Genomic DNA, 56,111 nt, shown 5'->3' with positions numbered 1-56,111 from the left:
TCTGGCCGGCCCCGGCAAAGGCGAGGGCAGCGCCGGCGATGATCAGCATGATCAGCCCGAAGGCGAGCCGCAGCCGGGTGGCGCGGGCGACGGGCTGGATTGGAACCTGGGTGGCGCTCATCGGATGATCATCCTGCTACGGCTCAAGCACAAAAGGAAAGGCCGCCCGGTAAGGGGCGGCCTCGCTATGGGTCAAGAAAAAGCGTCGAAGCGACGCCTTAACGCGCACCCTCGCGCTCGGCGCGCTTACGCTCGAGCTTGCGAGCGCGGCGGATGGCGGCGGCGCGCTCACGCGCACGCTTTTCCGACGGCTTCTCGTAGTGACGGCGGAGCTTCATCTCGCGATAGACGCCCTCACGCTGCAGCTTCTTCTTGAGCGCGCGCAGCGCCTGGTCGACGTTATTGTCGCGAACGATGATTTGCATAAAAAGTCCGTCACTCCAGTCTATAGGTTGCGCCCACGTCGCCCCTGTCGAGGGGCGGCTAGGCATCGCACTGCACCGACCCTCAGGGCCAAGTCCGCAGGCGACAAGCGGTATCCGCGCGATCACGTGGATCGTCCGGAAGTTGCGGCCCCTATCAGTGGTTCCCTGATTCGACAACCCACGGCGGCCTCCTGCGACGAAGCGAGGGCTTTCTGCGTCGGGTCCGTGACTTGGTTAGCGCCCGTTAACCTGTTGCCGTGTATAGCCTTTTCTCGTTCCCGGCATCAGCAGGAGGGGTTTGGGTGACCATCAATCGCCGTGATATTCTTCGTCATCTTGGTATCGGTGGCGGCGCTGCGCTGCTTTCCGGCGCCGCGTTGGCCGCTGATATCCCGGGCCTTTTGACGGGCACCAAGCCGTTCGCGACCGAACCGCTGGTCCCGGTGACCCCCGTCCTTCCGGTGGTGCAGCCCGTGGTTCCGGCCGCCCCGATCGGGGTAAACGCCGAACTCTTCGCACGGGCCAAGGCGGCGCTGGAGCGTCACCGCCCGTCGCTGCGCCATACCGACCGCATCGGCATCGCCGACTTCTCGGCACCGAGCCGCGAATCGCGCTTCCACGTGGTGGAACTCGCGACCGGGCAGGTGACCAGCCACTATGTCGCGCACGGCCGCGGCTCGGACGTCGCGCACACCGGTTACCTCGAGCATTTCTCGAACGACTTCGGGAGCAATGCCACCTCGAGCGGCGCCTATGTCACCGACGGCTATTACGAGGGCAAGTACGGCCTCTCGATGCGGGTCAATGGCCTCGATTGGAGCAACAACAATGCGCTCGGCCGGGCCATCGTCGTCCACCAGGCCTGGTATGCCGAGCCCGAGATGATCGGCGTCCACGGCAAGCTTGGCCGTTCGGAAGGCTGCTTTGCCTTCGGCCGCGACAGCCACTTCCAGGTGATGCGCGCGCTTGGCGAGGGCCGCATGATCTACGCCGACAAGCTTGCCTGACCTCAACGAGGGTCGTTGAAAGAAAAGGGCCGCGGCGATTGGCGCCGCGGCCCTTTCTTTGTCAGCGCGTCGCGGCCTTCACCGCCGGCTTGGCAGTACCATCGCGATCGTTGAGCGCGGCCATCACCGGCGCGTCGCGGCCGTAGAGGTCCGTATATTTGACGATCGACCCGTCGTTCAGCGCGGCGATCGAGAAATAGACGATGTAGACCGGCACCGGCTTCACGAAATTGGCCGACACCGTCTTGTTGGCGGCAAGCGCCTCATCGATCTTGGTGCGATCCCATTCGCCCCCGTCGTCGCTCAAGAGCTCGGCCGCGAGATCGAGGATATGCTCGGTGCGGATGCAGCCGTGGCTGAGGAAGCGCGAGCGCGCATCGAACAGGCCGCGATTGTTGGTGTCGTGCAGATAGATGTTCTGCGGATTGTACATCACGAACTTGATCTTGCCGAGCGCGTTGGACGGCCCCGGCGGCTGGCGCCAGCGCTGGACCTTCCCGTCCTTGCCCTTGACCGCGACATAGCCGCCCTTGCGCGCGACTTCGGCCGACAGGCTCGGCGGGACTTCCCACCACGGGTTGAGGATGACGCCGGTCGCCTGCACCGCCAGCTGCGGGGTCGGGGTCTTGGTCGCCCCGGCGATCGCGCGGCGCTTCCAGCGGGTGGCGCTGTTCTCGACCAGGGTCGCATGCTCACCCGGCACGTTGACGATGATGTAGCGGTTGCCAAGATCGCGCGGCAGCCAGCGCCAGCGGTCCATGTTCAGCCGGACCTTGGCGATGGTCGCCGGGTCCTTGGCATTGACCAGCAGCGCGTTGCGCAGCGACCCATATTGCGGGTGGTTGGGCAGCAGCCCGTCGAGCGTCGCGGCGACGCCCCGGCCGGCCAGCGCCGCATCGAGGAGTTCGCGGGTGCGGCCCTCGGGCAGGTCGGGATCGCGAACGAACCACTGGACCCGCGCTGCGCCGCGCACATGGCCGAGCGCGAGGTCGCGAACGATCAGCGGCCAGACGGTGTTCGCCGCGGCCGAGATCGCCGCCGGATCGCCCGACTTGAGCGCGGTCTCCAGCAGCGCCGGGCTGTAATCGCGCGGGTCAAGCCCTTCTTTGCCGACCGCTTTCACATAAGCGAGCAGTTCGGCCGCGGGCGCTGCCTGCCACACCGCCGGCGGAAGCTCGACCACCACCGGCGCCGGCACCGCGCCTGGCGCGAGCTGGTCGGTCCCGGCCGGCGGGACGCTGCCCGGCTGCGTCGTCGTCATCGGAGCCGCCGTCGTCGGCGCGGCCTTGGGTGCCAGCGGATCGACCATGCCGGCCTGTCCCTGCACCGCAGTGCCGGGCGCGCGCACCGGCGCCGTCGCGACCGGACGGGTCTGTGCCCAGGCCGTCCCGGCGCTCACCGCCAGCATCACCGAAATCGCCGCTCGCCCGCGCATGGTCGCTTTACCCTTGTTCAATAGTCGGAGGGCTCTTTGCCCACCTCCCTTGATACCGAAGATGAACGCCTACCTCCAGTGTCCAAGGCGCAACATTTGCCCCGGTGGAAACAATCTTTGTCCAATAACCCCCACGGCTTAGCCCGGTCTGGCGTTTCGCGTGCGGATGCGCCATAGCCGCCCGCTCGTTGGCCGCGCTGTGCCCGCGCCGACGCTTCCAGGAGTTGAGTGACTTGCCGATCGACGCTCGTATTGCGAAGGACCCTGCCGGCCATGAGCGCCGCGGGACCCCGCGCGCCGACGTCGACCTCGAGGCGCATGTCCGCGAGATGGGGACCACCGGCACCGAAGCGCGTGTCCTCAACATCTCGTCCGAGGGCTTCATGGCCGAAACCACCACCGAGCATGAGGTCGGCGCGCGCGTCTGGCTGATCCTTCCGGGTCGCGAACGCGCCAGCGCCATCGTCCGCTGGACCGCCGCCGGAAAGCTCGGCGCGCAATTCGCCGAACCGTTGAGCGAGGTAGCCCTCGCCCAGATCGGCGCCTGAACTACTTCTTCCGGGCCAGCGCCCGCTGCACGGTCGGCAGGATTCCGGTCACCATCCGCTTGATCCCCTCGAAATTGGGATGGACTCCGTCGCCGAGGAGAAGCGCGCGGTTGCCGACCACGCCCTGCAGCATGAAGGGATAGAGGTCGGCCCCATATTTACGCGCTAGCGCCGGGAAGATCGCCTCATAGCGCTTGCGATAGTCGGGCCCGAGGTTGGGCGCCGCCAGCATCCCCGCCACCAGCACCGGGATCCCCTGCTTGTCGAGTTCGGCGAGGATCGCGTCGAGATTGGCTTCGGTGACCATGGGATCCACCCCGCGCAGCATGTCGTTCGCGCCAAGTTCGACGATCGCCAGGTCGGGCTTCGCGCCCAGCCGCTGCAGGGTCCAGCTCAACCGCGCGCGTCCGCCAGCGGTCGTATCTCCCGACACTCCGGCATCATGGACCCGCGCCGCAACCCCGTGCCGGCGCAGCGCATCCTGCAGCTGCGGCGCGAAGCCGAGGCCCCGGCCAAGCCCGTAGCCAGCGGTCAGACTGTCTCCGAAGGCGAGGATCAGCGGCCCTTCGCTTTTCGACAAAGGGGCTTGGGCGCTCGCCGGAACGGCGGCGAACAGGGCGGGAAAGAGCAGCCAGCGCAACATGGGTGACCATCTAGGCCATTGCCGCCCCCCTTCAAGCTTCCTAGCTCCGCCGCGATGACCCAGCCCTTGATCCAGCTCAGCGACGTCCAGCTCACCCTCGGCACCGGCGCTGCCCGTACCGAGATCCTCCGCGGCATCAGCCTCGAGGTGCAGCCCGGCGAAACCGTGGCGGTGCTCGGCGCCTCGGGTTCGGGCAAGAGCTCGCTGATGGCCGTCATCGCCGGCCTCGAACGCGCGACCTCCGGCACCGCCCGCGTGCTGGGTGAGGACATGGGCGCGCTTGGTGAGGATGAGCTTGCCCGCCTGCGCGGCCGCGCGATCGGCGTGGTGCTGCAGGCCTTTCACCTCTTGCCGACGATGACGGCGCTCCAGAACGTGATGGTGCCGATGGAGCTATCGGGCGCCGCCAATCCCCGCGAACGTGCCTCGGCCGAGCTTGCCGCGGTCGGCCTTGCCGCGCGCGGGAACCATTATCCGACCCAGCTGTCAGGCGGCGAGCAGCAGCGCGTCGCCATCGCCCGGGCGACCGCCCCGGCGCCGAAGCTCCTGCTGGCGGACGAACCCACCGGCAACCTCGATGCGACAACCGGCGCGAAGATCATCGACCTCCTGTTCGACCGAGTCGAAGCCGCCGGCGCCGGCCTGCTCGTCATCACCCACGACCCGGCTGTTGCGGAACGCGCCGGCCGGGTCCTGCGCATCGCCGACGGACGGCTCGCCCGATGAGCGCAGGGCTGAAGCTTGGCCGCCGCGACCTTGCGCAGGGCATTGGCGGCTTGTGGCTGCTGCTCGCCTGCCTCGCCATCGCGGTGGCCGGGCTTGCCGCCGTCACCAGCCTGTCGAGTGCGATCGCGTCCACCATCGACGGCCAGGCCCGCGAACTTCTTGGCGGCGACCTTGCGCTCAGCGTCGCCCAGCGCTCCGCGACGCCCGAGGAGCGCGCCGCCATCGCCCGCCTCGGCACCGTCCGCGAAAGCGTCACCCTGCGCAGCACCGCGCAGATCGGCGCGCAGACCGCGCTGGTCGACCTGTCGGGCATCGACCAGGGCTGGCCCGCCGCGGGCAAGATCACGCTCGTGTCCGGCCGGCTTCCCGCCTCGCCCACCGACGCCGCCATCGGGCGCGAGCTTGCCGAAAGATATTCGCTCGGCATCGGAGCGCCGATCCGGATCGGATATGCCGACTTCCGGGTCAGCGGCATCATCGACAAGCTGCCTGCGCCGTCGGGCTTCGCGCTCGCCCCGCCGGTGCTGGTCAGTCGCCCCGGGCTCGATGCCACGCGCCTCGTCCAGCCCGGCAGCCTTTACACCAGCAGCTACCGGCTCGCCCTTCCCGCAGGGGCCTCGCCCCAGGCGCTCGGCAAGGCCTTCCAGCAACGCTTTCCGGAAGGTGGCTGGCGGGTCACCGACAAGGGCGAGGCCGCCGCCGGCATCCGCCGCTTCACCGAACGCACCGGGCAGATGCTGCTGCTGATCGCGCTTGGCGCGCTCGGCATCGGAAGCATCGGGATCGCGTCGGCCGCCGGGGCCTTTGCCGCCTCGCGCCGCGCCACCATCGCCATCCTCAAGGTCCACGGCGCCCGTACCCGTGACCTGGCGCTGATGCTCGGCACCAGCGTCACCATCCTTGCCCTCGTCGCCATCCTGCTTGGCACCCTCGCCGGCGCCACCGTCCCGGCGATCGTCGGACAGGCCGCGGCCGACGTCCTCCCCGTCGCGCCCGACCCCATGCCGCAATGGGCCGCGCTTGCCCGGTCCGCCCTGTTCGGGCTGCTCGTGACACTGGCCGCCGCCTGGGTTCCGCTTGCCAAGGCCGTTCGCGCCCGCCCCGCCGCGGTGCTGCGAGGCGATGTCGATGATGCCCGCACCGACCGCCGGGACCTGATCGTCCCGCTGCTTGCGGCGGCAGCGGTCGCGGCGCTCGCCATCCTGACCTCGGGCAGCGCGCTGGTGACCGCCGTGACCATTGCCGGCGGCATCGCCCTTGCCTTCCTGTTCGCCGGCGCCGGCAAGCTTCTCGCCCTCGCCGCGCGCCGTTTCGGCGCCCGCGGCGGACCCATCACCCGCCTCGGGCTTGCCGCGCTCCACCGCCCCGGCGCCGCCACCGTCCGCCTCAGCGTCGCGCTCGGGCTCGGGCTTGCCCTGCTGGTTGCGCTTGCCGGGATCGGCGGCAGCGTTCGGGCGGAGCTTAGTGGCAACATCCCGGCCAAGGCACCGGCACTGTTCATGCTCGACATCCCGGCCGCCGAGGAAGCCCGCTTCCGAAGCCTTGCCGCGACCCAGCTTCCCGGTGCCGACCTTCGCCTCGTTCCCTCGTTGCGCGGACCGGTCACCGCGCTGAACGGCCAGCCCGTCTCCGCGCTCAAGGCGATCCCCGAAGGCGCCTGGATCCTTCGCGGTGACCGCGGCCTGACCTTTGCCCGCGACCTGCCCGAGGGCAATCAGGTGGTCGAAGGGCGCTGGTGGCCCGCCAACTATTCGGGCCCGCCGCTGGTCAGCCTCGATATCGAGGCCGCCCGTGCCCTGAAGCTCAAGGTCGGCGATACCATCACGGTCGCCGTGCTCGGTTCCCCGATCAAGGCGCGCATCGCCAGCTTCCGCTCGATCGACTGGCGCAGCCTGGGCTTCAATTTCGCAATCATCTTCGCGCCCGGAACGCTTGAACAGGCGCCCTACACGCTGATGGCGACCGTCTCGCCGACCAAGGGCGCTTCGACCCTCGGCTTCGAACGCGCGCTGGCGGCCGACCTGCCGATGGTCAGCACCATCCGCGTCAGCGATGTCGTCACGCAGGTCAACACCATCCTCGAAGGCCTCGACAACGCGATCCGCCTAGCGACCTTGGTTGCGATCGTGATCGGCATTACCGTGCTGGCCGGCGCGGTCGCCGCCACCCGCCGCACCCGCACCCGCGAGAGCGTCCTGCTGAAGCTCGTCGGTGCCACCCGTGGGCAGGTGCTGACCGCGCAGGGGATCGAATTTGCGGCCATGTCGGGGGGCATCGTCACCCTTGCCTTCCTGACCGGCACGGCAGCCGCCTGGGGCGTCGTCACCCGCCTGTTCGAACTGCCCTTCAAGCCCGATTGGCCAAGCCTCATCGCGCTTCCGCTGGCGGGCATGGTCGTCGCGATTCTGACAGCCTTGGCAGCAGCTTGGCCTGCCCTGAGGGCCCGTCCGGCAGCCGCTCTACGCGCCGTCTGAACGCGGCACAGGTGATCGCATCCGGGGAACCGAAACCGCGGCAGCGCCGTTGTGCCGGGCTGAAAGGACTGCTTGATCATGACCAATTTCCCGACCCTCGGAGAGCTGGGCCTGAAGCACGATCCCAAGGGTCGTGGCTATCACGCGGTCTATCGTGAACATGAAGTCAATCACTGCCCGGGCTGCGGCCGGACGCACTGGCTGATCGGTCGCATGTCGGCCGAATGCGCTTTCTGCGCCACCGCCCTCCCGCTCGCCGAAGCGAGCACCCGGCATCACAACGGACCGGCGGTCATCCAGCACCGCAACCGCAATCAAGGACACGCCTGGGCGGCGTAACGAGACGTCCCCTCGGCGTCACGAAGGGCTGCGGTAGTAATCGCTCGCCTGTCGAACGGGGACGACTAACGCGAGGAAGAGGAAAGCGCCGGTGTCCGCCTGACGGGCACCGGCGCATTGCATAGATCGACCCCGCCCGACGGCACGTTGAAGAAAGCGTCCCGCCGATTGGCCCGCGCCTTCACGTAGGCCGCGAAAGTCGCGCTGCCCGTCTCCATCACCTGGAACCGCGGGCGCTCCGCCGCCGGCATCGCCGAGGCAAGCCGCACCGAAGCAATCATCCGCGCCACCGTTCCTGTCTTGTAGATACCGAGCGCCTCGGTCCCCCGCGGCAGGGCCGACATCTGCTCCATCCCCTCGACCACCCGGCCGACCAGTGCGATGTTGCGGTCGAGGTGGCGCGGCGCATGGCCGATCACGGTGTATAGCTCGCCGCCCATGCCCGTGTCCGGCGCCATGTCCCGTCCGACGCCCACCATCCCATAGCAGTGCGTCAGGTTCGCCCGCGACGTCGCCGGGTTCCACGCCACCGGCCAGCCCATCGCATGTCCTACCCCGCGCGCATAAGCGTCGGGATAGCCGAGCGGCCGCGGGGCCAGACCCTTCAACGGCCGGTCATATTCGGCCGGCGGCTTCTTCACGACGGCGGCGGGCACCGGCGGCCCACCCTCGTTGACGCCCCATTGCGTGACGTAATTATCCTGCACCCGGTAGATGCTCGCCCCGTTCCAGTAGCCCGACCCGGCCAGCGCGCGGATGTTGGCGACATGGACCGGCGCAAAGGCCGGCGCGAGCTCGACGATGGTTCGCCCGCCACCCTGATAGTCGATCACCATCAGGTCGTCCGGCGCGACTTCCCGCCATGCCGCGGCCGGCGCCTTGGCGACGATCTCCGACGGGGTGAGCGGCTTGGCGGCGGCAGCGGCGGCCTGGGCGGCAGCGAGGGCGAGGAGGATGCTCATGTGGCCAGCCTATCGCGTCCCGCGCGCTTGGGGTAGGCACCTTTCCCATGTTCCTTGCCAAGCTCATGCTGCTGGGGTCGGGCGAACTCGGGCGCGAATTCGCGATCGCCGCCAAGCGCCTCGGCTGTGAGGTCGTCGCCTGCGACCGCTACGCACGCGCCCCCGCCATGCAGGTCGCCGACGATGCCGAAGTCTTCTCCATGCTCGACGGTGCCGCCCTGCGCGCCGCGGTCGAGAAGCATCGTCCCGATTTCATCGTGCCCGAGATCGAGGCGATCGACACCGCGACCCTTTCCGCGCTGGAGGGGGAGGGCTGGCACGTGGTCCCCTCGGCCAGGGCCGCGCAGCTGACCATGAACCGCGACGGCATCCGCCGCTTCGCCGCCGAGGAGCTTGGCCTCACCACGAGCCGCTACCGTTTCGCCGAAACCGAGCAGGAAGCCCTCGACGCGGCCGAGGCGGTCGGCCTGCCCTGCGTGATTAAGCCGGTCATGTCCTCCTCCGGCAAGGGCCAGAGCACCGCGGGCACCCCGGACGACGTGCGCGCCGCCTTTGCCTATGCGATCGAGAAGATGCGCGGCGACCGCCCCCGCGTGATCGTCGAGGAATTCATCCGCTTCGACAGCGAGATCACCCTCCTCACCATTGCCGCCGCCGACGGCATCCACTTCTGCGCCCCCATCGGTCACCGCCAGGAAGCAGGCGATTATCGCGAAAGCTGGCAGCCCGCCGCTCTTCCCCCGGCCGTGCTCGAGGACGCGCAGCGCCAGGCCGCCACCATCGTCCGTGCGCTCGGCGGGCGAGGACTGTTCGGGGTCGAATTCTTCATTGCCGCAGACCGCGCCATCTTCTCCGAGCTCAGCCCGCGACCGCACGATACCGGCATGGTGACGCTCACCAGCCAGGACCCCAACGAGTTCGAGCTTCACCTGCGCGCCATCCTCGGCCTCCCGCTCGGCCCCATCCTCCCGCGCGGGCCGAGCGCCTCGGCGGTGATCCTCGCCGACCGTCCCAGCCGCCGCTTCCGCTTCGACGGTGCCGCCGAAGCCCTCGCGTTAGGAACGGCGGAAACCCCGGTCGACCTTCGTCTGTTCGGCAAGCCGGAGACCCTCGCGGGCCGGCGCATGGGCGTCGCCTTGGCGCGGGCGGCGAATGTCGACGATGCGGTTGCGGCAGCCAAGGCTGCGGCAGCGGTCGTCACCATCGCCCATGACGAGGAGAATTGAACCCATGCGCCTGCCAGCCATCGCCCTCCTGCCAGCCCTGATCCTCGCCGGCTGCGGCGATACGGGAAGCCAGCAGGCGGCGACCAACCAGCCCGACATCGCCGTCCGCAGCGACGAGCAGAACGCGCTCCACCAGCTGAGCGACATGAACCGCGACATCGCCCTGAAGCGCGCGATCCTCGCCAGCGGTCTCAAGTGCAAGCGGGTGGTCCGCTCGGGCTACGTGACCGAATATAAGAAGCTGTCGATGTGGGCGGCCGATTGCGACGACAAGCGCAGCTGGGGCATTTTCGTCGGCGCCGATGGCAGCGCGCAGGTCCGCCCCTGCAGCGACAATGCCAAGTTCAAGCTACCGGAATGCAAGATTGCCGAGGATCCGAGCGGCCGCGCCGCACGGGGGATCGCCAAGACGTCCTAGCCGTTCTGGCTCAGTCGCAGCGGCGGCTTTCCTTGAACTCGCCCGTGGCGGTCTTTTCGCGCACGACGATGCAATTGCCCTGCTTGCTTTCCTCGCGCCAGCCACCGTCGGTGGTGGCGACGCGGTTGCCGGGCTTGGGCACACGCTGGCCGTTGCAGATCATGTAGTTCATACCCGGCGGCGAGACGCAGCCCTGGCCGCCCGGTTGCGCCGACGCAGGCAAGGCCGCGAGACCAAGCCCGCCCGCGACGAGCGCAGTGGCAATGGTGGTGCGGAAAAACATGCTCATCGAATCGGCTCCCTAACTGGAAGCGGATATAGTGCGCGTGAGATGAACCGCCACTGACGACGGGCCGCACTGTTTCAGCGGTAAAGCGATCCAGCCCGTTTCGGGCCGGTTCAGCTTAGCCCTGGCGCGCCTTGAAGCGGCGGTTCGTCTTGTTGATGACGTAGGTCCGGCCACGACGGCGGATCACGCGGCAATCCCGGTGGCGATCCTTGAGGCTCTTGAGCGAATTGCGAATCTTCATGGCGGGTCGACCCGTCTTTCTAATGTTCTGGTTGTCAGCTGACGCCCCGCAAGGCTTCGGCCAGCGCCCCTATGGGAGGGGCGGCTTTGAGTCAAGTTTCTCGGGCCGCCTGTTTGGCTTGAACCCGAGTGCATCGGCGATCCACGACCCGATCAAGGCGGCACCCGCGACCGCGATCACCGCCGCCATGCTGGTCCGCTTGTAGCGTTGGTTCAGCCAGTCGCGGCCCCACTGCCGCGCCGCCCACTCGAGCGCCATGTAGAGGATCGCCCAGATGATGCACCACAGCAGTCCGATCAGGAGCAAGTCCCGCCAGCCGGTCCCCGACGGTTCCTGCCCGTTCCTCACCTGACCGGCGCGAAATAGTCGTTCGGCTTCCACGCTGCCCGCTGCGGCGCATCGCCGAGCTCGCGCGCGATCCGGTAGTTGAGCTCGCCGTAGCGGGCCAGCGCACCCCAATTGATCGCCTGGTTCAGGTCGTCGCTGAGCTGGTGGTAGTTCTTGTCGAAAAACATGTCCCACTTGGGCTTGCCGCCATTGGCGTGGCCGGTGAACATCAAGGTCGCCGGGATCCCGCGCAGCACCAGCGGATAATGGTCGGAGCGGGTGAAGATCCCCTGCTCGGGCATCGGGTCGGGCCCGACGCTGATCCCCATCGTGCGGCCGACCTTGGCGACAGTGTCACCGATGGTGGTATGCTCGGCCCCGAAGGCGGTCACGTCGGTGAAGTCGTACAGGGGCAGCGGCATGTCGAGGTCGATGCCGGCGGTGATGCTCTGCACCGGGACGGTCGGATGCTCGGCCCAGTAGGACGCGCCGAGCAGGCCCATCTCCTCGGCGGTATTGGCGATGAACAGAAGCGAGCGCTTTGGCTTCGCGCCCGAGGCGACGAACCGGTCGGCCACTTCCAGCACGGTGGCGACGCCGGCCGCATTGTCGAGCGCGCCATTGTAGACATTGTCCTCGCCCGGCTTGGCATCGGCCTTCAGCCCGAGATGGTCGAGGTGGCCCATCAGCACGACATGCTCGGACCGCAGCTTGGGGTCGCTGCCCTCCAGCTTGCCGATCACCTCGGGGCTGGTGAAATCGGACCAGGCCGAGTTCGCCTTGACGTTAAGGGTGCCGTTGAGGGCAAAGCCGCGGACCGGCTGCCTGCTCATGTTGGCCGCCATGATCGCCGTCAGATTTTGCGGCGCACCGGCGAACAGCTTTTCGGCCCCGGTGCGCGAGATCGATCCGCGCACGCGGATGGCCGCAGGCGTGCTGCCCGCATTGCCCCTGGCGTCGATCCAGTCGGTCACCGGGCGCGGCATCGGCCTTCCGCCGGCGATCTCAAGCACGCCGATCGCGCCCGCTGCGGCCGCCATCGTCACCTTGCGCGACGAGAGGTGCGAGGCGATGTCGCTCGGAAGCCCGGCCGGCACCCCGCCGGTCACGACGACGATCTTTCCTCGAACGTCGAGGCCCGCATAATCATCGATCTTCAGCTTGGGATCGCGAATGCCCTGGCCGACGAACACCAGCCCGGCGCTGAGGTCGCGCTCCTTTTCGGTCAGGCTCGGGCGGACAGCGATGTCCTCGCCCGCCACCAGCGTCTCGGCCTTGCCGCCGCGGGTCAGGCTGAAGCTCTGGGTCCCGTCGCTGGTCGCGCGGCGGAAGGGCACGCGCTGGAACCAGGTGCCATTGTCACCGGCAGGCTGCAGCCCGAGCGCGCGGAAGCGGCTGGCGACATAGACCGCAGCAACCTCATGCCCACGCTTGCCGGTCGCGCGCCCTTCGAGCAGGTCGTCGGCCAGAAACTCGACCGTGGCGCGGACCCGGTCGGCCTGCGCCTGCGGGGCCTGGTAGAGCTTGGCGGTCGGGGCCGCGGCGGGCGCGGCGGCGATCAGGACGGCGGCAACCGGCGCGAGGCCGAGCAGGTGAAAACGCAAGCGGGAGGTTCCTTGACAATCAGCTGGGGAGGCGTCGCTCCCATTCGAGCGCGCTCCGGATGATCGTCGCGGTATCGGCGAACCGCGGCTGCCAGCCAAGCCGTTCGACCAACCGGCGGTTGGACGCGACCAGTTGCGGCGGATCGCCCGCGCGCCGTTCGCCTAGCACCCGCTTGACCGGAGTTCCGTTCACCGCGTCGAGCGCGTCGAGCATCTCCAGCACCGACGTGCCCTGACCATAGCCGCAATTGAGCGTGAAGCTCTCGGAGGGGTTGGCGATCAATGCCTCCAGCGCCAGCACATGGGCGCTGGCAAGGTCGGACACGTGGATATAGTCGCGGATGCAGGTGCCGTCGGGGGTCGGATAATCGGTCCCGAACACGTCAACATGGGTCCGCTTGCCGACCGCCGCCTCGCACGCGACCTTGAGCAGGTGGGTCGCGCCCTTGCTGGCCTGGCCCGAACGACCTTCGGGATCAGCGCCGGCGACGTTGAAGTAGCGCAGCACGCCATAGTTGAACGCGCCGGTCGCGGCGACATCGCGCAGCATCTGCTCGGTCATCAGCTTGGACCAGCCATAAGGGTTGATCGGGCGGGTCGCGCTGTCCTCGTCGAGCGGCACCTTCTCGGGCGCGCCGTAAGCGGCGGCGGTGGAGGAGAAGAGGATGTGCCTGACCCCCGCCTTCATCGCCGCGCCCATCAGCGCGTGGCTGGCGACGGTGTTGTTGCGGTAATAATAATGCGGGTCGGTGACGCTTTCGGGCACCACGATCGAGCCGGCGAAATGCATGATCGCGGTGATCGGGTGATCAGCGAGCAGGCGCTCCATCGCCGGGGCGTCGCCGACATCCACCTCGATCAGCGGGACGCCTTCGGGCACCGCTTCGCGGCGGCCGTTGGAGAGGTTGTCGGCGACCACCACGGGCCAGCCGGCGTCGTGCAGGGCAAGGACCGCGTGGCTGCCGATGTAACCGGCACCGCCGGTGACGAGGATGGTGGGCTTGGTCATGCCCTGCCGCTAGCGGCGTGGTGGCGCCAAGGAAAGTCCAGGTGAAGCCCTGGCTTAGCCGACCCGCGTCCACAGCTGGGTCTTGCAGATCACCATGGCAAAGCAGCCCGACACCTTGATCTGGTTGCGGGTCGGCATGGTGACGGTGCTGGCGACCTTGCGGCCGAGCTTGGGCACGAACACCTGCCCCTTCCAGCGCCCGGCGCCGGCGGTGCGCAGGCCGGTCAGCATCGTCTCGCCCTCGAGGTCGTCGACGCCGTAGCGGGCGGCCTTGGCCTCCTCGCGCGCGTTCGCCTTCACCACCTCGCCGCACCAGGCCGGGCCGCAGGGCGCGATCCGGACGACCACCGACCGCTTGGGATTGGTCCACAGCCCCTCGAGCGGGCTGGCCGAGGCGGCTGCCGGGAGGGCCAGCGCCAGGCTGGCGGAAAGGGAGAGAATCAATGCGCGCATAAGCTGTTGTTTAACCGCTGGAGTCTTGCCTCAAGCTTGCTCAACAGTGGCAAGAATGGGGCAAAAGCGACGCGAAGTTGTCGAAGTTGACACGGTCAGCCCCCTGTAACCCGCCTGTCTTCCCCTCCGTGCGGCCCACCTGGCCGCCCATTCATCCAATCAGGGCAAATCCTACTTTGCAAGGCCTTAGACGACCGCCCGCAATGACGAGCGCGCTGGCGTTCAGTGGGTCGGGCAGTTGATGATCCGCGCCTTGGGGATGACCTCGGCGTCGCGCGGGTGGCGGGCCATGGGCGGGCGGCTTGGCCCCGCCCCGTCACCGCGGCCGACCCGGGGGTCGAGCGCCTGCCCGTCGTTGAGGGTGCGAAGACGCGCGCTGTCGTCCTCCAGGCGGCTGGCGATGAGGTGGCAGACCGCCTCGTCATGCTGGACGAGGCCGTGCACCACCATCAGCCGCGCGCCCATCACCACCTTGCGCTGCGCGGCGAAGGCATCGGGCCACACCACCAGGTTGGCGGTCCCGGTCTCATCCTCCAGCGTGATGAAGCACACCCCCTTGGCGCTTCCCGGCCGCTGGCGGATCAGCACAAGGCCCGCGAGGCTGACCCGCTTGCCGTAGCGGATGGAGCGCAGGTCAGCGGCGCGGACGAACCCGCGGCCGGCATAATGGTCGCGCAGGAACTGCATCGGATGCGCCTTCAGGCTGAGCCGCACGGTCTGGTAGTCGCTGACCACATGTTCGGCGAGCGGCATGGCCGGCAGCACCGCCTTTTCCCGTTCCTCCCCTTCCTCCCGGGTGCGCGCCGCGGCGAACAATGGCAGTTCGGGCACCGCCCGCAGCGCGCGGGCGTCCCACAACGCCTGGCGGCGATCGAGACCGATCGAACGGAAGCAGTCGGCTTCGGCCAGGCGGACGATGGCGTGGGGCGGGACGCCGCCGCGGCGGTGGAGGTCCTCGACGCTGCGGTAGGGTGCGGAGGCGACGACCCGGGCGGCGTCCATGGCGCGGAGGCCTTCGACCTGGCGGAGGCCGAGGCGGAGGGCGACCCCGTCAGCCCCGAGCGACGTCAGGGGGTGGGTGCCTCGACTTCGCTCGGCACGAACGGGGGACTGGTCCTGCGTCCTTCGACTTCGCTCAGGACGAACGGGATTGGGGTGATCGGCACGAACGGGATTGGGGTGCTCGGGACGGGCGAGGTTGGGGTGCTTGGGACTGACGGGGGACTGGTCCTGCGTCCTTCGACTTCGCTCAGGACCAACGAGGGTGGGTTCCGAGGCTCCCTCTCGTTCGTCCTGAGCGGAGCGCAGCGCCGTCGAAGGACGCTGGCGCTCCAGCGAACAATCCCATCCGCTCTCGTTGACGTCGACCGCGCGCACCTCGACCCCGTGGAGCTGGGCGTCCTTCACGATCTGCGCGGGGGCGTAGAAGCCCATCGGCTGGCTGTTGAGCAGCGCCGCCGCGAATGCCGCAGGGTAGCGCCAGCGCAGCCAGCTCGAGACATAGACCAGGTGCGCGAAGCTCGCGGCGTGGCTTTCGGGGAAGCCATATTCGCCAAAGCCGCGGATCTGGTGGAAGCAGCGTTCGGCGAACTCGCGCTCGTAGCCGCGGCCCACCATCCGCTCGACCATCTTGTCCTGGAGGAGGTCGATGGTCCCGCGGCTGCGGAAAGTGGCCATCGCCTTGCGCAGCTGGTTGGCTTCGGCGCTGCTGAACTTCGCCGCGTCCAGCGCGATCTTCATCGCCTGTTCCTGGAACACCGGCACGCCAAGCGTGCGCTTGAGGATCCGCTCCAGTTCGTCGGGCGGGCCGTGATCGGCCGAGGGCCGGGGATATTCGACCGGCTCCTTCCCCTGCCGCCGCTTGAGGAAAGGGTGGACCATGTCGCCCTGGATCGGGCCGGGGCGGACGATCGCCACCTCGATCACCAGGTCGTAGAAGCAGCGCGGCTTCAAGCGCGGGAGCATGTTCATCTGCGCCCGGCTTTCGATCTGGAACACGCCCAGCGAATCGCCCTTGCACAGCATGTCGTAGACGCGGGGTTCCTCGCGCGGGACGGTGGCGAGGTCGAGCTTCACCCCATGCACCTCGTCGATCAGCCCGAAGCATTTGCGGATGCAAGTCAGCATGCCGAGCGCGAGGACGTCGATCTTGAGGATTCCAAGCTCCTCGATGTCGTCCTTGTCCCATTCGATGAAGGTGCGGTCGGGCATCGCGCCATTGCCGACCGGCACGGTCTCGATCAGCGGCCGTTCGGTCAGGATGAAGCCGCCGACGTGCTGCGACAGGTGGCGCGGCATGCCAATCAACTGCTCGGCGAGCTTGATCGTGCGGGCAAGGTGGGGGTCGGTGAGGTCGAGCCCGGCTTCAGCCACGTGGGTTTCGGTGACGTCCTCGCCCCAGCCCCAGATGGTGCCCGCGATCGCCGCGCAAATATCCTCGCTGAGGCCCATCACCTTGCCGACCTCGCGGATCGCGGATCGCGGGCGATAGTGGATGACGGTGGCGCACAGGCCGGCGCGGTCGCGGCCATATTTCTCGTAGATGTGCTGGATCACCTCCTCGCGCCGTTCATGCTCGAAATCGACGTCGATGTCGGGCGGCTCCTTGCGCTCTTCGGAGATGAAGCGTTCGAACAGGAGGTCGGTGTCGGCGGGATCGACCGCGGTGATCTGCAGGCAATAGCAGACCGCGCTGTTGGCAGCCGAGCCGCGGCCCTGGCACAGGATCGGCGGTTCGCAGCCCCGCGCGAAGGCGACGATCGAATGGACCGTCAGGAAGTAGCGGGCGAAATCCAGCTTCTCGATCAGCTGCAGTTCGTGGCGGAGCTGGCTCGCGACCTTGTCGGGTATGCCGCCGGGATAGCGCTCCTCCGCGCCGGCCCAGGTCAGCACCTCGAGGTGGGCCTGGGGGCTCAAATCCTCGGGCACGCTTTCGCGCGGATATTCGTAGCGCAGTTCATCGAGGCTGAAATGGAGCGCGTCGGCAAAGTCGCGGGTCGCGGAAATCGCGTGCGGCCAGCGTTCGAACAGCCGCGCCATTTCCTCCGGGCCCTTGAGGTGGCGTTCGCCATTGGCGTGGAGGCGGAAACCGGCCTCCTTGAGCGTGGTCTTTTCGCGGATGCAGGTGAGGACGTCCTGCAACGGGCGCTTGGCGGGCGTGTGATAATGGACGTCGTTGGAGGCGAGGATGGTACCGCCGAAGCCTTGCGCCAGCCGGTCGAGCCGCTCGATCCGGGCAAGGTCGTCGCCGCGATAGAGGTGGCTTGCGGCGATGTGGCGGAGCGCAGGGATGGCGGCGCGGATCGCCGGCAGCTGCGCCTCGAACCGGTCGAGGTCCTCGCCCGGCCAGGCGATGAAGGCGATGCCCTCCGCATAGGCGGCGACATCGTCGAGGTGCAGATCGCACTCCCCCTTGATCGCGCGACCCTGGCCGAGGCTGAGCAGGCGCGAGAGGCGGGCATAGCCTTCGCGGTCGATGGGATAGGCGAGGAGTTCGATTTGCTCCTCGTCGCCTTGCCCGCCGCTTGTTCGTCCTGAGCGGAGCGCCGCAGGCGCGCCGTCGAAGGGCGCGGGCGCGAGGTCCCTCGACTGCGCTTCGCTCCGCTCAGTACGAACGAGCGGGTGGATGTTGCTCTGGCTCTCCTCCCCAATCCTCACCACCAGCCGGCAGCCGATCAGTGGCTTCAGCCCCGCCGTCGTGGCATTGCTGTGGACCCGGACCACGCCCGCCAGCGTGTTGCGGTCGGCGACCCCGATCGCGTCCATGCCGAGTTCCATCGCGCGCGGGATCAGTTCCAGCGCGTCGGACGCGCCGCGCAGGAAGGAGAAGGGCGTGGCGATGCCCAGTTCGACGAACGGCGCCTTGGGGATCGGCGGGAGCGGGCCGTCGCGCAGTTCCAGCCGGCGGCGGGCATAGCCTTCCTGTTCAGGCATGGTCCGGCCTCATGCGAACAGCCCGTGGACGAACCAGGCGGGCGCCCCGCCGCGGCCGTCGCCGACCACGCCTTCGCGGAAGATCCAGAAGCGCACGCCCGCCGCGTCCTCGACCTTGTAATAGTCGCGCAGCCGGGCGCTCGACCGTTCGCGCCACCATTCGGGCGAGACCCGCCGCGGCCCTTGCGCGCGGGCGATGTCGTGCACCTTGCGCCGCCACACGAAGCGTCGCGGAAGGCCCTCGGGCGTGGCGTAGAGGACCGCGATTTCCTCCGGTGAATCGAGCAGGCGGGTCGGATCGTCGGCCTGCGGATGGGTGTCGGCGGCGGCGGCCGGCGGCGCATCGATCCCTTGGGTCCAGCCGGCCGCGCGCTCGGGAAGGTGGCTTTGCACCGCCACCGGCCGCCGCACCCTGGCCGCACCCAGCCGAACGCTCAGCCGGTCGATCAGCGCCGCCACCGCCACCTCGCCCGACGGAGTTCCGAGCAGGGCCTCTTGCGCGGAATCGAGCCCTTCCCACCAGCGCACCTCCAGCGCGAAGGCGTCGATCCCGAACCCGGGGTCGATCCCTTGCCGTTCGAGAACTCCGGACAGGAGGCGGTGGAGATGTCCCGGTTCACGTGAGGGGATCGAGGTCGCGACCTGGACCTCGCCCACGCTGCCGTCGACGCGGAAGGCGGTGAGGAGGAGGTGGCGGGCGCCGAGCTTGCGCCGTTCCAGTTCGTCGGCGAGGCGGGGGACGAGCTGTCGAAGCGCCTCGGCCGGGGCTTCGGGATGCACCACCGGCTCCTTGATCGGGAGCAGCGCGCGGGGCGGGGGATCGTCGGGGAGCGGGGTCAGCGGCTCGGGCTTGCGGCCCAATGCGCGATCGAGCGCGTCGAGGGGATGCTCGTCCTTGGGAAAGCGCCGGGCGAGCGACTTGCGGGGCACGCCGGCAAGGTCGCCGACCTGCTTCAGGCCGAGGCGAACCAGCATGTGGGTGGCTTGCGGCGACAGGCGCAGCGCGGCGACCGGGAGCGGCGCAAGTATCCGGGCAAGCTCGTCCGGGCTGGCGAGACGCGCGCCGCGGCCATAGCGCGCCAGTGCCCAGGCGGCCCCGGCGGTGGGCGCAATCGCCGCGCGGGTGCTGACCGCCATCGCGGCAAAGCGCGCCTCGATGTCGGCAAGAAGCGCGGCCTCGCCCCCGAACAGGTGCGCGACGCCGGTCACGTCGAGCCACAGCGCGTCGGCGCCGTCGACCTCGACCAGCGGCGACCAGCGGCTGGCCCAGCGCGCGGCCGCGCGGAGCCAGGCCGCTTCGCCGGCGACGTCCGCCGCCTCGGCCTCCAGCGCGGGATCGAGCGCGCGGGCGTCGGCCAGCCGGGCACCGGGCGCTGCCCCGCGCCCGGCTGCGGCGGGAGTGACGGCGTGGATCAGCTGGCCGTGGCGGCCCTCGACGGTGAGGACCAGCGGCCGGGCGAGCGCTTCCCTTCGACGCTGCTCAGGACAGGCCTCAGGCGCGGCGCTCCCATTGGCCCAGCGCTCGATCGCCAGGTTGGGGAGCCACAGGGAGCAGATCCGCCGGCTCATCGCCGACCACCCACGAACCGGGGTGCCGCAAGCGCGAGCGGAACAGCTCGGCGGTCCAGCGCGGGGTGCCCGGGGCCTTGGGGTCGAAGGGATGGGCCAGGCTCGGCGCGCTTGCCAGCCGCCAGCGTTCGCGCGCGCCGGACAGGTTGGCCGCGCCAGCCAGGCGGATCAGCCAGCAGGCGACCCCGAACCGCTCCGCCGCGACCGCCAGCCGCCGCGTCGCGGTGAAGTCGAGCGCCTGCGGATCGCCCCACAGTTCGCCGATCACGCCGCCTAGGCCCTCGCATCGAAGGCCCTCCTCCATCGCCCACAGCGCGGCCCTCGAATCACGCGCCTCGACATGGATGAGCTGCCGCCCGGCGGGCCCGAGCCCGGCCGCATGGACCCGCCCGCCTTCGAGGATGGCCATGCGTTCCTGCACCCACAGCAAGGGCTTGGGCGTGTCGAGATGACGGAGCACGAAGCCGGTCCAGCCGGCATCGCGGGGCGAGGAAGGAAAGAGTTCGGAGAGGGTCGGCTGCGCAGGTGAAAGCGCGGCATCGTGCGCCGCACGGGAAGGGAACCGTACCACGGCATCTGCCGGTGCACAGTTTTCTCCAGCCGCACGGGGACCCCCGCCGGCGACGAGATGAAGACCTCGTTCCACACGACTCGCAACGCTCTTGTTCTGCTTTTGTTCTTATTCGCGCGAGTCAGCGAACGGAGTCAATCGGGCGACTCGCGGGGGCGTTTGTCAGTCGTCTGGAGAGGAGCGGACGCGACGAAGCAATCCACTGGCGCTGGCCGTGGATTGCTTCGTCATGCTCGCAATGACGAAATGCGAGCCTAGCGCCCGATCATCGCTTCCGGGCGGACGACGCGGTCGAAGGTTTCGGCGTCGACCAGGCCGAGTTCCAGCCCTGCTTCCTTCAGCGTCAGCCGCTTCTTGTGGGCGTATTTGGCGATGCTCGCGGCATTGTCGTAGCCGATCTCGGGCGCCAGCGCGGTGACCAGCATCAGGCTGCGCCCGACCAGTTCGGCGATATGATCCTCGTTGGCGGTCATCCCCTCGACGCAGCGTTCGGCGAAACTGACCATCGCGATCGACAGCAGTTCGACCGAGCGCAGCACGTTCGACCCGATCAGCGGCATGAACACGTTGAGTTCGAAATGGCCCTGCATGCCGCCGACGGTCACCGCCTGGCCGTTGCCGATCACCTGCGCGCAGACCATCGTCAGGCTTTCGACCTGGGTCGGGTTGACCTTGCCCGGCATGATCGAGCTGCCCGGCTCGTTCTCGGGCAGGCTGAGTTCGCCAAGGCCCGAGCGCGGACCCGAGCCGAGGAAGCGGATGTCGTTGCCGATCTTGGTCAGCGCGACGGCCAGCGTCGCCAGCGCGCCATGGAAGAAGACGAGGCCATCACGCGCCGCCATTTCGGCGAACTTGTTGGGCGCGGGCTCGAACCGGCTGCCGGCAATGTCGCTGATCGCCTGGCACATGTCGTCGGACCAGCCGGCCGGTGCGTTGAGGCCGGTGCCGACCGCGGTGCCGCCGATCGCGAGCTTGCGAAGGTTGCCTTCGAGCGCACCTTCGATCCGCTTGCGGCAATTGACCAGCTGCGCGGCATAGCCGGAAAATTCCTGGCCGAGCGTCAGCGGGGTCGCGTCCTGCGTGTGGGTGCGGCCGATCTTGACGATCGAGTCCCATTCGCGCGCCTTGGCGTCGAGCGCGGCGGTCAGCCGGTCGAGCGCGGGATAGAGCTGCTGTTCGGCGCTGAGCACCGCCGCGACGTGGAGCGCGGTCGGGAAGCTGTCGTTGCTGCTCTGCGACTTGTTGACGTGGTCGTTGGGATGGACCGGGCTCTTGCCGCCCTTGCCGGACCCGAGCGCCTCGTTGGCGATGCCCGCGATCACCTCGTTGACGTTCATATTGGTCTGGGTGCCGCTGCCGGTCTGCCAGATGGTGAGCGGGAACTGGTCGTCGTGGGCGCCCGCGATGATCGCCGAGGCAGCGCTTTCCATCGCGTCCGCAAGCCTGGCGTCGAGGCCGTGCTTGCGGTTCACCCGCGCCGCCGCCTGCTTCACGATCGCCTGCGCGTGGACCAGCCGGATCGGCATCCGCTCGCGTTCGCCGAACGGGAAGTTGCCAAGCGACCGCTGGGTCTGCGCGCCCCAATAGCAGTCGGCGGGAACTTCGATCGGGCCGAAGCTGTCGGTTTCGGTGCGGGTGTCGGTCATGCAAATCCTCGTCTGACGTTTGCGCGCGTCCTTGGGAGGAGCGAAACGGCGAAGCAACCATTGCACGAACCAGTGGATTGCTTCGCTTCGCCCGCAATGACGATCGCGGCTCTATTTCTTGCGGGTGAAGTCCACCGAGACGACGTTGGAGCCGTCCTCGACCGGGACCACGGCCGGCGCGTCATTCTCGGCGTCGTCATGATCCTCGGCCCCGTCATTTTCGGCGCCATTGGCCTGGAACTTGAGGCTGAAATCGACCGCCGGGTCGACGAAGTCTGTCACCGAGGCGAACGGGACGCGGAGCGTCGCTGGAACGCCGCCGAAGCTCAGTCCAACGGTGAAATGGTCGGGCGCGACGTGGAGGTCCCAGTAGCGATGCTGGATGACGATCGTCATCTCGTCCGGGAAACGCTGCGCGAGATGCTTGGGGATTTCGACCCCCGGCATCCGGGTCCGGAAGGTGATGTAGAAATGGTGCCCGCCGGGCAGCGAGCCGCCTTTCTCGACCGAGGACAGCACCCGTCCGACCACATCGCGCAGGGCTTCCTGCACGATCTCGTCGTAGGGAATCAGGCTTTCTGGGCTATCGTCGGCCATGTCCCGAACTGGTAGCGAGGCTCCGAACAGGGTCAACCGGGAAACGCGTCCATGCCAATTGATCACAAGCAGCCGTATGACGAAACGAACATCTTCGCCCGCATCCTGCGCGGGGAGCTGCCGGCCAAGACCGTGTTCGAGACCGAGCATGCGCTCGCCTTCCACGACATCAATCCCGTAAGCGCGGTGCACGTGCTGGTGATCCCCAAGGGCGCCTATGTCAGCTGGGAGGATTTCTCGGCCAATGCGTCCGACGCCGAAATCGCCGGTTTCGTCCGGGCGGTGGGCGAAACCGCGCGGATCGTCGGGGCCGAGCCGCAGGGATATCGCCTGCTTGCCAACACCGGAAAGCGCGCCGGGCAGGAAGTGCCGCACCTTCACGTGCACATCTTCGGCGGCCAGCCGCTTGGGCCAATGCTTGCGCGCTAAGGCGTCGCCCCTGTGGCGGGCATGTGACAGAGGGATTGCACGGCCCGAATGAACCGCTAGGCTCCGCGCCGATTTCACATTCTCAAGTTTTCGGGGGAGCCTTGATGGCTAGTGCCGCGCCAAAGAAGTCACTGATCGGGCGAATGTTTGCCCGCAAATCCATTGCCCAGGTCCAGCAGGAATCCGCGTCGAGCGAGCTCAAGCGCACGCTTGGCAAGTGGAACCTGCTGCTGCTTGGCGTCGGCTGCATCATCGGCGCGGGCATCTTCGTCCGCACCGGCAGCGCCGCGGCGCTCCACGCCGGTCCGGCGGTGCTGCTGTCGTTCGTGGTGGCGGGCATCGTCTGTGCCTTCGCCGGCCTTTGCTATGCCGAGCTTTCCTCGACCCTGCCGGTGTCCGGCTCCGCCTACACCTACGGCTACACCACGCTTGGTGAGTTCGTGGCGTGGATCATGGGCGCGCTGCTGCTGCTCGAATATGGTCTCGCGGCGTCGGTCGTCGCGGTCGGCTGGGGCGGCTATGTCGTCAGCCTGCTGGCCGACTTCGGGCTCGTCATCCCGCCGCAGTTCACCGGTCCCGCCGGCTATACGCTGATGAAGGAAGGCGTGCCGGTGCTGGTCAACGGCGCGCAGATCACCACGCTGTTCAACCTTCCCGCCTTCCTGATCTGTCTTGCCCTGTCGGTGCTGCTGGTCGTCGGCGTGTCGGAATCGGCGAAGGTCAACAACGCCATCGTCGCGATCAAGGTCAGCGTGCTGGTCGCCTTCATCGTCGTCGGCGGCCTGATCGTCCTGTCGAACTTCGGTGAGCTGGTCGCCAAGAACTGGACCCCCTTCATCCCGGAAAACACCGGGCCGGGGCAGTTCGGCGTCGACGGCATCATGCGTGCCGCGTCCATCGTCTTCTTCGCCTATATCGGCTTCGAAGCGGTCTCGACCGCCGGGCAGGAAGCCAAGGATCCGAAGCGCGACATGCCCTTCGGCATCATCGGCAGCCTGATCGTCTGCACCGTCATCTACATGCTGGTTGCCGCAATCATGACGCTACTGGTGCCTTATGCCTCGCTAAATGTGCCGGATCCCGTCGCGGTGGTCGTCGACAATTTCGGCCCGACCTGGAGCTGGCTGGCCAAGATCATCAAGGTCGGCGCGATCATCGGCCTGACCTCGGTCGTGCTGGTGCTGATGTACGCGCAGACCCGCATCTTCTACACCATGGCCCGCGACGGCCTGCTGCCGAAGGTGTTCGCGACGGTCCATCCGCGCTTCAAGACGCCGTACATCAACACCATCCTGGTCGGCATCATCACCGCCGTCGCCGCCGGCTTCTTCGACATCAACGTGCTGGGCGACATGACCTCGGTCGGAACGCTGGCGGCCTTTGCCATCGTCTGCCTGTCGGTCATCTACCTCCGCCGTTCGGCGCCGGAACTGCCGCGCGGGTTCAAGGTGCCGCTCTATCCGGTGCTGCCGGTGCTCGGCATCCTGTCCTGCCTGTACCTGATCACCACCGTTCCGTGGAACGTGCTGATGTTCTTCGTCTGGTACATGCTCGGCATGACGGCGCTCTATTTCGTCTACGGCATGCATAATTCGGAGCTCGGCAAGGGCCATGCGGTCACCGCCGACGGCGAAATGCCCTACTTCCCGGAGGATAACCCGGACGGTGGCACCGTCACCCGCGACTGAGCGGGGACGACGCCCAAAGGAAAAGGGGCCGGTGCAGCGATGCACCGGCCCCTTTCTTGTTCGGCGGTGGGCGAACCCTAGAGGAGGTCGCCTGCCAGTGCCTTGAGGTCGGCTTCGGGGCGCGCTCCATAATGCTGAATCACTTCGGCCGCCGCGATCGCGCCGAGGCGGAGCGAGGCTTCGAGCCCGAGCCCGCGGGCCTGTCCGGCGAGGAAGCCGGACGCGAACAGGTCGCCCGCGCCGGTGGTGTCGACGAGGCGCTCGATCGGTTCGGCCGGGACCGAGGCGCGCTCGGAGCCGGCCACCGCCACCGCACCGGCCTCGCTGCGGGTAACGGCGAGAACCGGGACCTTGGCGGCAAGCGCGACGAGCGCGGTCTCGAAGTCGGTTTCGCCGGTCATCGCCAGCAGCTCGGCCTCGTTGGCGAACAGGATGTCGACCTTCTTTTCTTCAAGCAGGCGGTGGAAACCGTCGCGGTGGCGGTCGACGCAGAAGGTGTCGCTGAGGGTAAAGGCGACCTTGCGTCCGGCCTCGCGCGCGGCGGCGATCGCGGCTTCCATCGCGGCGCGCGGCACTTCGGGGTCCCACAGATAGCCCTCGAGATAGAGGATGCCCGCGTCGCGCACCGCATCGAGGTCGATTGCGTCGGGCGACAGCTGCTGCGCTGCCCCAAGGAAGGTGTTCATGGTCCGCTGCGCGTCGGCGGTGACCAGGATCAGGCAGCGCGCGGTGGCGCCGACATCGCCGCGGGCGGGGGTGTCGAAGGCGACGCCGAGGCTGCGGATGTCGTGGGCGAAAATCCCGCCGAGCTGGTCGTTGGCGACCTGGCCGATGAAGGCGGTGCTGATCCCCAGCGCGGCAAGCCCGGCGGCGGTGTTGCCGGCCGACCCGCCGCTCGCCTCGCGGCCCGGGCCCATCAGCGCGTAGAGCCGCTCGGCCTCCGCCTCGTCGATCAACCGCATGCTCGCCTTGTCGAGGCCCTGCGCCTGCAGGAAGGCGTCGTCGGCATCGGCGATCACGTCGACAATGGCGTTGCCGATCGCAAGCACGTCGTAGCGGGGAGTGGTCATGAAAATTCCTGGCGGTTGACGGAAAGGCGCGCCCGTAGCTGGTGGGAGGCGATTGGGAAAGCGTTGCGCCCGCCCGCCACTGCTGACAAAGCCGCGCGATGCGCCGTTTGTTTCCGTTCGCCGCCCTTGCCGTCGCGGCCTGCGCCACCGCCCCGCAGCAAGCTCCCGCGCCCCAGCCGAGCCGCCCGGCCCCGATCGAGGTGCGCAGCAACCTGTCGGGGCTGAGCGAAGCCGACCTGCTCCAGCGCTTCGGACCGGCGCCGTTTCGCGTGCGCGAAGGCACCGGCCTCAAGCTTCAATGGCAGAACGCGACCTGCGTCCTCGATGCCTATCTCTATCCGCCCGAACGCGGGACCGGCGCGGCGAGCGTGCTGCACGTCGATACCCGCCGGCCGGGCTCGGGCGAAGCCGTGGCGGTCGAGGGCTGTATCGCCTCGCTCAGCCGGTAGGCCGCCCATTCGGCCGCTTCCGCGACGACGGGATCGGAATCGTCCCGCAGCGCCTCGATCCGGCCGAGCAGGCCCGGCCGGCCGCTGTTCCCCGCCGCGATCAGGCAGTTGCGCAGGAAGCGCTTCACCCCGATCCGCTTGATCGGACTGCCCGAGAACATCTCGCGGAAGCTGGCATCGTCGAGCGCCAGGAGGTCGCCAAGTTCGGGAGCGACGAGTTCTGCGCGCGGCAGGAACGCACGATTGGCCTGCGCCTGGCTCGCAAAGCGGTTCCACGGACAGGCGGCGAGGCAATCGTCGCAGCCGTAGATGCGATTGCCCATCGCTTCGCGAAATTCGAGCGGGATCGGGCCGGCGTGTTCGATCGTCAGGTAGGAGATGCAGCGCCGCGCATCGATCCGCCGCGGCCCGTCGATCGCGCCCGTGGGACAGGCCACCATGCAGCGTGTGCAGCTCCCGCAATGATCGCGGGCCGGTTCGTCGGGCGCGAGCTCGAGTTCGGTGAAGATGACGCCGAGGAACAGCCAATTGCCGTGCGTGCGCGAGAGGAGGTTGGTGTGCTTGCCCTGCCAGCCGATCCCGGCCGCCGCGCTTAAGGGTTTCTCCATCACCGGGGCGGTGTCGACGAACACCTTGAGTTCGCTTGGAACGGCATCGACGATGAAGCGGGCAAGCGCCTTCAGCGCCTTTTTCACCGTCTTGTGATAGTCGGCGCCCTGCGCATAAACGCTGATCCGCCCGCGTTCGGGGGCGTCCTCCAGCGCGCGCGGATCGCCCGCCGGGGCATAGCTCATCGCCAGCGCGATCACGCTTTTCGCGTCGGGCCACAGCGCCTGGGGGTGGGCACGCTGGCCGGCTCGCTCCTCCATCCAGCCCATCGCGCCGTGGCGCCCTTCGGCGAGCCAGGCGTGCAGGCGCTCGCCCGCTTCGGGCACCGCGTCGGCGCGGGCAAAGCCGCAGGACACGAATCCGAGCCTTTCGGCCTCTTCGCGTATCCGTTCCTTAAGGCTTGCTGGTTCAAGCACGCGCGCTCACTACAGGGCGACGCGTGGGGAGGCCAGCCGAGTGCAGCAGGATCAGGAGGTTGCCGTCGAGGCACGCGACCTCGTCAAGGAGTTCGGTCCCAAGCGCGCCGTCGATGGGGTCAGCCTCTCGGTCCCGGCGGGAAGCATCTTCGGCCTGCTTGGTCCCAATGGCGCGGGCAAGACCACGACGCTTCGCATGCTGCTGGGGATCATCGACCCCGACAGCGGCAGCCGAAGCCTGCTCGGCTGCGACCAGCCGCTCAAGGTCGCCTGCGATGTCGGCTATCTACCCGAGGAGCGCGGGCTTTACCCGGCGATGAACGCGCGCGAGGCAATCGCCTTCATGGGCGCGCTGCGCGGGCTTCCGCTGGCCGAAGGCCGCCGCCGTGCCGTCGCGATGCTGGCCGAACGCGGGCTTGCCGATTGGGAGCAGAAGCCGATCCGCTCGCTTTCCAAGGGCCAGGCGCAGACGGTGCAGCTGCTTGGCACGCTCGTCCACAGGCCCCGCCTTATCGTCCTCGACGAGCCGTTTTCCGGGCTCGACGCGATCAACCAGGAAAAGCTCGAGGCGCTGATCCGGGCCGAAGCCGCGGCGGGCGCGACGATCATTTTTTCGACCCACGTCATCGCCCACGCCGAGCGGCTGTGCGAGCGGATCGCGATCATCGCCGCGGGCAAGGTCGCTTTTTCGGGCGCCGTCGACGAAGCGCGCGACCAGCTGCGGCCGGTGGTCCGGCTCCAGACCCGGGCCGCGGAAGGCGCATGGCGCGCGGCGCTTCCGCCCGGAGCGCGGCAGGTCGGACGCGAATGGCGCTTCGAATTGCCGCCGGGCGGCCCCGAACCGTTGCTCAAATCACTGATCGAGGGTGGTGCGGGGATCGATACGCTGTCGATCGAGCGCCCGGGTCTGCACGATGCCTTTGTCGCCATCGCGGGGGCCGGAACGGCGGACGCGATGGGCCGCGAGGTGCCGCAATGAACCGCCACCTCAGCCGGCTTCAGGCCGCCTTCGTCATCGCCCGGCGCGACTATAGCGCGACCGTGCTGAGCCGGACGTTTCTGTTCTTCCTGCTTGGGCCGCTGTTCCCCATCCTGCTCGGGATCATCTTCGGCAGCCTTGGCGCCAAGGTCGCCGGCGACCCTGCCCCGCGCCAGGTCGCGGTGATCGCCTCCGAAGCCGATTTTGCGCGGTTGAAGCAGGCGTCGCAATTCCTGCAGAAAACCGAGGGCGTCACCGGCCTTCCCGAAATCGCCTGGCAGAAGCCCGGCGCCGGTTCGCCCGGCGAACTCCTCCGCAAGCCCGGCCTGCCGGCTTATTCGGCGGTTCTTTCCAGCCCGTTCGAACGCCCCGCGCTGGCCGGCAACCTGCAGGCCGACGACCGGCTGGTCGGGCAGATGCGGCTGCTGATCGCCTATGCCAACAATCCCGCCGCGCCGCCGGTGATCGCCGTCCAAAAGATCGGCGGCACCGCCATCGCCGCCCGCAACGCGCGCGAGATCACCGCCCGCGCCGGGCAGGGCCTGCTGTTCCTGCTGACCCTGCTGCTGTCGGGCATGCTGCTGTCCCAGCTGATCGAGGAGAAATCGAACAAGGTCATCGAAGTCCTTGCCGCCGCCGTCCCGGTCGAGAGCATCTTCATCGGCAAGCTGTTCGGAATGCTTGCGGTCAGCCTCAGCGGGATTGCCGTCTGGACCACGTTGGCGGTCACCGGGCTTGCGGTCTTTGCGCCCGGTGCGCTTGGCGCGCTTCCGACGCCGGCAGTGGGCTGGCCCTTGTTCGCCTTCTTCGTCGCGACCTACTTCGCGATGAGCTACCTGCTGATCGGCGCTGCCTTCCTCGGGATCGGGGCGCAGGCTTCCACCGCGCGTGAGGTCCAGTTGCTGTCGATGCCGATCACCATGGGGCAGGTCGGCCTGGTCGTGCTTGCCAGCTATGCGATCAGCGATCCGTCGGGCCGGATGGGCCTTGGCGCGACGGTCTTTCCCCTGTCCTCGCCGTTCGCGATGCTGGCGCGGGCGGCGATGGATGGGGCCTTGTGGCCGCACCTTGTCGCCCTTGCCTGGCAGAGCCTGTGGATCGCGTTGATCCTCAAGCTCGCGTCGGCCTGGTTCCGGCGCTCGGTCCTGAAGAGCGGTGGGAAGCGGCGGCTGTTCGGCCGCGCCAGTACGGCAAGGCCGGCCTAGGCCGCGACCTTTTGCGCGTACATCGCCTGGTCGGCCCGGGCGAGGACCGACTCGGGTGTATCGCCGCCGCGGATTTCCGCGATCCCGATTGCCGCGGAAAGCGGAATCGCCTGTTCTTCGAAGGTGAAGCTGGTGCCCGCGATCCGGTCGGTCAGCCGGGCCGCGGTTTCCGTGGCCTGGTCGAGATCGACCCGTTCCAGCAGCACCGCAAATTCGTCACCGGCGAAGCGGGCGACCGTGTCGCTTTGCCGGACCCCGCCGGTCAGCAGTTCGGCGATGTGGATCAGCGCCGCATCCCCTGCCTCGTGGCCGAAGCTGTCATTGACCATCTTCAGACCATCGACGTCGATGAACAGCAAGGCGCCCGCATCGCCATAGCGTTCGGTGCGATCGATCAGGCTGGCGAGTTGCCGTTCGAAGCCGCGGCGGTTGGGTAGCGGGACGAGCGGGTCCTGATGGGCCAGCCGATCGAGCTCGCTGACCTGCCGCTCGAGCCGCGCGACGGTGGCGCGCAGGCGCGAGATCTCGCCCCAAAGGGCGACAGGATCCTCGTTCGTGACCGACACGTCATCGTTCATCGCAAACACACCGTTGGCAGGGCGGCAGGGCACCCCATAGCCGAGATTCCTCCGCTTTGGGAGCGGGTGACATGAAGGCGCACCGCTCCTAGAAGCGGACCCGATTGAACGGGGGACGAAGCGCGGATGGACGTCGGGATCATCATGGGCAGCCAATCCGACTGGGAGACGATGCAGCACGCATCGGCGATTCTCGGTGAACTCGGCATTGCTCATGAAGCAAAAGTCGTCTCGGCGCACCGCACCCCCAAGCGACTGTACGATTATGCGACAGGGGCAAAAGCACGCGGCCTCAAGGTGATCATCGCCGGGGCCGGCGGGGCCGCGCACCTGCCCGGCATGGCCGCATCGATGACCCCGCTTCCCGTCCTTGGCGTGCCGGTCGAAAGCAAGGCGCTGTCGGGTCTCGACAGCCTGCTGTCGATTGCCCAGATGCCCGGCGGCGTCCCGGTCGGCACCCTTGCGATTGGCAAGGCCGGGGCGATCAATGCCGGCCTGCTGGCCGCGTCCATCCTTGCTCTGTCAGACGAGGGGCTGGCTGCGCGGCTGGAGGCCTGGCGCACCGCCCAGACCGATTCGATCGCCGAGAGCCCTGAGTGATCGACCCGGGCGGCACGATCGGAATCATCGGCGGCGGGCAGCTTGGTCGCATGCTGGCGCTGGCCGCAGCCCCGCTCGGCTACCGGGTCCACGTGTTCGATCCGCATGAGCGGCCCTGCGCCGCCGACGTCGCCGCCGATTTCACCTGTGCCGCCTTCGATGATGTCGCCGCGCTAGAGCGGTTCGCCGCGACCTGCGACGTCGTGACCTACGAATTCGAAAATCTGCCGGTCGGGCCGCTCGCGACGATTGCCGGGAAGCTTCGCCCCGGCACCGCCAGCCTTGCCATCGCCCAGGATCGCTGCGCCGAAAAGGCGTTCGTGGAGAAGGCGGGCGGGCGCCCCGCGCGCTGGAAGGCGATCGACGGGCCCGGCGACATCGCCGCCGCAATCGAGGAGCTCGGTCTTCCGCTCGTCCTCAAGACCCGCCGCGACGGCTATGACGGCAAGGGACAGGCCTGGCTCCGCTCCGCCGACGACATTGCCGCCGCGTGGGACCAGCTTGGAGGCCGACCCCTCGTCGCCGAGCAGGCGATCGCCTTCGAGGCGGAGTTTTCGGTCGTGCTTGCGCGCGGCGCGGACGGCGGTCTCGCCTTCTACGACAGCACCCGCAACACCCATGAGGACGGCATCCTCCGCCGCTCCGAATTGCCGGCCGGCGCCCTTGTCGAAGGCCAGGTCGAGCAGGCGCGGCGCCAGGCGGGCGCGATTGCCGCGGCGCTTGGCCACATCGGCGTGCTGACCGTCGAATTCTTCGCCTGCAGCGACGGCCCGCTGGTCAACGAGATCGCGCCGCGGGTCCACAACAGCGGGCACTGGACGATCGAGGGCGCCGCCACTTCGCAATTCGCCCAGCATATCCGCGCCATCGCCGGCCTTCCGCTCGGCAGCACCGCGCCGCGGGCGCGGCAGGTCGTGATGGACAATCTGATCGGCCACGACGTGGAACGGTGGCCCGAACTGGTCGCGGATCCGGACGCTTCACCGCACCTCTACGGCAAGGGCGCGGCGCGGCCCGGGCGCAAGATGGGGCACGTCACCTATCTGCGCTGAGTAGTGGCGGCTTAGTCGAGCGCGGCAGGGGCGGAGCGGATCCCGCCCCTGCCACGCGCTGACCTTTACTTGGTCGTGATGACCTCGATCGGCATGCCGAGCTTTTCGAGCTGCGGGCGAACCTTGGCGGCGTCGCCCACCACCAGCCAGGTCATCTTCTGCGGATCGACCGCTGCACGCAGCGCCGGGACGAGCTGCCCCGTGGTCAGCGCCTGGTAGCGCGCCGCCAGCTTCTCCTGATAGTCGTCCGGACGGCCGAGCAGGTCGTTCTGGATCAGCGCCGACATGACCGCCGCGCTGGTTTCATACTGGCCGGGCAGCGACTTGACGTTGTTGCTGACCAGCCGCTCCAGTTCCTCGCCGGTGACCGGCTTCGAACCGAACAGGTCGCTGATCTGGCTGTTGATCGCGGCGATCGATTCGCCGGTCCGGTCGGCCTGGACCGGTGCCTGGATGGTGTAGGGGACCAGCTTCTCATTGAGCGAGAAGCCGCCGCCGACGCCATAGCTCCAACCCCGGGTTTCGCGCAGGTCGGAGTTGAGGCGCGACAGGAAATTGCCGCCGAGCACGTCGGCGCCCGCGTCCGCCGCGAGGATGTCGGCGTTCGACTGCAACGGCGTGACCTGCGCCCCGACGATAACCGACTGCGGCGAGTTGGGGCGGTCGATGAGGTAGATCCGCGGACCGCTTACCGAGGGGGGAGCGGCGGTGAAGGCCTTGGTCCCCTTGGCAACGCCGGCCGGGGCCGTCCAATTGCCGAAGCGCGCCTCGAGCTGGCGGGTGATGTCGGCCAGCGGTAGGTTGGAGACCACGAAGATCTCCAGATTGTCCGGGCGCAGCCAGGCCTGGCTGTAGGAGACGATGTCGTTGCGGGTGAACCGCTTCATCGCGTCGGGGAGGCCGGCACCGACCGTCGCATAGGGATGGCTGGCGCCATACAGCAGCGTCGGCAGGTTGCGCTGGACGATCCCGTTAGCGTCGCGCTGGGACTGGGCGATGCCGGTCAGGGTCTGGTTGCGCAGCCGGTCGAGGTCATCCTGCGCGAAGGTGGGCCGCTCGACGATCGTTTCGAGCAGCTGAAGCGACGGCGCGATGTTGGCCGACAGCATCGAGCTGACGAGGTTGGTGCGATCTAGGCTGCTGGAGACGTTGAGGCTCATGCCGAGCTCTTCGCGCCGTTCGGCGATGGCCTGCGCGTTCAATGCGCCCGCCCCTTCGTCGAGGAGATTGGCGGTGAGGGCCTGGAGGCCGCGCGCATTGGCGGGGTCCGACGCGCTGCCGGCGTCGAACGACAGCGCCAGCTGAGTCAGCGGCACCGCCGTGCGGCGGGCATAGGTGACCTTGATGCCGTTGCTCAGCGTCGCGCGCTCGACCGTGGGGAAATCGAGCGACGCGAAGCTGCCGAGCGGCGGAACGTCGCGCTTGGTCGGGGCGGGAACCGCGCCGGCGGGCTTCGACTGAGCGCCCTTGGCTTCATCGGAAGCCGGGCGCTCGCCCTGTTCGAGGCGGAGCTTGAGCGGCGGACGGGTCAGCCACTGGCGCATCGCCGTCTGCACCTGCGCCGGAGTGACCGAGGCATAGCGCTGAAGTTCGGTGCGATACCAGTTGGCGTCGCCTGCGTAGAGCTGACCTTCGGCGAGCGCGACGGCCTTGCCGCCGAAGCCACCGACCTGTTCGAGGCCGCGGATCTGGGACGCGACAAGCGCGGTCGCGGCGCGGCGCAGTTCATCGCGGGTCGGACCCTTGGCGACATAGTCCGCCACGATCTCGTCGAGGCGCTTCTCGACGACGACGGGATCGACGCCCGGGCGCACGGTTGCCGACACCGAGAAGGTGCCGACGCGCTGGTTCGCGCCATTGCTGGCGGACACGGCCACCGCCAGCTTCTCGTCACGGACGAGGATCTGGCTCAGCCGCGACGAGGCGAGGCCGCCGAGCACCGAGCCGGCGAGGTCGAGCGCCTGGGTGTTCTTGTCGAGCATGCCCGGCACCGCCCACCAGCGCGAAACGCTGGTGGCCGCGACCTTGTCCTTGAGGACGATGCTCTTGGGCGAAGCCGGGGGGACCGAGGCCTGCGCCGGGACATTGACCGGGCCGCGCTTGATCGAGCCGAAATACTTCTGGACGAGCGTCCGCGCTTCGGCGGCGCTGACGTCGCCCGCAAGCACCAGCACGGCATTGTTGGGGCCGTAATTCTCGCGGAACCAGGTCTGCACGTCCAGCAGGGTGGCGGCATCGAGATCGGCCATCGAGCCGATCGGGATGTGGTGGTAGGGATGCCCTTCGGGGAACAGGTTCTGGTAGACGGTTGGGAAGACCATGCCGCCCGGACGATTGTCGTAATTCTGGCGCTTCTCGTTCTGGACGACGCCGCGCTGGTTATCGAGCTTCTCCTGCGTGACCGCGCCCAGCAGATAACCCATACGGTCGCTTTCGAGGAACAGCGCCCGGTCGAGCGCCGCCTTGGGCACCGTCTGGAAATAATTGGTCCGGTCGAAGCTGGTGGTGCCGTTCTCGTCGGTGGCGCCCATCTCCTGGAGCCACTTGAACGTGTCGCCCGGAAGGTTTTCCGATCCGTTGAACATCAGATGCTCGAACAGGTGGGCAAAGCCCGTCTTGCCCTTGGGCTCGTCCTTGGCACCGACGTTGTACCACATGCTGACGGCGACGATCGGCGCCTTGCGGTCTTCGTGGACGACCACGGTCAGGCCATTGGCAAGCTTGAAGCTCTGGTTGGGGATCTTGACCTCGCCGACCAGCGCCGGAAGCGGCGCCGCGCTTTGCGCATGGGCCGCGGCGGGCAGCGCGAGCGCGAGGAGCGAGGCCCCGGCAAAGCGGATCGACGAACGGGAAGATGGGCGCATAACGTTGAAGCTCCAACAGAAAATCTACGAAAACCCCTGCGGAGCTTCGACAATCGCGACCTTGGATCATCGACGAACGGCGGCCGCAATTCGATGGACGGCCAAGCCCCCGCAGGAACGCGGATGCGCCTACGCGGTGCGCGGGTTGAGACGGACAATCTGCCAGTTGAGCCAGGTCGCGAAGGTCACCCACGCGAGGTAAGGCAGGATCAGGAGGCTGGCCGTCGTCGAAATCGGTGCCAGGCCAACCACCAGGGCGACCAGCGACAGCCACAGGAAAGCGACTTCGACCAGCGCCCAGTCGGGCCGCTTGAACTTGAAGAACAGCGGGCTCCACAGGAGGTGGAACAGCGCGTTGGCGCCGAACAGCAGCACCACCAATTGCCGCTCGCCCTCGTCCGTCGCAGCGCTCCAGGCGATGGTCGCCGACCAGGCCGCGAGCCCGAGGATGATCGTCCAGGCGGGTCCGAACAGCCAGTCGGGCGGATTGAGCCGCGGTTTGCGAAGTCCGTGGTACCAGCTTCCGACGTCGGTCAGGAGGCCGCCGGCGATGCCCAGCAGGATCGCGACGCCGAAGCAGAAGATGGTCGGCGTGCTCATGGGCGTAGTCCTGCCACAGCGCTGCCCCCGAGGTCCAGATGACAGAAGGGCCCGCCCCTGCTAGCGGCTCCGCCGACATGACAGACCGTAGCCTGATCCGCAATTTCTCGATCATCGCCCATATCGACCATGGCAAGTCGACCCTCGCCGACCGGTTGATCCTCCGCACCGGGGGCCTCACCGAGCGTGAGATGACGCACGGCCAGGTGCTCGACAACATGGAGATCGAGCAGGAACGCGGGATCACCATCAAGGCGCAGACCGTGCGCCTCCAGTATCCCGCCAAGGACGGCAAGACCTACACCCTCAACCTGATGGACACGCCCGGCCACGTCGATTTCGCCTATGAAGTCAGCCGCAGCCTCGCCGCCTGCGAAGGTGCGCTGCTGGTGGTGGACGCGGCGCAGGGCGTGGAAGCGCAGACGCTGGCCAACGTCTACCAGTCGATCGAGCACGACCATGAGATCGTGCCCGTCATCAACAAGATCGACCTTCCCGCCGCCGAGCCCGACAAGGTCAAGGCCGAGATCGAGGAAGTGATCGGGCTCGACGCCAGCGATGCCGTCCTAACCAGCGCCAAGAGCGGGATCGGCATCGAGGAAGTATTGGAAGCGGTGGTCACGCGCATCCCGCCGCCCAAGGGCGATCCTGATGCACCGCTGAAAGCCATGCTGGTCGACAGCTGGTACGACCCTTATCTCGGCGTCGTCATCCTGATCCGCGTCATCGACGGCTTCATCCGCAAGGGCCAGGAAATCGTCTTCATGGCCGCGGGCACCCGCCACCTGGTGGACCGCGTCGGCTGCATGAACCCCAAGCTGCAGCTTCTGCCAGAGCTGGGCCCGGGCGAAATCGGGATCATCACCGCGCAGATCAAGGAAGTCGCCCAGACCCGCGTCGGCGACACCATCACCGACGCCAAGCGCCGCGCCGCCGAGCCGCTTCCGGGCTTCAAGGAAGTCCAGCCGGTAGTGTTCTGCGGGCTGTTCCCGGTCGACGCCGCCGACTTCGAGAAATTGCGCGAAAGCATCAGCAAGCTGCGGTTGAACGACGCCAGCTTCTCGTTCGAAACCGAAAGCAGCGCGGCGCTGGGCTTCGGCTTCCGCTGCGGCTTCCTCGGTCTCCTCCACCTCGAGATCATCCAGGAGCGGCTGACCCGCGAATATGACCTCGACCTCATCACGACGGCGCCGAGCGTCGTCTACACGATGCACCTGACGCATTCGAAGAACGAGGACGCGCAGACCATCCAGCTGCACAACCCGGCCGACATGCCCGATCCCAACCGGATCGAGAGCATCGAAGAGCCGTGGATCGAGGCGACCATCTATGTCCCCGACGAATATCTGGGGCCGATCCTGAAGCTGTGCCAGGACCGCCGCGGCATCCAGAAGAACCTGACCTATGTCGGCGGCCGCGCGCAGCTGACCTACGAGCTTCCGCTGAACGAAGTGGTGTTCGATTTCTACGACCGGCTGAAGAGCATGTCGAAGGGCTATGCGAGCTTCGACTATCACCAGATCGGGACGCGCGAGGGCGACCTCGTGAAGATGAGCATCCTGGTCAACGAGGAGCCGGTCGACGCGCTTTCGATGATCGTCCACCGCGGCACCGCCGAACAGCGCGGCCGCGGGATGGTCGAGCGCCTCAAGGAGCTGATCCCGAGGCACATGTTCAAGATCCCGATCCAGGCCGCGATCGGCGGCAAGGTGATCGCGCGCGAGACGATCAGCGCCCTGCGCAAGGACGTGACCGCCAAATGCTACGGCGGCGACGCGACCCGCAAGCGCAAGCTGCTGGAGAAGCAGAAGAAGGGCAAGGCGCGGATGCGCGAGTATGGCAATGTCAGCATCCCGCAGGAGGCGTTCATCGCCGCGCTCAGGATGGGCGACGAGAACTAGGCCCGGCGGCTGAGCGGGATTTCGGCCATCAGCGTGCTGCTCGCCTGCGGCCGGCCGAACAGCCAGCCCTGCAGGTGCGTGCAGCCGGCGATCCGCAGCGCACGGGCCTGATCCTCCGTCTCCACCCCTTCGGCGGCGATATTGAGGTTCAGTGCCTGGCCCAGCGCAATCATCGCGCTGGCGACCGAGGCGGCTTCGGAATCGTTGGCGATACGCTCGACGAAGGAGCGGTCGAGCTTCAGCTTGTCCATCTTGAAGCGCTTCAGATAGGCGACGCTGGCATAGCCGGTGCCGAAGTCGTCAAGCGCGACGCGGATTCCGATGCGCCGCAAGCGGTTCAGGACCTGCGCCGCCGCTTCCGGACGGCGCAGCAGGTAGTTTTCGGTGATCTCGAGCTCGAGCCGATGGGTCGGAAACTCGGTCTCCTCGAGGATGGAGGTGATGTCCTCGAACAGATTGTCGTTCCAGAATTGCGCCGGTGAGAGGTTTACGGCGAGGTCCAGCCCGGTCGACCGGGTGTGCTGGCAGGCCTCGCGGAGGATCTGCCGCCCGAGCGCCACGATCAGCCCGCTCTTTTCGGCGATCGGGATGAAGATGTCGGGGCTGATTTCGCCGCGGTCGGGATGGCGCCAGCGCGCCAGCGCCTCCACCCCGATCGTGCGGCCGTCGCCGGCATTCACCACCGGCTGGAACAGGACGTAGATCTGGTCGGTCCCGATCGCCCGGTGCAGGTCGCTTTCGAGCTGCTTGGTCAGCTCGCGGCCGCGTTCCATGCTGGGGTCGTAGGCCCGGTAGCGGTGCTTGCCTTCCGATTTGGCGACATACATCGCGATGTCAGCGCGGCGGACCATCTCCTCGCCGCTGAGGTCGCCGTTATCGAACACCACGCCGATGCTGGTGCCGACGCTGAGATTGTGCCCGGCGGTCTCGAACGGCTCGTCGAATGCCTGGACGACGGCCTGCGCGAGACATTCCGCCCCCTCGCGGGCGAGCGGCCCGGTGATCAGCACCGCAAACTCGTCCCCGCCGATGCGCGCAAGGATGCCGCGCCAGCTGACGATCGACTGCAGGCGCTCGGTCGCGGCCTTGAGCAGGGCATCGCCCGCGCCGTGCCCGAACACGTCGTTCACTTCCTTGAAGCCGTCGAGGTCGAGGTAGAGGATGCCCGCCTGCTCGCTTTCCTCGCGCAGCTTGAGGCGCTCCATGAAGGCGCGGCGATTGGGCAGCAGGGTCAGCGTATCGTGATGGGCGAGGTGGCGGGCCTTGGCCTCGCTCGCGATCAGTTCGCGCGCCGAAGCGCGGCCCATCCGCACGGCCACGATGGCAAGGAAAATTACCACCAGGCCGACCGCGAGCATCCACGGCAGCAACTGGTGGCGCGCGTTCGTTCCGGGTTGATAGGGCGACCAGGTGAGATGCCCGGCGACCTCGCCTCCGTAGAGCGTGACCGGAAGGTTGGCGGAGCTGCCCGGCCGGGCCCCGGTAAGGCGCAGGTCGGCCAACCGGTAGCGGTTCGCCAGCTCGTGCATCATGCCCGCGTCGACATAATCGACCAGGATCATCAGCGCGCGCGGGCCGGGCCGCTCCCTCATCTTGCTGTCGGGGCTGGGGAGGATCGCCGACACGCCGAACAGCGCGAGATGCCCTTCCACCAGCGTGAACCCGACCACCCGCGGGTCGCCCCCGGGGCCAATGCGGCGAACCGCCGACACGGCGCGGACCACCGGCGCGCCAAGCGCGGTCAGGGCCGTCTGGGTGGTCTTCGCGGTGCCCCGCGTCGCATAGATGGTGCGATCCTGGCCATCGAGCACGAAGCTGTAATCGAGGCCGTGCGCAGGGGCGAGGTAGAGGCCAAGGTTCTCGTCGGCGAAGGCGGTGTCGAGCCTGAGCGACAAACGCTGGTAAGCCGAATCCCAGAAGGCGTAATCCTTGAGCAGGCGGAGCAGCGAATCCTGTTCCTCGCGCAACGCGGTGCTCGCCAGCTCATGCTCCCCGGCAAGCGCCATCCGGTCCTGACTGCTGGTCAGCGCGAGGAACAGGGACGCCTGCGCGCCGAGGCACATGGCGACGACCAGCGCAATCGGAAGCATGAGATTGGTGCGGCTGAACACCCGCAAAGCCCTTCTCAGGCGACCTTGGGGAGGGGCTTGGCAAAACCGGCGCTTCCGCCATTCTGCTCCTGCATCTCGGCTTCGCGGCGGGCGCTTTCGGCGTGCGAGGCAAGCTGCTCGGCGCGTAGCTTTGCGGCCTCGGCCGAGATTTGCGCCTGGCGTGCGATTTCGAGATTGGCGTCGGCGAGCTGGGCCGATCGCCGTGCGGCATCCTGTTCGCGGCTGAGGGCGCGGACGATGCCGACGACGCGCGTCGATAGGAACACGCACGATATGCCGAGGACGAGCCAGCCGACCAGTAGGTAGGGCAGGATAGCCAGCGCTGCCTCGCGCCCGGGCTGCACCGGGTCCCACACGATGTAGCCGATCGCCCGCCCCTGGTTGTCGGCAAGCGCGGTTGCCGTCGACGGGTCACGCCCGTCGAGGCTGTTCACCACGGCGGCGCCGCGCAGCCCGAACGAATTCTGCCACGGGCTGAGCAGCGACTGGTCGAGCGCCTGGGTGATGATGACGTAGCGCATCTCCCCCGCCGGCGCCGAGACCCGCTCGCTGAACGGGATGATCGGCATGGCGGCGACCAGCATCGGCCGGCCTTCGAACGGGACGATCAGCCCGACCGCGTCATCGAGCGCCTGCGCGCCTTCGCTGCTGGTCGGAAGCATGGCGAGCAGTTCGGCGATACCTTCGGGCATCGCCTTGCGGCCATCGACCCCGGCGCTGCCATCGGGTCCCGCACTGAACAGGGTCTGGCCTTGGCGGTCGATGATCAGGACGTGCGTGGCGTTGCTGAGATTGTCGACCGCCCACCGGCGATCGAGGCGGCCATAGAGATGCACCACAGCATCGTCCCACCGGCCATAGTCGCGGGTCATGGATTTGAGCGCACTGAGCCGTGTTTCCACCGCGCCGCGCATCATCCACTGCACCTGCTCGGCGCCGCGCTGATCCATCTGCACCACCAGGGCGCCGAGCAGGGTCACGCACATGCTGAGTGTCAGGACGAGAATGAGCGACAGTGGCCGCATCACTGCGCGCAGCGAGACGAGGTCGGTATCCTCCCTGAAGCCGCCGAGGCGCTTGACGATGCGGACGATCATCGACCGGTCTCCTAAAAACCGGAATCGACGGAGAGGACGAGTCCGCGGCGGCTGAGCCGCCGCAGTTCGGGATCGAAGCGCGCGGCCGCGGTATCGACATAAGCGAGCCCGACCCCGAAGCGGCCAAGGCTGGCCCGTGCGCCAAGCTGCCAGTCCCATTTGGTGCGGCCGGCCGGCGCCGCCGACCCGCGCTCCCGGCCAAGTTCGGCGCGGAAGGTGAGCGGGCTGCCCCGCACGCTCCATTCGGTGCCGCCGTGCAGGTAGAGATTGCTGGCCAGCCGCCCGCCGCCGCCGCGCAGCGGGGTTTGCGCCGGGGTGAACGCGATGTCGGCAAAGGGCGTCACCGGGCCCACCGGCCGCCGCCAGCCGATCGAGGCTTCGACATAATCGCTGGCGACGAGGTCGGCGTAACCGACATAGTTCACTGCCGCGTCAATCTGTCCCGCGGCGCCGAGGTCGCCGCTCCAGCCGACCCCGCCCGTCAGTTCAAGGTCGCGACTGCCGTCGATCCGCACGCTTGCGCCGGACAGGCCGGCGTGCGCACCCGAGCGATGTTCGACCGAGACCCCGGCATGGCCGGCGGGCCTGCGATCCGAATAGGAGATTCCGCGGTAGCGATAGTCGGTCATCATGCCGGCCGTCGTCGACCAGCGCAGCGCCGGTACCGGGGCGGTCTTCACCGCCGGCTCGGCGGCAGCGGCCATGCCGGACCACAGGCCAAGCAGGCTGGCAGCCAGGCAGGGGTGATGAGCGTGCAGGACGCGGGGCATGCCGGTGATCTCCCGATGACCACCGGAAGCTACCAGCGCTGATTCAACGCCAATTTAATGACGTATCCGTAACGGATATATCTCGGACGGGCGCGCAATCCGGCCCGCCGAAAGGGTGAGCCGGCGCGGGAGGGACGCGCCGGCTCGGGGGGACGAAACTAGAAGCGGTAACCCACCGTGGCGTTGATGCTGTGGGTCTTGAACCGGTCGTCGCTGCGCCGGAAATCGGTTCCCGACGCGTTGGTGAGGATGAATGGGTTGGTCGCCGGGGCGGGGCCGGCGGCGCGGACGCGGTAATCGTCGTCCTTGTAGTTGGTGAACAGGTAGACGAGCCCGACCGTGAAGCGGCCGATACGCTGGTCGACGCCGCCACCCAGCCGGATGCCCCTCACCCTGCCGTTGGTATCGCGCTGCGAAAAGGTGTTCGCGGTGTTGCTGGTCGAAAAGCTGCGGTCGATGTCGGCGATGGCAATGCCGCCGGTGACATAGGGAAGCGTCTCGCCGAGCGGCACGCCGACGCGGGCGCGAACCGCACCATTGGTGCGCAGCCTCCGGGTCATGGTGTAGAAAGCGGGCGTGGTGCTGAAGGCGGACACGCTGTCGGTCGCCTTGCCGCGGCCGATTTCGCCGACCAGGCCGACGACCACGCCGCCAAGGTCGGCATCATAACCGACCAGCAGCGCCCCATCGACGCCTTCGCGGTCGAAGTTGCAGGAGGCCGCGGGGACGCGGTCCCTTGCTGCACCGTTGCAGAAACCGGGGGAGAAGGCGTCGGCACCGGTGGCGGTGAGGACGGTGTCGTTGAACGTTCCGTCGAGATTCTTGTCGAACAGGATCCGTTCGGCCTTGCCGGTGGGCTGGCGGATGACGCCCAGCCGTCCGCCGACATAAGCGCCCGACCAGCTTGCGCTCTGCGCGCTGGCGGCGGCGGGGAGGACGAGGCTGCCCAAGAGCAGGCCGCTTGCGATAACGATCTTCATTTCAATATCCCTGTTGCCTCCAAAGCCTCCAATCGGCCCGCCCGTGTGGAGGCGTAGCGGGCGGGCCGTCGCTCCGGCTCGGGATCAGCCGGGGAGCGAGACGTTATCGGTAACGTGGATGACGCCGTTCGATTGCAGGACGTCGGCCTGGGTGACCCTGGCGCGGCCGCCCTTGGCGTCGGTCAGGACGACGCTCGTGCCGACCATGCGCGCGCTGAGCTTGCCGCCCTGGACGGTGGTGAGGGTGGCGACACCCCCGCCGGCGCGGATCTGGCGCATGAGGTCGGCCGCTGTCAGACGCCCGGCCACCACGTGGTAGGTCAGGACCGACTGCAGCATCGCCTTGTTCTCGGGCTTGAGCAGGGTTTCCACCGTGCCCTTGGGAAGCTTGGCAAAGGCGGCATTCGTCGGTGCGAAAACGGTGAAGGGTCCCGGTCCCGAGAGCGTCTCGACCAGGCCGGCCGCCTTGACCGCCGCGACCAGCGTCGTGTGGTCCTTCGAATTGACGGCATTCTCGACGATCGTGCGCGTCGGATACATGGCAGCACCGCCGACCATCACCGTCTTTGCGGGCGAAGGGCTGGCGGCAATGGTCGCGCTTGCCGCAAGCGTGGCGGCTGCGGCGGCAAGACCAAGGAAGAGGTTGGACTTCGGCATTCTGTCACTCCTGTCGGCGGCCCGTCGCTGGGCACGCACAGGAGTTACGGAGCGACCATCGAACTGGATGCGCGCGTCGTTCAGACGGTGCCGAGATTACCCGCTGCAAGGACCGCGCCGGTCGGCTGACCGGTTGGCGATCCGCCCGTCGGCTCGTCCGACACGGCGATCGTGCCGCCATCGGCGAAGCGGCGGGCGATGCCGACCGCGATCACCCGGCGCTGAATGCCTTCGCTTGCGACGAGACCGAGCGAGATCGGCTGGCCGCCGGCCGGGATCAGCCACAACTGGCGGGCGCGATTGGCAGGCGCCTCGACCCGCGCCGGCGTGATCACCAGTTCGCGCGTGTCGGCGCGGTAGGCGACGGTAAGGGCCTCGGGCGCTTCCTTGCCGACCAGCGAGGCGACCAGCAGCGGTGCCGCCGGGCGCTCCTGCGGCGCGGGGGCCGGAAGCGGGGTGTCGGGCCGCAGCTGCAGGCCGAGCAGCACCGCGGCGGCGACAGCCGCGCCGGCGGCGGCAGCGCGCCACCGCGCCAGCTGGCGCTTCAGGGTGACGACATTGTCGCCGGGCTGGTCGAGCCGCCGCACGATCCGCGACCACAGCTCACGCGAGGGCGCTTCCTCGCCAAATTCCTCGTAGAGAGGGCCGAGCCGTGCTTCCCACCAGGCGACTTCGGAAGCGAAGGCAGGGTCGGCGGCGAGCCGGCGGCGCGCGTCGAGCAATTCCTCGCCTTCGAGCAGGCGAAGCACATATTCGGCGGCGAGGGTAAGGTCGTCGCTCATCCGCCGAGACACTTCTTGAGGCTTTGCAGCCCGCGCCGGATCCAGCTTTTCACCGTTCCAAGCGGTTCACCCAATCGCGTTGCGAGCTCCGAATGCGACAGGCCCTCGAAGAAGGCGATGCGGATCAGCTTTTGCGTGCGTGGTTCGAGCGTGCCGAGGCAATGGTGGATACGCTCGCCATCCTCGCGCTCGGCAGCGGCGGCGAATGCGTCGGGCCGATCGTCGGCAAGCTCCAGCGCTTCCTCGACCGGGGCCGCGAGCCCGCGCGACCGGCGTGAGCGGAGGCGGTCGATGGCGCGGTTGCGGGCGATGGTGGCAAGCCAGGTGACAGGGCTGGCCCGCGCCGGATCGAAGCTCGCCGCCCGCGTCCACACGCTTACATAGACTTCCTGAAGCACGTCCTCGGCTTCGTCGCGGTCGTTCAGGATCCTGAGGCAGATCGCCATCAACTTGCCCGAGGTGCGGTCGAAGACATTGCGAAGCGCGTCGCGATCGCCCCCCGCTGCGGCACGCAACGCGGCTACGAGCGCAGCCTGGGCTTCCTTACGATCGTCTGACGCCCAAATGCTCACGTGGCAGGGTCTGGCATGCCGGGCACCAATTGCAAAGCCGGCTGATCGCCGATCGGTTGCGAAACGGATGTGCCGCGGCGCTGCGGCCCTCCCGAGACCGCGAGCGAGAGGCGTGGTTGCTGCTAGTAGAGGAGCGGTCGTTTGCACCTGACAAGTTACGCGGCGACCGCGACAGCAGATGCAGCGACCGCCCGCTCAGCGCTCCGACAGGTAGTAGCGGTCGACGCGCTGCAGCTGGTCGTCGAGTTCGTAGACAATCGGCTGGCCGGTCGGGATCTCGAGCCCGGTGATCTCGGCGTCGGAAATACCCGAAAGATGCTTTTCGAGCGCGCGCAGGCTGTTGCCGTGAGCTGCGATCAGCACCCGCTCCCCGCGCTTCAGGCACGGCGCGATGTCTGCTTCCCAATAAGGCAACACGCGGGCAATCGTGTCCTTGAGGCTTTCGGTCGCGGGAACGGGAATCCCCGCATAGCGGCGGTCCTGCTGCAGGCTCGCATAGGGGCTGTCGGCCTCCAGCGGCGGCGGCACGTCGAAGCTGCGGCGCCAGATCTTGACCTGCTCCTCACCGACCTTGGCCACCGTCTCGGCCTTGTTGAGACCGGTCAGGCCGCCATAATGCCGCTCGTTCAGCCGCCAGTCCTTGGTCATCGGCAGCCACAGCCGGTCCATCGCGTCGAGCGCCAGGTTGGCGGTGCGGATCGCGCGCTTCTGAACTGACGTGAACACCCGGTCGAAATCGACCCCCCTGGCCTTGAACAGCTCGCCCGCCGCCGTCGCCTCGGCCTCGCCCGCTGCGGTGACATCGACGTCCCACCAGCCGGTGAAACGGTTCTCGAGGTTCCACTGGCTCTGGCCGTGGCGGAGGAGGACGAGGGTCGGCATGGCGCTTACTTCGCCTCCAGCTCGGGCAGGATCTGGTGCAGCGCGTCGAGGCAGGAGCGGGCCAGCGCCTTACTCCGCTCGGGGCTCCAGCCCTGGATCGGATCGGCCAGCGGCGCATGGTCCTTGAACGGCATTTCCAGCGTCATCGAGACGCAGCCGTAGCGCTCGGCAAGCTGGGTCGTGCTCATCGACAGGTTCGCTTCGCCCGGGCGCGACAGTTCATAGCCCTGCTGCGTCTGGAAATCGGGGCAGATCCGCTCGAGCGTGTTGGCGAACAGGTGGTACATCTCCTCCTGCCGGGGCTTGAGGCTCGGGATGCCTTCGAAGCCGGCGAGGAAGTTGGCGGCAATCGCCTCGTCACCGTGAATGTCCATCGCGAACACCGGCTTGTCCTGGTCCATCGCGTTGCGGACGCACAGCACTTCCGGGCTCCGCTCGGCCGAGGGCGCGTGCCATTCGCGGTTGAGGTTCACGCCGGCCGCATTGGTGCGCAGGTGCCCGCGTGCGGAGCCGTCCGGGTTCATATTCGGAACGACGTGGAAGGTGCAGCGCTGACGGAGCGCGCGGGCGACCGGATCGTCATAATCGACCAGCTTTTCGAGCGCGCCTTCCATCCACCATTCGGCCATGCTCTCGCCCGGATGCTGGCGGGCATAGAGCCACACCGTCAGCGGACCTTCGCCGACCGTCAGGCAATCGATCGGCTGACCGTCGAGACTGGCGCCCAGCGTGCGGTGCGTGACCCCGTCGACCTCGGCGATGGCGGCGACCAGGTCGTGATGCCGCTCCATCGAATAAGGGGCGAAATAGGCGACCCACAGGATGTCGGTATCGCCTTCGACAGTGATGGTGAGCACCCCGTCGGCGTAGCTGGTGTCGGCCAGCACCCAGGTCTCGCGGTCGGTCGAGACGCGCGCCTGATAGTCGGGCCAGCCCATCGGGTAGGCGGAATTGGCGCAATTGATGATGCGCAGCGTGACCTGCTGCCCGCGCACGCCCGACAGGCGAAAATGGAACCATTGGTAGAAGTCGGACTGGTGATCGTTGACGATCTCCAGGTCGAGGGTGGACCCTTCCGACTTGACCAGGCGAATGTTGCCGCTGTCGAACGCGCTGCTGACTGTGATGGACATGGGAAGCGCCTCTAGGGGCTCAGCGGCCAAGAAGAAAGCCGCCGCTCATCCGGCCGTCCAGCACCGCCGCCTGCAGCGCCGCCATCTCGTCCGCCCAGTAGCGGTCCGCTTCGAGGCGAGGACTGATTGAGCGCACCGTGCCATGAAGCCCGGCCAGCGCTGCCGAGGTGGCAAGCGGCGCGTGATAGTCGACGCCTTGCGCGGCGGTGATCAATTCCACCGCGACGACGCCCGCCGCGTTGCGCGCGACCACGGCCGCCTTTCGCCCCGCGATCGGCGCCATCGAGACATGGTCTTCCTGTCCGGCCGAGGTGGGAATGCTGTCCACCGACACCGGAAAGGCAAGGCTGCGATTTTCCGCGACCAGCGCGGCGGCAGTCACCTGCGGGATCATCAGCCCGCTGTTGACCCCGCCATCGTCGGTCAGGAAGGCCGGAAGGCCGCTCATCTTGGGATCGACGAGCACCGAGATCCGCCGCTCGGACAGGCTCGCCACTTCGCACAGCGCCATGGTAATGGTGTCGGCGGCAAAGGCGACCGGCTGGGCATGGAAGTTGCCGCCGGAGATGGCGTCGTCGCCCTCGTCGCCGCTGAAGAGGATCGGATTGTCGGTGACCGCCGCCGCCTCGATGACAAGGGTGCGCGCGGCATTCTCCAGGAGGTCAAGCGCGGCGCCCATTACCTGCGGCTGGCAGCGGAAGCTGTAGGGATCCTGCACCCGGCCGCAGCGGTGGTGCGAGGAGACGATTGCCGACCCGTCGAGCAAGCGGGTCAATTCGGCCGCGACGCGGACCTGTCCCGGCTGTCCGCGCAGGGCCGAGATGCGCGGGTCGAAGGGCTTCACACTTCCCTTCAGCGCATCGACCGCCAGCGCGCCCGCCTGGAGCGCCGCGCCGAACACCCGTTCCGCCGCGAACAGGGCATCGAGCGCGACCGCAGTGCTGAACTGCGTCCCGTTGATCAGCGCGAGGCCTTCCTTGGGGCCAAGCTCCAGCGGGCTGCGCCCAAGCCGTTCCAGCGCGGCGGCCGCGGTTAGCTTCTCGCCAGCGAGGTCGATCCAGCCGTGCCCCATCAACGCAGCGGTCATGTGCGCCAGCGGAGCAAGATCGCCCGAAGCGCCGACCGACCCCTGCGAGGGAATGACCGGCATCGCATCGGCGTCGATCAGCGCTTGCAGGGCATCAACGACCTCGCGCCGAACCCCGGAATGCCCGCGCCCGAGGCCGAGCAACTTCAGAACGATCATCAGCCTTGTCACGTGGCGCGGCGTCGCTTCGCCGAGCCCGCAGCTGTGCGACAGGATGAGATTGCGCTGCAGCTCGGCCAGACGCTCGGCCGGGATTCGCTCCTGTGCGAGGAGGCCGAAGCCGGTGTTGATGCCGTATACCGTCTCGCCCGAGGCGACGATGCGGGCCACGGCGGCGGCGGCGGCGTCCACCCGGGCAAGTGCCGCGTCGGCGAGGCGCGCGGGCGCCCCGGTCCACAGCTGGCGGAGGAGAGAAAGGTCGACGGCTTCGGGATCGAGATTGAGCATGGCCCCGCTTAGAGCGGATCACAGCCCGAAGGGAGTGGGATGATGACCGGGCATTCCCGCGCTCACGGATCATCGCGTCGTAAAGTTCAGCGGCCTAGCTGTCCGCATCTGTTGGCAAGCGGACATAAGGCAGAAACCAATAGACCGACCGATGGTTCGTCAGAGGAGGGAACGTGTAACGTGTGAACGGAGGGTTTGCTTATGGTGGCGGTGATCCGGGGCGGCCAGGGCGACGACTATCTGGTGGGGACCGAGGGCCAAGACGGTCTCTACGGGGATGACGGAAACGACATCCTCTACGGCGGGGACGGCAATGATTCCGGAATTTACCAGTCCGACCCCGGCAACGCCTCCGTTCCGCTAGGCCTCTTCGGCGGCGCGGGTGACGATTATCTGGATGGCGGACGAGGCAGCGATTACCTCGACGGCGGCAGCGGAAACGACACCCTCATCGGCGGTGAAGGCGACGATTCGGGCTTTGCCTTTGCCTCAGGGCAGCGGTCGCAAATCGCCTATTCGGGCCTGCACGGCGGCGACGGCAACGATCTTCTGGACGGAGGACGCGGCAACGACTGGCTTTACGGCGATCAGGGCAACGACACCCTTTACGGTGGCTTCGGCGACGACCTGCTGATCGGGGGCGGGGGAGCCGATCTGATGGTCGGCGGCGCGGGCAACGACAATTACGAAGTGGGCGGCGATGGCGACCGCATCGTGGAAGCCGCCGGAGAGGGCACCGATGTCGTCTACGCCTATGACAATTACACCTTGCCGGCGAACACCGAATATCTGCTCATGAACTATGGGACCCAGACCTACGGGTACGGAAATTCGGGCGATAACATCATCGTCGGCAACGACCGCGCCAACGTCATGGAAGGCCGGGGCGGATATGACACGCTGTTCGGAGGCGGCGGTTCGGACCTCTTCATCATCAACGCCAATTGGGGCGTCGACGTCATTGCCGATTTCGTTGCCGGCGCCGGATCACCGGATGCGGTGATCTTCAGCCGGGACATCTTCAACAGCTTTGCGCAGATCATGTCGAATGCCGCGCAGGTCGGGGCCGACACGTGGATTGGCGACGGCCGGGGAAATACGGTTGTTCTGACCGGGGTCGCGATGAACAGCCTCCATGCGGATGACTTCGGCTTCATCTGACGAAATCATCCCGAGCGGCGTGCGCCCCGGCGGCGCACTTGCTCGCTTCGACCACGGCGCCGAATTTCAGCCGAGGCTCGGCAGGTCCAGTCCCTGTTCGCGCGCGCAGGCGACCGCTTCGTCATAGCCGGCATCGGCATGGCGCATCACGCCGGTGGCGGGGTCGTTCCACAGCACCCGCTCCAGCCGCCGCGCGGCCTCGTCGGTGCCGTCGGCGACGATCACCATGCCGGCATGCTGGCTGTAGCCCATGCCGACCCCGCCGCCGTGGTGGAGCGACACCCAGGTCGCACCGCTGGCGGTGTTGAGGAGGGCGTTGAGCAAAGGCCAGTCGCTGACCGCGTCGCTGCCGTCTTTCATCGCCTCGGTCTCACGGTTGGGCGAGGCGACCGATCCGCTGTCGAGATGGTCGCGGCCGATGACGATCGGAGCTTTGAGTTCGCCGTTCCTGACCATTTCGTTGAAGGCGAGGCCGAGGCGGTGGCGCTGGCCGAGGCCGACCCAGCAGATGCGCGCGGGCAGGCCCTGGAAGGCGATCCGCTCGCGCGCCATATCGAGCCAGCGGTGGAGGTGCGGATCATCGGGGATCAGCTCCTTCACCTTGGCGTCGGTCCTGTAGATGTCCTCGGGATCGCCCGACAGCGCGACCCAGCGGAACGGGCCGATGCCGCGGCAAAACAGCGGCCGGATGTAGGCGGGCACGAAGCCGGGGAAGTCGAAGGCATGTGCGACCCCGGTGTCGAGCGCTTCCTGGCGGATGTTGTTGCCATAGTCGAAGACCGGAATGCCCTCCGCCTTGAAGCTTAGCAGCGCCTCGACGTGGCGGGCCATCGAGATGCGCGCGGCGGTTGCGGTGCCTTCGGGATCGCGTTCGCGGCGCTCGATCCATTCGGCGACGGTCCAGCCCATCGGGAGGTATCCGTTCACGGGATCGTGGGCGCTCGTCTGGTCGGTGATGGCGTCCGGGCGGATGCCGCGGGCGAGCATTTCGGGCACGAGCTCCGCCGCATTGCCGAGAAGGCCAACGCTGGTCGGCTCGGTCGCGGCGGCGATGATCTCCAGCGCCTCGTCGATGGTCGCCGCGCGGCGGTCGAGGTAGCGGGTTTCGAGCCGTTTCTCGATCCGGCTTTCCTGGCATTCGATGGCGATGCAGTGCGCGCCGGCCATCACTGCCGCCAGCGGTTGCGCGCCGCCCATGCCGCCAAGACCCGCGGTGAGGATCCACTTGCCGCTGAGGTCGCCGCCGAAATGCTGCCGGCCCATCTCGGCAAAGGTCTCGTAAGTGCCCTGAACGATGCCCTGCGTGCCGATGTAGATCCAGCTGCCGGCGGTCATCTGGCCGTACATCATCAGCCCGGCGCGATCGAGCGCGTGGAAATGCTCCCACGTCGCCCATTTGGGGACGAGGTTGGAGTTGGCGAGCAGCACCCGCGGCGCATCGCGGTGGGTGCGGAACACGCCGACCGGCTTGCCCGACTGCACCAGCAGGGTTTCGTCATCCTCCAGCCGCTCGAGGGTCGTGACGATTCCGTCGAAACTCGGCCAGTCGCGCGCGGCGCGGCCGATGCCGCCATAGACGACCAGGCTCTGCGGATCCTCGGCAACCTCGTCGTCGAGATTGTTCTGGAGCATCCGGACGGCGGCTTCGGTCTGCCAGCTCCTGGCCTTGATCTCCGTGCCGCGGCGAGCCCGGATGATCCGCTGGTTGTCACGCCGATCGGTCACGCGTCCATTCCTCCCACCAGGCGGCGCTCGGGCATCAGGCCCATCCAGTAGCCAAGCTCCGCCGGGTCAGCGATGCGCCAGGCGCAAAGGTCGGCCGCCTTGCCAGGCTCGAGCGTTCCGATCTCGTCCGCCATCCCGAGCGCACGGGCCGCATTGATGGTCATTCCGCTTATCGCCTCCTCCGGCGTCAGTCCAAACAGGGTGCAGGCCATGTTCATGGCGAGCTGCGGGTTCAGCAAGGGCGAGGTGCCCGGATTGCAATCGGTGGCAATGGCGATCGGGACCTGGTGCTCGCGGAGCAGATCGACCGGCGGGCGCCTTTCTTCCTGCAGGGTGTAGAAGGCGCCCGGAAGCAGCACCGCGACCGTCCCGGCGCGCGCCATCGCCGCTGCCCCGGCGGCGTCGAGATGCTCGAGATGATCGGCCGACAGCGCCTGGTAACGCGCCGCCAGCGCCGCGCCGGACTGGTTCGACAATTGCTCGGCATGAAGACGGACCGGAAGGCCGTGGCTCGCCGCGGCGTCGAACAGGCGCTCGGTTTCGGCGGGGGTGAAGGCGATCGTCTCGCAGAAGGCATCGACCGATGTGGCGAGGCCAAGGCGGGCGACGGTCGGCAGCAGGTCTCCGACCATCCGCTCGACATAGGTGTCGCGGTCGGCGCCTTGGGGAAGAGCATGGAGGGCCAGAAGCGTCGGAACGACCCGCACCCGCTCCGATCGTGACAGGGTGCGGATGATGTTAAGGAGCCGGAGTTCGGACGCGGGATCGAGGCCATAGCCCGACTTGATCTCGACCGTGGTCACCCCTCCCCGCATCAGCGCATGGAGACGCGTGCGGCTTTGTTCGAGAAGCTCGGTCGTACTGGCGGCGGCGGTTGCGCGGACGGTCGAGGCGATGCCCCCGCCGGCGCGCGCAATCTCCTCATAGCTCGCGCCTGCGCGCCGCTGGGCGTGTTCGGTGGCGCGGGTCCCGCCGAAGACGAGGTGCGTGTGGCAGTCGATGAGGCCCGGCGTGACGAACGCCCCGCCAAGCGGCACCACTTCGGAGGCGCGGGTTCCGGCAAGCTCGGTGCGGCGGCCGACGCGGACGATCCGGCCTTCGTGAATGCCGATGGCGGCGTTTCTGATCAGCCCCAGCGGATTGCCGGGCGCTGCGACCATCGTCAGGGCATGGCAGTCGGTCAGCAGGCGGTCCCACATGGGCAGGGCTGTAGGCGGCTGCTACAGCAGCGGCAATGACCAGCGCCTGGCCCAACCTGTCCGATCTTCTCGTTCCCGCCGATGCTGAGACACCAGTGGGCTTGATCGGTGCTCCGCTGGGGGCTGGGTCGGTCACGCCTGGACGGTGCGACCTTGCGCCGTCGGCGCTTCGCGCGGTGCTTCGGCGCATCGGCACCTATGACATCGATACCGGACAGGAACTCGGCACACTGGTTGCCGACCATGGCGACATCATGCTGGGTGACAAGTCGATCGAGGAAGCGACGGCACCCATCCGCTCTGCCGTGCGCGGGTCCGCCCAGCGTCACGCGCTGACGCTGCTGATCGGCGGCAACAATGCGGTCACCCGGCCAGGGCTGCTCGGCTTGGCGGACGCACTGGAACTTGAGATTGCGGAAGTGGGCCTCGTCACCCTCGACGCGCATTTCGACATGCGCAGGCTGGAGCAGGGCCTGAGCAACGGCAACCCGGTCCGGGCGCTGCGCGAGGACGGGCTGCCGGGCGCAAACATCGTCCAGATCGGCCTTGCTCCCTTCGCCAATGCCCCGGGCATGCACCGCGATGCGATTGCCGGCGGTCACTTGGTCGTGACCCTTCGCGATCTGCTCGAGCAGGGGACGATCGAGGTGCTGGAGGCGGCGATGGAGAGGCTGCAGCATTGCCGCGCCATCATGGTTGATTGCGATATCGACGTGATCGATCGCAGCCAGTTTCCCGCGGCGCCCGGCGCGCGCCCGGGCGGGATGCTGGCCCAGGAATTCTTCGCCGCGGCACGGTGGCTTGCGGCGCAGCCGAGCGTGCGGCTGATCGATTTGACCGAATGGGACCCGACGCTCGACCCGACCGATCTCAGCGCGCTGACCGCGGGCCGTTGGCTGGCCGAGGTGCTGGCCGGCTTTGCCAGCCGGGCCTAGCCGAGCAGTTTCTCGATTGCGGCGGCGAGAGAGCCCGCGCTGACAGGTTTCTTCAGGATCTGCGCGGAACCATCGACGGCCTGGTCGATCGCCTCGCTGTCCGCATAGCCGGTCAGGAACAGCAGCTTGAGATCGGGCTTGCGATCCAGCGCCTGCGCTGCAAGCTGCGCGCCGTTCATTCCCGGCATCGCAAAATCGAGCAGCATCAGGTCGGGCGGGCTTCGTTCGAGTTCGAGCAGCGCCTGCGGGCCGTTTTCGGATTCGCGCACGTGATGCCCATCCGCGCGGAGCATGTCGGCGACTGCCTGCCGCACCTCGGGATCGTCGTCGACCAGCAGCACGTCGACCTTCTTCGCAGGCACCGCCCGCTTGTCGCTTGCCGCCACCGCCGCGGCCCCGTCTGTCTCGTCGGAAACCGGCGGCAGGAGGATGGTGATGGTCGTGCCCGCGCCGGCGACACTGTCGACCCTGAGGTCGCCGCCAGCCGCGCGCGCGACGCCATAGGCCATGGACAGGCCAAGCCCGGTCCCACGCCCCGGCCCCTTGGTCGTGAAGAAAGGCTCCAAGGCGCGCTGGGCAATTTCCGGGGTCATGCCGACCCCTTCATCGATGATGCGGATTTCGATGTGCTCGTCGCCGCCGCGCTCGGCGCTTACCGTCAGGCGGCCGCCCGAGGGCATCGCGTCGCGGCCGTTGATCGCAAGATTGAGGATGGCGAGCTCGAGCTGGGTGGCATCGCTGCGGACGTGCCCAAGTCCTTCGGCGACTTCCACCTTGAGGTCGACCCGCGGCCCGACCGAATTGCGGAGTAGTTCAGACATGTTGGACAAAAGTTTGCTGACGTCGACCGCGGTCGCTTCGAGCCGCTGCCGGCGCGAAAAGGTCAGCAGCTGGCCGGTCAGCCGCGTCCCGCGCTCGGCCGCCTGCGAGGCGTTGCCCGCCCAGCGCATCACCTTGTCGCGGTTGTCCGGAGCCATCTGGATCAGTTCGAGATTTCCCGAGATGGCCTGAAGGAGGTTGTTGAAATCATGCGCGATGCCCCCGGTCAGCTGACCGACGGCTTCCATCTTGTTGGCCTGGACCAGTGCTGCCTCGGCCCGTTCGCGCTGGGTGACTTCGCTGCGCAGCTGCTCGAGAACCTTGTCGCGCTCGGCCAGCGCTTGCGCCAGTTCCTCGTTCTTCTTCTGCAGCATGGTGGGGCTCGGGATGGCCAGCGCCTTGGGCAGCAGAGGCCACAGCAGGATCGCCGTCGGCACGCTTGCCGCGGCAGTGATCGCCTTGATGGCCGCTTCGGCGGCATAGTCGCCGTGCCACAGGTTCCAGATCCCCATTACGTGCGTGAAGCCGCACGACAGGATGAAAAGGGCGAACAGCCAGAACATCTTCCCGAAGGTCACATCGGGGCGGCGGCGGACCAGGGTGACGAGCGCAACGGGGATGGAAAAATAGGCCGCGGCGATCAGCGCGTCGGAAACGACATGGGTCCAGATAAGTTCGGGGCGCCACAGCAGGCAGTAACCGTGCGGTGCGTAATTGCCCTCGAAGAATCCACTCAAAAACTCAGGCATGGATGCCCCTGCTTGTGCGGGTGAAACGACCGGCAGAGAGCAGCCTACGTGTCACGGCCGACATTGCCAATGCAGGTTCACTCCACGGCGAGGAGGTCGCTCAGCTCGGCGGGAGTGAGGGGATGGCGAAGCTGTTCGCATCGGCACTGGTCCGGGCGCTTGTCGGGCCGCTTGCGCAGGAGGCGCGTGCCATGCCGGAAACGGCCCGCGGTGACCTGGTCGTAGAGCACCTCGACCACCAGTTCTGGGCGAAGCGGGGTCCATTCGACCGTTCGCTCGCGGGCCCAGCGGCTGGGTTTGTCCGGGCGGTTGCCGGTAAAGCCCGCACCCCCGGCAAGCGGCGCGAGGTCACGGGCCCATTGGCGCCGTTCGGCAGCCTTGAAGCTCGAACAGAAACCGACATGGTGCAGCAGGCCGTCATCGCCATAGAGGCCGAGGAGCAGGGACGCGACGCCGTCGCCCTTGGCGTCCTCGCGATAGCCACCGACAACGCAATCGGCGCTGCGATGGTTCTTGACCTTGAGCATGGCGCGCTCGCCCGCGCGGTAGGGTTCGTCGGCCCGCTTGGCGACGACGCCGTCGAGCGCACCGCCGCTTCGTTCGAGCCAGCGCAGCGCCTCGGCTGGTTTGTCGGTCTGGGGGGAAAGGATCAGTGACGCCGAATGCTTGCGGGCCATAATGCGTTCGAGGTGACGACGACGCTTGGCGAGGGGCTGTTCGGCAAGATCGTCCGCGCCGAGGCGCAGCAGATCGAACGCCATGAATTTCGCCGGCGTTTCGGCCGCCAGTTTGCGGATCCGGCTTTCGGCGGGATGGAGGCGCTGCGACAGGGCATCGAAGCTCAGACCTGCCGCAGTCTCGATGATTAGCTCTCCGTCGAGACTGATGTCGCCAGCGGGGAGCTCCGCGATCATGGCCTCGACTTCCGGAAAATAGCGACCGAGCGGTTTGCCCGAGCGCGACCATAGCGCGACCTTCCCGCCTTCCCGGACGGCCAGGCAGCGAAAGCCGTCCCATTTGGGTTCGAACCGCCATTCGGGCCCGTCAGGCAGCTCCGCGACCAGGAGCGCTTCCATAGTCTTCGGGGCGGTCACTTCAGTTCGATCCAGACAGGCGCGTGGTCGCTGGTCTTGGGAAGCCCGCGCGCACTGCGGTCGACGCCCGCTGCCTTGAGGCGCTTGGCAGCGGCGGCATTGAGGAGCTGGTGGTCGATCCGCAGCCCTGCGTCGCGCGCGAAGGCGTTGCGAAAATAGTCCCAGAAGGTGAAGACCTGCTCGTCCGGGTGGAGGTGGCGCAGGGCGTCGGTCCAGCCGGCATCGGTCAGTCGCTTGAACGCTGCACGGACATCGGGCGCGAACAGGGCATCGTCGACCCACCGCTCGGGCTTGTAGACGTCGGCTTCGGTCGGGATGATATTATAGTCGCCGGCCAGTACGACCGGTTCGCCTAGATCGAACAGTTTGCCCGCCAGCGCCTCGAACGCCGCCATCCAGCGCAATTTGTAGTCGAACTTGGGCCCGGGGCGGGGATTGCCGTTGGGAAGATAAAGGCAGCCGACCACCACGCCGTTGACCGCCGCCTCGAGATAGCGGCTCTGGGCCGGATCGGGATCGTCGGGGAGGCCGCGGCGTGTCTCGACCGGGGTTCCGCCGCGGGCCAGGATCGCGACACCGTTCCAGCTCTTCTGCCCATGCCAGATGGCGCCGTATCCGGCCTGCTCGATCGCGGCGGCAGGGAATTTCTCGTCAGGCGCCTTCAATTCCTGGAGGCAGACAACGTCGGGCGCGGTCGCTTCGAGCCACTCGAGGAGGACCGGCAGGCGCCCGTTGACGCCGTTGACGTTGTAGGTCGCGATGCGCACGCCTTCTTGAACATCCGTTGCGGCGCAAGGGTCCCGGCAAGTGCGGTTTCGGCAAGGCGGCCAGTGCCTGACCTTGCGCAGGCGATCGAGTTTCCTCGCGGGGCGCGTCAGGAGTGACGTCGCTTGTCGCCCAAACGCAAAAAGGCCGCCCCGAAGGACGGCCTGTTATGCTGGTTGCGGGGGTAGGATTTGAACCTACGACCTTCAGGTTATGAGCCTGACGAGCTACCGGGCTGCTCCACCCCGCGTCACCATTCCCACG

Annotated in this window: 53 protein-coding genes and 1 tRNA gene (1 of these 54 cut by a window edge); 17 read left to right on the top strand and 37 right to left on the bottom strand. The window is 67.8% G+C overall.

Annotation, left to right across the window (positions count from 1 at the left end):
• Window positions 1–121, bottom strand: the beginning of a protein-coding gene (locus ABD729_RS03720) for an FKBP-type peptidyl-prolyl cis-trans isomerase (protein WP_344708806.1). The gene continues 416 nt to the left of window position 1, outside the view; the window shows 121 of its 537 coding nt (coding positions 1–121); the start codon lies at window positions 119–121; the stop codon falls past the left edge of the window.
• A gap of 97 nt (window positions 122–218) precedes the next feature.
• On the bottom strand, window positions 219–425 hold the full coding sequence (gene rpsU, locus ABD729_RS03715) for a 30S ribosomal protein S21 (protein WP_029941857.1): 207 nt from the start codon (window positions 423–425) through the stop codon (window positions 219–221).
• A gap of 302 nt (window positions 426–727) precedes the next feature.
• Here rpsU and ABD729_RS03710 point away from each other — a divergent pair, with 302 nt between their 5' ends.
• Window positions 728–1,432 carry a murein L,D-transpeptidase catalytic domain family protein gene (locus ABD729_RS03710; protein ID WP_344708805.1) on the top strand — a complete coding sequence of 235 codons (705 nt, stop codon included), beginning with the start codon at window positions 728–730 and terminating at the stop codon, window positions 1,430–1,432.
• A gap of 61 nt (window positions 1,433–1,493) precedes the next feature.
• Here ABD729_RS03710 and ABD729_RS03705 read toward each other — a convergent pair whose 3' ends face one another.
• A complete protein-coding gene (locus tag ABD729_RS03705; protein WP_344708804.1) occupies window positions 1,494–2,888 on the bottom strand; it encodes a L,D-transpeptidase family protein in 1,395 nt (464 codons plus the stop codon).
• Window positions 2,889–3,100: 212 nt separating this feature from the next.
• Between ABD729_RS03705 and ABD729_RS03700 the strand changes: the two genes are divergently transcribed.
• The gene (locus tag ABD729_RS03700; protein ID WP_344708803.1) at window positions 3,101–3,415 is read left to right on the top strand and encodes a PilZ domain-containing protein; all 315 of its coding nucleotides are present in this window, start codon (window positions 3,101–3,103) and stop codon (window positions 3,413–3,415) included.
• A gap of 1 nt (window position 3,416) precedes the next feature.
• Here ABD729_RS03700 and ABD729_RS03695 read toward each other — a convergent pair whose 3' ends face one another.
• Window positions 3,417–4,058, bottom strand: a complete 642-nt coding sequence (locus tag ABD729_RS03695) for an arylesterase (RefSeq protein ID WP_344708802.1) — start codon at window positions 4,056–4,058, stop codon at window positions 3,417–3,419.
• 54 nt (window positions 4,059–4,112) lie between these two features.
• Here ABD729_RS03695 and ABD729_RS03690 point away from each other — a divergent pair, with 54 nt between their 5' ends.
• The 3 genes from ABD729_RS03690 to ABD729_RS03680 all read left to right on the top strand — a co-directional run bounded on the left by ABD729_RS03690 (window position 4,113) and on the right by ABD729_RS03680 (window position 7,597).
• On the top strand, window positions 4,113–4,784 hold the full coding sequence (locus tag ABD729_RS03690; RefSeq protein WP_344708801.1) for an ABC transporter ATP-binding protein: 672 nt from the start codon (window positions 4,113–4,115) through the stop codon (window positions 4,782–4,784).
• A complete protein-coding gene (locus ABD729_RS03685) occupies window positions 4,781–7,258 on the top strand; it encodes an ABC transporter permease (protein ID WP_344708800.1) in 2,478 nt (825 codons plus the stop codon). The genes ABD729_RS03690 and ABD729_RS03685 overlap by 4 nt, the downstream gene beginning before the upstream one ends.
• A gap of 78 nt (window positions 7,259–7,336) precedes the next feature.
• Window positions 7,337–7,597 (top strand): hypothetical protein, encoded by a 261-nt coding sequence (locus tag ABD729_RS03680; RefSeq protein WP_344708799.1) that lies wholly within the window; start codon window positions 7,337–7,339, stop codon window positions 7,595–7,597.
• Window positions 7,598–7,662: 65 nt separating this feature from the next.
• Here the strand turns inward: ABD729_RS03680 and ABD729_RS03675 are convergent, their stop codons facing one another.
• Complete coding sequence (locus ABD729_RS03675) at window positions 7,663–8,559, bottom strand: peptidylprolyl isomerase (protein ID WP_344708798.1); 897 nt, start codon at window positions 8,557–8,559, stop codon at window positions 7,663–7,665.
• 47 nt (window positions 8,560–8,606) lie between these two features.
• Between ABD729_RS03675 and purT the strand changes: the two genes are divergently transcribed.
• Both purT and ABD729_RS03665 read left to right on the top strand, forming a co-directional pair.
• Window positions 8,607–9,785, top strand: coding sequence for a formate-dependent phosphoribosylglycinamide formyltransferase (gene purT, locus ABD729_RS03670; RefSeq protein WP_344708797.1), 1,179 nt, complete (start codon window positions 8,607–8,609; stop codon window positions 9,783–9,785).
• A 4-nt stretch (window positions 9,786–9,789) separates the two neighbouring features.
• Window positions 9,790–10,203: a hypothetical protein gene (locus ABD729_RS03665; protein ID WP_344708796.1), complete on the top strand. Its 414-nt coding sequence runs from the start codon at window positions 9,790–9,792 to the stop codon at window positions 10,201–10,203.
• 10 nt (window positions 10,204–10,213) lie between these two features.
• Here ABD729_RS03665 and ABD729_RS03660 read toward each other — a convergent pair whose 3' ends face one another.
• The 11 genes from ABD729_RS03660 to ABD729_RS03610 all read right to left on the bottom strand — a co-directional run bounded on the left by ABD729_RS03660 (window position 10,214) and on the right by ABD729_RS03610 (window position 22,442).
• The gene (locus ABD729_RS03660; RefSeq protein ID WP_344708795.1) at window positions 10,214–10,492 is read right to left on the bottom strand and encodes a hypothetical protein; all 279 of its coding nucleotides are present in this window, start codon (window positions 10,490–10,492) and stop codon (window positions 10,214–10,216) included.
• 115 nt (window positions 10,493–10,607) lie between these two features.
• The gene (gene ykgO / locus ABD729_RS03655; RefSeq protein WP_029941846.1) at window positions 10,608–10,733 is read right to left on the bottom strand and encodes a type B 50S ribosomal protein L36; all 126 of its coding nucleotides are present in this window, start codon (window positions 10,731–10,733) and stop codon (window positions 10,608–10,610) included.
• A 69-nt stretch (window positions 10,734–10,802) separates the two neighbouring features.
• On the bottom strand, window positions 10,803–11,081 hold the full coding sequence (locus tag ABD729_RS03650) for a hypothetical protein (RefSeq protein ID WP_344708794.1): 279 nt from the start codon (window positions 11,079–11,081) through the stop codon (window positions 10,803–10,805).
• The gene (locus ABD729_RS03645; protein WP_344708793.1) at window positions 11,078–12,664 is read right to left on the bottom strand and encodes a M20/M25/M40 family metallo-hydrolase; all 1,587 of its coding nucleotides are present in this window, start codon (window positions 12,662–12,664) and stop codon (window positions 11,078–11,080) included. The genes ABD729_RS03650 and ABD729_RS03645 overlap by 4 nt, the downstream gene beginning before the upstream one ends.
• Window positions 12,665–12,683: 19 nt before the next feature.
• The gene (gene galE / locus ABD729_RS03640) at window positions 12,684–13,673 is read right to left on the bottom strand and encodes a UDP-glucose 4-epimerase GalE (RefSeq protein WP_344708791.1); all 990 of its coding nucleotides are present in this window, start codon (window positions 13,671–13,673) and stop codon (window positions 12,684–12,686) included.
• A gap of 54 nt (window positions 13,674–13,727) precedes the next feature.
• Entirely contained in the window at window positions 13,728–14,126 is a 399-nt protein-coding gene (locus tag ABD729_RS03635; protein WP_344708790.1) for a DUF2147 domain-containing protein, read from the bottom strand.
• Between the two features lie 222 nt (window positions 14,127–14,348).
• Window positions 14,349–18,059: an error-prone DNA polymerase gene (locus ABD729_RS03630; protein ID WP_344708789.1), complete on the bottom strand. Its 3,711-nt coding sequence runs from the start codon at window positions 18,057–18,059 to the stop codon at window positions 14,349–14,351.
• A 9-nt stretch (window positions 18,060–18,068) separates the two neighbouring features.
• Window positions 18,069–19,628, bottom strand: coding sequence for a Y-family DNA polymerase (locus tag ABD729_RS03625; protein ID WP_344708788.1), 1,560 nt, complete (start codon window positions 19,626–19,628; stop codon window positions 18,069–18,071).
• On the bottom strand, window positions 19,552–20,199 hold the full coding sequence (locus tag ABD729_RS03620) for an ImuA family protein (protein WP_344708787.1): 648 nt from the start codon (window positions 20,197–20,199) through the stop codon (window positions 19,552–19,554). The genes ABD729_RS03625 and ABD729_RS03620 overlap by 77 nt, the downstream gene beginning before the upstream one ends.
• Window positions 20,200–20,453: 254 nt before the next feature.
• Window positions 20,454–21,845: a class II fumarate hydratase gene (gene fumC / locus ABD729_RS03615; RefSeq protein ID WP_344708786.1), complete on the bottom strand. Its 1,392-nt coding sequence runs from the start codon at window positions 21,843–21,845 to the stop codon at window positions 20,454–20,456.
• Between the two features lie 111 nt (window positions 21,846–21,956).
• Window positions 21,957–22,442, bottom strand: a complete 486-nt coding sequence (locus tag ABD729_RS03610) for an SspB family protein (protein WP_344708784.1) — start codon at window positions 22,440–22,442, stop codon at window positions 21,957–21,959.
• A gap of 51 nt (window positions 22,443–22,493) precedes the next feature.
• Here ABD729_RS03610 and ABD729_RS03605 point away from each other — a divergent pair, with 51 nt between their 5' ends.
• Both ABD729_RS03605 and ABD729_RS03600 read left to right on the top strand, forming a co-directional pair.
• Window positions 22,494–22,871, top strand: a complete 378-nt coding sequence (locus tag ABD729_RS03605) for an HIT domain-containing protein (RefSeq protein WP_344708783.1) — start codon at window positions 22,494–22,496, stop codon at window positions 22,869–22,871.
• Window positions 22,872–23,014: 143 nt separating this feature from the next.
• Window positions 23,015–24,559: an amino acid permease gene (locus ABD729_RS03600; protein WP_344708782.1), complete on the top strand. Its 1,545-nt coding sequence runs from the start codon at window positions 23,015–23,017 to the stop codon at window positions 24,557–24,559.
• Between the two features lie 77 nt (window positions 24,560–24,636).
• Here ABD729_RS03600 and ABD729_RS03595 read toward each other — a convergent pair whose 3' ends face one another.
• Complete coding sequence (locus ABD729_RS03595) at window positions 24,637–25,629, bottom strand: adenosine kinase (RefSeq protein WP_344708781.1); 993 nt, start codon at window positions 25,627–25,629, stop codon at window positions 24,637–24,639.
• Window positions 25,630–25,727: 98 nt separating this feature from the next.
• Between ABD729_RS03595 and ABD729_RS03590 the strand changes: the two genes are divergently transcribed.
• Window positions 25,728–26,078, top strand: a complete 351-nt coding sequence (locus ABD729_RS03590) for a hypothetical protein (RefSeq protein ID WP_344708780.1) — start codon at window positions 25,728–25,730, stop codon at window positions 26,076–26,078.
• On the opposite strand, the gene queG is transcribed toward ABD729_RS03590, so the two are convergent.
• Window positions 25,964–27,103, bottom strand: a complete 1,140-nt coding sequence (gene queG / locus ABD729_RS03585) for a tRNA epoxyqueuosine(34) reductase QueG (protein WP_344708779.1) — start codon at window positions 27,101–27,103, stop codon at window positions 25,964–25,966. The two genes, ABD729_RS03590 and queG, sit on opposite strands and share 115 nt — an antisense overlap.
• A 40-nt stretch (window positions 27,104–27,143) precedes the next feature.
• On the opposite strand from queG, the gene ABD729_RS03580 reads away from it, so the two are divergent.
• Together ABD729_RS03580 and ABD729_RS03575 are read left to right on the top strand one after the other, a co-directional pair.
• Window positions 27,144–28,082 carry an ABC transporter ATP-binding protein gene (locus ABD729_RS03580; protein ID WP_344708778.1) on the top strand — a complete coding sequence of 313 codons (939 nt, stop codon included), beginning with the start codon at window positions 27,144–27,146 and terminating at the stop codon, window positions 28,080–28,082.
• Window positions 28,079–29,287 (top strand): ABC transporter permease, encoded by a 1,209-nt coding sequence (locus ABD729_RS03575; protein WP_344708777.1) that lies wholly within the window; start codon window positions 28,079–28,081, stop codon window positions 29,285–29,287. The genes ABD729_RS03580 and ABD729_RS03575 overlap by 4 nt, the downstream gene beginning before the upstream one ends.
• On the opposite strand, the gene ABD729_RS03570 is transcribed toward ABD729_RS03575, so the two are convergent.
• The gene (locus ABD729_RS03570; RefSeq protein ID WP_344708776.1) at window positions 29,284–29,865 is read right to left on the bottom strand and encodes a GGDEF domain-containing protein; all 582 of its coding nucleotides are present in this window, start codon (window positions 29,863–29,865) and stop codon (window positions 29,284–29,286) included. The two genes, ABD729_RS03575 and ABD729_RS03570, sit on opposite strands and share 4 nt — an antisense overlap.
• Before the next feature lie 126 nt (window positions 29,866–29,991).
• On the opposite strand from ABD729_RS03570, the gene purE reads away from it, so the two are divergent.
• Both purE and ABD729_RS03560 read left to right on the top strand, forming a co-directional pair.
• Entirely contained in the window at window positions 29,992–30,465 is a 474-nt protein-coding gene (gene purE, locus ABD729_RS03565; RefSeq protein ID WP_344708775.1) for a 5-(carboxyamino)imidazole ribonucleotide mutase, read from the top strand.
• Window positions 30,462–31,517: a 5-(carboxyamino)imidazole ribonucleotide synthase gene (locus ABD729_RS03560; protein WP_344708774.1), complete on the top strand. Its 1,056-nt coding sequence runs from the start codon at window positions 30,462–30,464 to the stop codon at window positions 31,515–31,517. Before purE ends, ABD729_RS03560 begins: the two co-directional genes overlap by 4 nt.
• A gap of 65 nt (window positions 31,518–31,582) precedes the next feature.
• Here ABD729_RS03560 and ABD729_RS03555 read toward each other — a convergent pair whose 3' ends face one another.
• Together ABD729_RS03555 and ABD729_RS03550 are read right to left on the bottom strand one after the other, a co-directional pair.
• Window positions 31,583–34,381: a M16 family metallopeptidase gene (locus tag ABD729_RS03555; protein WP_344708773.1), complete on the bottom strand. Its 2,799-nt coding sequence runs from the start codon at window positions 34,379–34,381 to the stop codon at window positions 31,583–31,585.
• Window positions 34,382–34,510: 129 nt separating this feature from the next.
• Complete coding sequence (locus tag ABD729_RS03550; protein ID WP_344708772.1) at window positions 34,511–34,981, bottom strand: TspO/MBR family protein; 471 nt, start codon at window positions 34,979–34,981, stop codon at window positions 34,511–34,513.
• A gap of 77 nt (window positions 34,982–35,058) precedes the next feature.
• Here ABD729_RS03550 and lepA point away from each other — a divergent pair, with 77 nt between their 5' ends.
• A complete protein-coding gene (gene lepA / locus ABD729_RS03545) occupies window positions 35,059–36,882 on the top strand; it encodes a translation elongation factor 4 (protein ID WP_344708771.1) in 1,824 nt (607 codons plus the stop codon).
• On the opposite strand, the gene ABD729_RS03540 is transcribed toward lepA, so the two are convergent.
• The 10 genes from ABD729_RS03540 to hutH form a co-directional block, all read right to left on the bottom strand.
• Window positions 36,879–38,993 (bottom strand): putative bifunctional diguanylate cyclase/phosphodiesterase, encoded by a 2,115-nt coding sequence (locus ABD729_RS03540; RefSeq protein ID WP_344709628.1) that lies wholly within the window; start codon window positions 38,991–38,993, stop codon window positions 36,879–36,881. The genes lepA and ABD729_RS03540 overlap by 4 nt on opposite strands.
• A gap of 14 nt (window positions 38,994–39,007) precedes the next feature.
• On the bottom strand, window positions 39,008–40,090 hold the full coding sequence (locus tag ABD729_RS03535) for a CHASE4 domain-containing protein (protein ID WP_344708770.1): 1,083 nt from the start codon (window positions 40,088–40,090) through the stop codon (window positions 39,008–39,010).
• Window positions 40,091–40,101: 11 nt separating this feature from the next.
• Window positions 40,102–40,860, bottom strand: a complete 759-nt coding sequence (locus ABD729_RS03530; protein WP_344708769.1) for a TorF family putative porin — start codon at window positions 40,858–40,860, stop codon at window positions 40,102–40,104.
• 158 nt (window positions 40,861–41,018) lie between these two features.
• A complete protein-coding gene (locus tag ABD729_RS03525; RefSeq protein WP_344708768.1) occupies window positions 41,019–41,840 on the bottom strand; it encodes an outer membrane protein in 822 nt (273 codons plus the stop codon).
• Between the two features lie 84 nt (window positions 41,841–41,924).
• Window positions 41,925–42,497 carry a fasciclin domain-containing protein gene (locus ABD729_RS03520; protein ID WP_344708767.1) on the bottom strand — a complete coding sequence of 191 codons (573 nt, stop codon included), beginning with the start codon at window positions 42,495–42,497 and terminating at the stop codon, window positions 41,925–41,927.
• A gap of 80 nt (window positions 42,498–42,577) precedes the next feature.
• Complete coding sequence (locus ABD729_RS03515; RefSeq protein WP_344708766.1) at window positions 42,578–43,279, bottom strand: anti-sigma factor; 702 nt, start codon at window positions 43,277–43,279, stop codon at window positions 42,578–42,580.
• Window positions 43,276–43,851 carry a sigma-70 family RNA polymerase sigma factor gene (locus ABD729_RS03510; RefSeq protein WP_344708765.1) on the bottom strand — a complete coding sequence of 192 codons (576 nt, stop codon included), beginning with the start codon at window positions 43,849–43,851 and terminating at the stop codon, window positions 43,276–43,278. The genes ABD729_RS03515 and ABD729_RS03510 overlap by 4 nt, the downstream gene beginning before the upstream one ends.
• 195 nt (window positions 43,852–44,046) lie before the next feature.
• Window positions 44,047–44,733 (bottom strand): 2,3-diphosphoglycerate-dependent phosphoglycerate mutase, encoded by a 687-nt coding sequence (gpmA, locus tag ABD729_RS03505; RefSeq protein WP_344708764.1) that lies wholly within the window; start codon window positions 44,731–44,733, stop codon window positions 44,047–44,049.
• Window positions 44,734–44,738: 5 nt separating this feature from the next.
• A complete protein-coding gene (locus ABD729_RS03500; RefSeq protein ID WP_344708763.1) occupies window positions 44,739–45,866 on the bottom strand; it encodes a M14 family metallopeptidase in 1,128 nt (375 codons plus the stop codon).
• A gap of 19 nt (window positions 45,867–45,885) precedes the next feature.
• Window positions 45,886–47,400: a histidine ammonia-lyase gene (gene hutH / locus ABD729_RS03495; RefSeq protein WP_344708762.1), complete on the bottom strand. Its 1,515-nt coding sequence runs from the start codon at window positions 47,398–47,400 to the stop codon at window positions 45,886–45,888.
• Between the two features lie 210 nt (window positions 47,401–47,610).
• On the opposite strand from hutH, the gene ABD729_RS03490 reads away from it, so the two are divergent.
• Window positions 47,611–48,561, top strand: a complete 951-nt coding sequence (locus ABD729_RS03490; protein WP_344708761.1) for a calcium-binding protein — start codon at window positions 47,611–47,613, stop codon at window positions 48,559–48,561.
• A 66-nt stretch (window positions 48,562–48,627) separates the two neighbouring features.
• Here the strand turns inward: ABD729_RS03490 and hutU are convergent, their stop codons facing one another.
• Window positions 48,628–50,286: a urocanate hydratase gene (gene hutU, locus ABD729_RS03485; protein WP_344708760.1), complete on the bottom strand. Its 1,659-nt coding sequence runs from the start codon at window positions 50,284–50,286 to the stop codon at window positions 48,628–48,630.
• The gene (gene hutI, locus ABD729_RS03480; RefSeq protein ID WP_344708759.1) at window positions 50,283–51,485 is read right to left on the bottom strand and encodes an imidazolonepropionase; all 1,203 of its coding nucleotides are present in this window, start codon (window positions 51,483–51,485) and stop codon (window positions 50,283–50,285) included. Before hutI ends, hutU begins: the two co-directional genes overlap by 4 nt.
• A gap of 35 nt (window positions 51,486–51,520) precedes the next feature.
• Here hutI and ABD729_RS03475 point away from each other — a divergent pair, with 35 nt between their 5' ends.
• On the top strand, window positions 51,521–52,420 hold the full coding sequence (locus tag ABD729_RS03475; RefSeq protein ID WP_344708758.1) for an arginase family protein: 900 nt from the start codon (window positions 51,521–51,523) through the stop codon (window positions 52,418–52,420).
• Here ABD729_RS03475 and ABD729_RS03470 read toward each other — a convergent pair.
• The 4 genes from ABD729_RS03470 to ABD729_RS03455 form a co-directional block, all read right to left on the bottom strand.
• The gene (locus ABD729_RS03470) at window positions 52,417–53,988 is read right to left on the bottom strand and encodes a response regulator (protein WP_344708757.1); all 1,572 of its coding nucleotides are present in this window, start codon (window positions 53,986–53,988) and stop codon (window positions 52,417–52,419) included. The genes ABD729_RS03475 and ABD729_RS03470 overlap by 4 nt on opposite strands.
• Window positions 53,989–54,065: 77 nt before the next feature.
• Complete coding sequence (locus ABD729_RS03465) at window positions 54,066–55,064, bottom strand: ATP-dependent DNA ligase (protein WP_344708756.1); 999 nt, start codon at window positions 55,062–55,064, stop codon at window positions 54,066–54,068.
• Between the two features lie 14 nt (window positions 55,065–55,078).
• On the bottom strand, window positions 55,079–55,849 hold the full coding sequence (locus ABD729_RS03460; RefSeq protein WP_344708755.1) for an exodeoxyribonuclease III: 771 nt from the start codon (window positions 55,847–55,849) through the stop codon (window positions 55,079–55,081).
• 171 nt (window positions 55,850–56,020) lie between these two features.
• Window positions 56,021–56,097, bottom strand: a tRNA-Met gene (locus tag ABD729_RS03455).
• Between the last annotated feature and the right edge of the window lie 14 nt (window positions 56,098–56,111).

The sequence above is a fragment of the Sphingomonas humi genome, from assembly GCF_039536725.1.
GTDB lineage: Bacteria > Pseudomonadota > Alphaproteobacteria > Sphingomonadales > Sphingomonadaceae > Sphingomicrobium > Sphingomicrobium humi.
The sequence above is the reverse complement of the archived record's forward strand: the minus strand, read 5'-3'. Positions and strand labels throughout refer to the sequence as shown.

Coding starts and splice junctions, on each gene's coding strand:
- fumC (WP_344708786.1), bottom strand. CDS start 21,845: ATGACCGACACCCGCACCGAAACCGACAGCTTCGGCCCGATCGAAGTT.
- ABD729_RS03665 (WP_344708796.1), top strand. CDS start 9,790: ATGCGCCTGCCAGCCATCGCCCTCCTGCCAGCCCTGATCCTCGCCGGC.
- ABD729_RS03465 (WP_344708756.1), bottom strand. CDS start 55,064: ATGGAAGCGCTCCTGGTCGCGGAGCTGCCTGACGGGCCCGAATGGCGG.
- ykgO (WP_029941846.1), bottom strand. CDS start 10,733: ATGAAGATTCGCAATTCGCTCAAGAGCCTCAAGGATCGCCACCGGGAT.
- lepA (WP_344708771.1), top strand. CDS start 35,059: ATGACAGACCGTAGCCTGATCCGCAATTTCTCGATCATCGCCCATATC.
- ABD729_RS03605 (WP_344708783.1), top strand. CDS start 22,494: ATGCCAATTGATCACAAGCAGCCGTATGACGAAACGAACATCTTCGCC.
- ABD729_RS03630 (WP_344708789.1), bottom strand. CDS start 18,059: ATGCCTGAACAGGAAGGCTATGCCCGCCGCCGGCTGGAACTGCGCGAC.
- rpsU (WP_029941857.1), bottom strand. CDS start 425: ATGCAAATCATCGTTCGCGACAATAACGTCGACCAGGCGCTGCGCGCG.
- ABD729_RS03530 (WP_344708769.1), bottom strand. CDS start 40,860: ATGCCCCGCGTCCTGCACGCTCATCACCCCTGCCTGGCTGCCAGCCTG.
- ABD729_RS03535 (WP_344708770.1), bottom strand. CDS start 40,090: ATGATCGTCCGCATCGTCAAGCGCCTCGGCGGCTTCAGGGAGGATACC.
- galE (WP_344708791.1), bottom strand. CDS start 13,673: ATGACCAAGCCCACCATCCTCGTCACCGGCGGTGCCGGTTACATCGGC.
- purT (WP_344708797.1), top strand. CDS start 8,607: ATGTTCCTTGCCAAGCTCATGCTGCTGGGGTCGGGCGAACTCGGGCGC.
- purE (WP_344708775.1), top strand. CDS start 29,992: ATGGACGTCGGGATCATCATGGGCAGCCAATCCGACTGGGAGACGATG.
- ABD729_RS03590 (WP_344708780.1), top strand. CDS start 25,728: ATGCGCCGTTTGTTTCCGTTCGCCGCCCTTGCCGTCGCGGCCTGCGCC.
- ABD729_RS03695 (WP_344708802.1), bottom strand. CDS start 4,058: ATGTTGCGCTGGCTGCTCTTTCCCGCCCTGTTCGCCGCCGTTCCGGCG.
- ABD729_RS03675 (WP_344708798.1), bottom strand. CDS start 8,559: ATGAGCATCCTCCTCGCCCTCGCTGCCGCCCAGGCCGCCGCTGCCGCC.
- hutI (WP_344708759.1), bottom strand. CDS start 51,485: ATGTGGGACCGCCTGCTGACCGACTGCCATGCCCTGACGATGGTCGCA.
- ABD729_RS03500 (WP_344708763.1), bottom strand. CDS start 45,866: ATGTCCATCACAGTCAGCAGCGCGTTCGACAGCGGCAACATTCGCCTG.
- ABD729_RS03470 (WP_344708757.1), bottom strand. CDS start 53,988: ATGCCTGAGTTTTTGAGTGGATTCTTCGAGGGCAATTACGCACCGCAC.
- ABD729_RS03635 (WP_344708790.1), bottom strand. CDS start 14,126: ATGCGCGCATTGATTCTCTCCCTTTCCGCCAGCCTGGCGCTGGCCCTC.
- ABD729_RS03570 (WP_344708776.1), bottom strand. CDS start 29,865: ATGAACGATGACGTGTCGGTCACGAACGAGGATCCTGTCGCCCTTTGG.
- ABD729_RS03550 (WP_344708772.1), bottom strand. CDS start 34,981: ATGAGCACGCCGACCATCTTCTGCTTCGGCGTCGCGATCCTGCTGGGC.
- ABD729_RS03520 (WP_344708767.1), bottom strand. CDS start 42,497: ATGCCGAAGTCCAACCTCTTCCTTGGTCTTGCCGCCGCAGCCGCCACG.
- ABD729_RS03680 (WP_344708799.1), top strand. CDS start 7,337: ATGACCAATTTCCCGACCCTCGGAGAGCTGGGCCTGAAGCACGATCCC.
- ABD729_RS03575 (WP_344708777.1), top strand. CDS start 28,079: ATGAACCGCCACCTCAGCCGGCTTCAGGCCGCCTTCGTCATCGCCCGG.
- ABD729_RS03610 (WP_344708784.1), bottom strand. CDS start 22,442: ATGGCCGACGATAGCCCAGAAAGCCTGATTCCCTACGACGAGATCGTG.
- ABD729_RS03690 (WP_344708801.1), top strand. CDS start 4,113: ATGACCCAGCCCTTGATCCAGCTCAGCGACGTCCAGCTCACCCTCGGC.
- ABD729_RS03600 (WP_344708782.1), top strand. CDS start 23,015: ATGTTTGCCCGCAAATCCATTGCCCAGGTCCAGCAGGAATCCGCGTCG.
- ABD729_RS03555 (WP_344708773.1), bottom strand. CDS start 34,381: ATGCGCCCATCTTCCCGTTCGTCGATCCGCTTTGCCGGGGCCTCGCTC.
- ABD729_RS03475 (WP_344708758.1), top strand. CDS start 51,521: ATGACCAGCGCCTGGCCCAACCTGTCCGATCTTCTCGTTCCCGCCGAT.
- ABD729_RS03660 (WP_344708795.1), bottom strand. CDS start 10,492: ATGAGCATGTTTTTCCGCACCACCATTGCCACTGCGCTCGTCGCGGGC.
- hutH (WP_344708762.1), bottom strand. CDS start 47,400: ATGCTCAATCTCGATCCCGAAGCCGTCGACCTTTCTCTCCTCCGCCAG.
- gpmA (WP_344708764.1), bottom strand. CDS start 44,733: ATGCCGACCCTCGTCCTCCTCCGCCACGGCCAGAGCCAGTGGAACCTC.
- ABD729_RS03625 (WP_344708788.1), bottom strand. CDS start 19,628: ATGAGCCGGCGGATCTGCTCCCTGTGGCTCCCCAACCTGGCGATCGAG.
- ABD729_RS03525 (WP_344708768.1), bottom strand. CDS start 41,840: ATGAAGATCGTTATCGCAAGCGGCCTGCTCTTGGGCAGCCTCGTCCTC.
- ABD729_RS03685 (WP_344708800.1), top strand. CDS start 4,781: ATGAGCGCAGGGCTGAAGCTTGGCCGCCGCGACCTTGCGCAGGGCATT.
- ABD729_RS03595 (WP_344708781.1), bottom strand. CDS start 25,629: ATGACCACTCCCCGCTACGACGTGCTTGCGATCGGCAACGCCATTGTC.
- ABD729_RS03515 (WP_344708766.1), bottom strand. CDS start 43,279: ATGAGCGACGACCTTACCCTCGCCGCCGAATATGTGCTTCGCCTGCTC.